General features: G+C 68.0%; 51 protein-coding genes, 1 other RNA gene and 1 pseudogene. 21 read left to right on the top strand and 32 right to left on the bottom strand.

Annotation, left to right across the window (positions count from 1 at the left end; all coding sequences use genetic code 11):
• From AC1D2E_RS15230 to ompA, 13 genes and pseudogenes are all read right to left on the bottom strand, one after another.
• Nucleotides 1-202: pseudogene (locus tag AC1D2E_RS15230) on the bottom strand (hypothetical protein); the annotation flags it as partial.
• 174 nt (nt 203-376) lie between these two features.
• Nucleotides 377-1792, bottom strand: a complete 1416-nt coding sequence (glnA, locus tag AC1D2E_RS15225) for a type I glutamate--ammonia ligase (protein ID WP_478115119.1) — start codon at nt 1790-1792, stop codon at nt 377-379.
• Nucleotides 1793-1939: 147 nt separating this feature from the next.
• The gene (locus tag AC1D2E_RS15220; protein WP_478198160.1) at nt 1940-2740 is read right to left on the bottom strand and encodes a competence/damage-inducible protein A; all 801 of its coding nucleotides are present in this window, start codon (nt 2738-2740) and stop codon (nt 1940-1942) included.
• Nucleotides 2737-3609 (bottom strand): EI24 domain-containing protein, encoded by an 873-nt coding sequence (locus AC1D2E_RS15215; protein ID WP_478198159.1) that lies wholly within the window; start codon nt 3607-3609, stop codon nt 2737-2739. Before AC1D2E_RS15215 ends, AC1D2E_RS15220 begins: the two co-directional genes overlap by 4 nt.
• A 39-nt stretch (nt 3610-3648) precedes the next feature.
• Nucleotides 3649-4620, bottom strand: a complete 972-nt coding sequence (locus tag AC1D2E_RS15210; protein ID WP_478172239.1) for a sterol desaturase family protein — start codon at nt 4618-4620, stop codon at nt 3649-3651.
• Nucleotides 4621-4651: 31 nt separating this feature from the next.
• Nucleotides 4652-5449: a polysaccharide deacetylase family protein gene (locus AC1D2E_RS15205; RefSeq protein WP_478198158.1), complete on the bottom strand. Its 798-nt coding sequence runs from the start codon at nt 5447-5449 to the stop codon at nt 4652-4654.
• The gene (locus AC1D2E_RS15200) at nt 5436-6407 is read right to left on the bottom strand and encodes a YncE family protein (protein ID WP_478198162.1); all 972 of its coding nucleotides are present in this window, start codon (nt 6405-6407) and stop codon (nt 5436-5438) included. Before AC1D2E_RS15200 ends, AC1D2E_RS15205 begins: the two co-directional genes overlap by 14 nt.
• 48 nt (nt 6408-6455) lie before the next feature.
• Complete coding sequence (locus AC1D2E_RS15195) at nt 6456-7214, bottom strand: pseudouridine synthase (protein WP_478198157.1); 759 nt, start codon at nt 7212-7214, stop codon at nt 6456-6458.
• A complete protein-coding gene (gene ggt / locus AC1D2E_RS15190) occupies nt 7214-9031 on the bottom strand; it encodes a gamma-glutamyltransferase (RefSeq protein WP_478198156.1) in 1818 nt (605 codons plus the stop codon). The genes AC1D2E_RS15195 and ggt overlap by 1 nt, the downstream gene beginning before the upstream one ends.
• A 93-nt stretch (nt 9032-9124) precedes the next feature.
• Nucleotides 9125-9512, bottom strand: a transfer-messenger RNA (tmRNA) gene (ssrA, locus tag AC1D2E_RS15185).
• A gap of 12 nt (nt 9513-9524) precedes the next feature.
• Nucleotides 9525-10193 (bottom strand): phosphoglycolate phosphatase, encoded by a 669-nt coding sequence (gph, locus tag AC1D2E_RS15180; RefSeq protein WP_478198155.1) that lies wholly within the window; start codon nt 10191-10193, stop codon nt 9525-9527.
• Complete coding sequence (gene ubiG, locus AC1D2E_RS15175) at nt 10190-10909, bottom strand: bifunctional 2-polyprenyl-6-hydroxyphenol methylase/3-demethylubiquinol 3-O-methyltransferase UbiG (protein ID WP_478198154.1); 720 nt, start codon at nt 10907-10909, stop codon at nt 10190-10192. Before ubiG ends, gph begins: the two co-directional genes overlap by 4 nt.
• A gap of 97 nt (nt 10910-11006) precedes the next feature.
• Complete coding sequence (ompA, locus tag AC1D2E_RS15170; protein ID WP_478198153.1) at nt 11007-11651, bottom strand: outer membrane protein OmpA; 645 nt, start codon at nt 11649-11651, stop codon at nt 11007-11009.
• 225 nt (nt 11652-11876) lie between these two features.
• On the opposite strand from ompA, the gene gyrA reads away from it, so the two are divergent.
• The 12 genes from gyrA to AC1D2E_RS15110 all read left to right on the top strand — a co-directional run bounded on the left by gyrA (nt 11877) and on the right by AC1D2E_RS15110 (nt 26237).
• Nucleotides 11877-14528, top strand: a complete 2652-nt coding sequence (gene gyrA, locus AC1D2E_RS15165; RefSeq protein ID WP_478198152.1) for a DNA gyrase subunit A — start codon at nt 11877-11879, stop codon at nt 14526-14528.
• Nucleotides 14521-15099 carry a DUF2059 domain-containing protein gene (locus tag AC1D2E_RS15160; protein WP_478198151.1) on the top strand — a complete coding sequence of 193 codons (579 nt, stop codon included), beginning with the start codon at nt 14521-14523 and terminating at the stop codon, nt 15097-15099. The genes gyrA and AC1D2E_RS15160 overlap by 8 nt, the downstream gene beginning before the upstream one ends.
• Before the next feature lie 50 nt (nt 15100-15149).
• Entirely contained in the window at nt 15150-16217 is a 1068-nt protein-coding gene (serC, locus tag AC1D2E_RS15155; protein ID WP_478198161.1) for a 3-phosphoserine/phosphohydroxythreonine transaminase, read from the top strand.
• 21 nt (nt 16218-16238) lie between these two features.
• Nucleotides 16239-17357: a prephenate dehydratase gene (gene pheA, locus AC1D2E_RS15150; protein ID WP_478172231.1), complete on the top strand. Its 1119-nt coding sequence runs from the start codon at nt 16239-16241 to the stop codon at nt 17355-17357.
• A 95-nt stretch (nt 17358-17452) separates the two neighbouring features.
• The gene (locus AC1D2E_RS15145) at nt 17453-18331 is read left to right on the top strand and encodes a prephenate dehydrogenase (RefSeq protein WP_478198150.1); all 879 of its coding nucleotides are present in this window, start codon (nt 17453-17455) and stop codon (nt 18329-18331) included.
• 2 nt (nt 18332-18333) lie between these two features.
• The gene (locus AC1D2E_RS15140) at nt 18334-20328 is read left to right on the top strand and encodes a bifunctional 3-phosphoshikimate 1-carboxyvinyltransferase/cytidylate kinase (protein ID WP_478198149.1); all 1995 of its coding nucleotides are present in this window, start codon (nt 18334-18336) and stop codon (nt 20326-20328) included.
• 162 nt (nt 20329-20490) lie between these two features.
• Nucleotides 20491-22176 carry a 30S ribosomal protein S1 gene (gene rpsA / locus AC1D2E_RS15135; RefSeq protein ID WP_286371265.1) on the top strand — a complete coding sequence of 562 codons (1686 nt, stop codon included), beginning with the start codon at nt 20491-20493 and terminating at the stop codon, nt 22174-22176.
• A gap of 71 nt (nt 22177-22247) precedes the next feature.
• A complete protein-coding gene (locus AC1D2E_RS15130; protein ID WP_286371264.1) occupies nt 22248-22565 on the top strand; it encodes an integration host factor subunit beta in 318 nt (105 codons plus the stop codon).
• Between the two features lie 44 nt (nt 22566-22609).
• On the top strand, nt 22610-22942 hold the full coding sequence (locus AC1D2E_RS15125) for a LapA family protein (protein ID WP_478172228.1): 333 nt from the start codon (nt 22610-22612) through the stop codon (nt 22940-22942).
• Nucleotides 22932-24116: a lipopolysaccharide assembly protein LapB gene (lapB, locus tag AC1D2E_RS15120; RefSeq protein WP_478172227.1), complete on the top strand. Its 1185-nt coding sequence runs from the start codon at nt 22932-22934 to the stop codon at nt 24114-24116. Before AC1D2E_RS15125 ends, lapB begins: the two co-directional genes overlap by 11 nt.
• Before the next feature lie 310 nt (nt 24117-24426).
• On the top strand, nt 24427-24876 hold the full coding sequence (locus AC1D2E_RS15115) for a hypothetical protein (RefSeq protein WP_478198148.1): 450 nt from the start codon (nt 24427-24429) through the stop codon (nt 24874-24876).
• Nucleotides 24877-24881: 5 nt separating this feature from the next.
• Nucleotides 24882-26237, top strand: a complete 1356-nt coding sequence (locus tag AC1D2E_RS15110) for a GAF domain-containing protein (RefSeq protein ID WP_478198147.1) — start codon at nt 24882-24884, stop codon at nt 26235-26237.
• A gap of 8 nt (nt 26238-26245) precedes the next feature.
• Here the strand turns inward: AC1D2E_RS15110 and AC1D2E_RS15105 are convergent, their stop codons facing one another.
• The 8 genes from AC1D2E_RS15105 to AC1D2E_RS15070 all read right to left on the bottom strand — a co-directional run bounded on the left by AC1D2E_RS15105 (nt 26246) and on the right by AC1D2E_RS15070 (nt 33944).
• Nucleotides 26246-26980 (bottom strand): hemerythrin domain-containing protein, encoded by a 735-nt coding sequence (locus AC1D2E_RS15105; RefSeq protein ID WP_478198146.1) that lies wholly within the window; start codon nt 26978-26980, stop codon nt 26246-26248.
• Between the two features lie 304 nt (nt 26981-27284).
• A complete protein-coding gene (locus tag AC1D2E_RS15100; protein ID WP_478198145.1) occupies nt 27285-28352 on the bottom strand; it encodes an ABC transporter substrate-binding protein in 1068 nt (355 codons plus the stop codon).
• A 36-nt stretch (nt 28353-28388) separates the two neighbouring features.
• Nucleotides 28389-29525 (bottom strand): NAD(P)/FAD-dependent oxidoreductase, encoded by a 1137-nt coding sequence (locus AC1D2E_RS15095; RefSeq protein WP_478198144.1) that lies wholly within the window; start codon nt 29523-29525, stop codon nt 28389-28391.
• The gene (locus tag AC1D2E_RS15090) at nt 29522-30916 is read right to left on the bottom strand and encodes an FAD/NAD(P)-dependent oxidoreductase (protein WP_478198143.1); all 1395 of its coding nucleotides are present in this window, start codon (nt 30914-30916) and stop codon (nt 29522-29524) included. Before AC1D2E_RS15090 ends, AC1D2E_RS15095 begins: the two co-directional genes overlap by 4 nt.
• The gene (locus AC1D2E_RS15085; RefSeq protein ID WP_478198142.1) at nt 30913-31218 is read right to left on the bottom strand and encodes a (2Fe-2S)-binding protein; all 306 of its coding nucleotides are present in this window, start codon (nt 31216-31218) and stop codon (nt 30913-30915) included. The genes AC1D2E_RS15090 and AC1D2E_RS15085 overlap by 4 nt, the downstream gene beginning before the upstream one ends.
• Nucleotides 31215-32009, bottom strand: a complete 795-nt coding sequence (locus AC1D2E_RS15080; RefSeq protein ID WP_478198141.1) for an ABC transporter permease — start codon at nt 32007-32009, stop codon at nt 31215-31217. The genes AC1D2E_RS15085 and AC1D2E_RS15080 overlap by 4 nt, the downstream gene beginning before the upstream one ends.
• A 7-nt stretch (nt 32010-32016) precedes the next feature.
• Nucleotides 32017-32865 (bottom strand): ABC transporter permease, encoded by an 849-nt coding sequence (locus AC1D2E_RS15075; protein WP_478198140.1) that lies wholly within the window; start codon nt 32863-32865, stop codon nt 32017-32019.
• Complete coding sequence (locus AC1D2E_RS15070; protein ID WP_478177710.1) at nt 32862-33944, bottom strand: ABC transporter ATP-binding protein; 1083 nt, start codon at nt 33942-33944, stop codon at nt 32862-32864. The genes AC1D2E_RS15075 and AC1D2E_RS15070 overlap by 4 nt, the downstream gene beginning before the upstream one ends.
• Before the next feature lie 191 nt (nt 33945-34135).
• On the opposite strand from AC1D2E_RS15070, the gene AC1D2E_RS15065 reads away from it, so the two are divergent.
• The gene (locus AC1D2E_RS15065; protein ID WP_478198139.1) at nt 34136-34993 is read left to right on the top strand and encodes an IclR family transcriptional regulator; all 858 of its coding nucleotides are present in this window, start codon (nt 34136-34138) and stop codon (nt 34991-34993) included.
• Nucleotides 34994-35005: 12 nt separating this feature from the next.
• Here the strand turns inward: AC1D2E_RS15065 and AC1D2E_RS15060 are convergent, their stop codons facing one another.
• A complete protein-coding gene (locus tag AC1D2E_RS15060; RefSeq protein WP_478198138.1) occupies nt 35006-35899 on the bottom strand; it encodes a LysR family transcriptional regulator in 894 nt (297 codons plus the stop codon).
• 135 nt (nt 35900-36034) lie between these two features.
• Between AC1D2E_RS15060 and hglS the strand changes: the two genes are divergently transcribed.
• The 4 genes from hglS (at nt 36035) to AC1D2E_RS15040 (ending at nt 40730) form a co-directional block, all read left to right on the top strand.
• Nucleotides 36035-37390, top strand: a complete 1356-nt coding sequence (hglS, locus tag AC1D2E_RS15055) for a 2-oxoadipate dioxygenase/decarboxylase HglS (protein ID WP_478198137.1) — start codon at nt 36035-36037, stop codon at nt 37388-37390.
• Entirely contained in the window at nt 37387-38625 is a 1239-nt protein-coding gene (locus AC1D2E_RS15050; protein WP_478198136.1) for an aminotransferase-like domain-containing protein, read from the top strand. The genes hglS and AC1D2E_RS15050 overlap by 4 nt, the downstream gene beginning before the upstream one ends.
• Entirely contained in the window at nt 38622-40136 is a 1515-nt protein-coding gene (gene amaB / locus AC1D2E_RS15045) for an L-piperidine-6-carboxylate dehydrogenase (RefSeq protein WP_478198135.1), read from the top strand. Before AC1D2E_RS15050 ends, amaB begins: the two co-directional genes overlap by 4 nt.
• A gap of 147 nt (nt 40137-40283) precedes the next feature.
• A complete protein-coding gene (locus AC1D2E_RS15040) occupies nt 40284-40730 on the top strand; it encodes a universal stress protein (RefSeq protein ID WP_478198134.1) in 447 nt (148 codons plus the stop codon).
• Nucleotides 40731-40751: 21 nt separating this feature from the next.
• Here AC1D2E_RS15040 and AC1D2E_RS15035 read toward each other — a convergent pair whose 3' ends face one another.
• Together AC1D2E_RS15035 and AC1D2E_RS15030 are read right to left on the bottom strand one after the other, a co-directional pair.
• On the bottom strand, nt 40752-41660 hold the full coding sequence (locus AC1D2E_RS15035) for a hypothetical protein (RefSeq protein WP_478198133.1): 909 nt from the start codon (nt 41658-41660) through the stop codon (nt 40752-40754).
• 34 nt (nt 41661-41694) lie between these two features.
• Nucleotides 41695-44043, bottom strand: a complete 2349-nt coding sequence (locus AC1D2E_RS15030; RefSeq protein WP_478198132.1) for a YgiQ family radical SAM protein — start codon at nt 44041-44043, stop codon at nt 41695-41697.
• 167 nt (nt 44044-44210) lie between these two features.
• Between AC1D2E_RS15030 and AC1D2E_RS15025 the strand changes: the two genes are divergently transcribed.
• The gene (locus AC1D2E_RS15025) at nt 44211-45182 is read left to right on the top strand and encodes a bifunctional helix-turn-helix transcriptional regulator/GNAT family N-acetyltransferase (protein WP_478198131.1); all 972 of its coding nucleotides are present in this window, start codon (nt 44211-44213) and stop codon (nt 45180-45182) included.
• Between the two features lie 175 nt (nt 45183-45357).
• Here AC1D2E_RS15025 and AC1D2E_RS15020 read toward each other — a convergent pair whose 3' ends face one another.
• The 7 genes from AC1D2E_RS15020 to AC1D2E_RS14990 all read right to left on the bottom strand — a co-directional run bounded on the left by AC1D2E_RS15020 (nt 45358) and on the right by AC1D2E_RS14990 (nt 52757).
• Nucleotides 45358-46335: a Bug family tripartite tricarboxylate transporter substrate binding protein gene (locus tag AC1D2E_RS15020; protein ID WP_478198130.1), complete on the bottom strand. Its 978-nt coding sequence runs from the start codon at nt 46333-46335 to the stop codon at nt 45358-45360.
• A 37-nt stretch (nt 46336-46372) separates the two neighbouring features.
• Nucleotides 46373-47557, bottom strand: a complete 1185-nt coding sequence (gene tcuB / locus AC1D2E_RS15015) for a tricarballylate utilization 4Fe-4S protein TcuB (RefSeq protein WP_478198129.1) — start codon at nt 47555-47557, stop codon at nt 46373-46375.
• On the bottom strand, nt 47544-48950 hold the full coding sequence (tcuA, locus tag AC1D2E_RS15010) for an FAD-dependent tricarballylate dehydrogenase TcuA (protein WP_478198128.1): 1407 nt from the start codon (nt 48948-48950) through the stop codon (nt 47544-47546). The genes tcuB and tcuA overlap by 14 nt, the downstream gene beginning before the upstream one ends.
• Nucleotides 48951-49028: 78 nt before the next feature.
• Nucleotides 49029-49955 (bottom strand): LysR substrate-binding domain-containing protein, encoded by a 927-nt coding sequence (locus AC1D2E_RS15005; protein ID WP_478177698.1) that lies wholly within the window; start codon nt 49953-49955, stop codon nt 49029-49031.
• A gap of 63 nt (nt 49956-50018) precedes the next feature.
• Nucleotides 50019-50801 carry a 3-hydroxybutyrate dehydrogenase gene (locus AC1D2E_RS15000; RefSeq protein WP_478177697.1) on the bottom strand — a complete coding sequence of 261 codons (783 nt, stop codon included), beginning with the start codon at nt 50799-50801 and terminating at the stop codon, nt 50019-50021.
• Nucleotides 50802-50880: 79 nt separating this feature from the next.
• Nucleotides 50881-52131 (bottom strand): patatin-like phospholipase family protein, encoded by a 1251-nt coding sequence (locus AC1D2E_RS14995; RefSeq protein ID WP_478198127.1) that lies wholly within the window; start codon nt 52129-52131, stop codon nt 50881-50883.
• A gap of 32 nt (nt 52132-52163) precedes the next feature.
• A complete protein-coding gene (locus AC1D2E_RS14990) occupies nt 52164-52757 on the bottom strand; it encodes an ATP-dependent Clp protease proteolytic subunit (protein WP_478198126.1) in 594 nt (197 codons plus the stop codon).
• Nucleotides 52758-52841: 84 nt separating this feature from the next.
• On the opposite strand from AC1D2E_RS14990, the gene AC1D2E_RS14985 reads away from it, so the two are divergent.
• Entirely contained in the window at nt 52842-53681 is an 840-nt protein-coding gene (locus AC1D2E_RS14985) for a sigma-70 family RNA polymerase sigma factor (RefSeq protein WP_478198125.1), read from the top strand.
• A gap of 11 nt (nt 53682-53692) precedes the next feature.
• Here the strand turns inward: AC1D2E_RS14985 and AC1D2E_RS14980 are convergent, their stop codons facing one another.
• On the bottom strand, nt 53693-54142 hold the full coding sequence (locus tag AC1D2E_RS14980; protein WP_478198124.1) for a CHRD domain-containing protein: 450 nt from the start codon (nt 54140-54142) through the stop codon (nt 53693-53695).
• 105 nt (nt 54143-54247) lie between these two features.
• Here AC1D2E_RS14980 and AC1D2E_RS14975 point away from each other — a divergent pair, with 105 nt between their 5' ends.
• Complete coding sequence (locus AC1D2E_RS14975) at nt 54248-54793, top strand: DUF924 family protein (RefSeq protein WP_478198123.1); 546 nt, start codon at nt 54248-54250, stop codon at nt 54791-54793.
• 81 nt (nt 54794-54874) lie between these two features.
• Nucleotides 54875-55986 (top strand): methyl-accepting chemotaxis protein (locus AC1D2E_RS14970; protein WP_478198122.1); only part of this gene is annotated, 1112 nt, incomplete at its 3' end.

The raw sequence follows: 55986 nt of genomic DNA, 5'->3' as shown, positions 1-55986 counted from the left end.
CCGCCGAGGCGACGGGCCGGGTGCCCTGCACGATGGTCAGATTGCCGCCTTCCATCACCTTGCAGCCGCGCTGCTGGGCGACGGTCGCGTTGTTGGTGTATTCGTTGCCGCAGCGCCAGACGCGCTCTTGTTGCGCCTGGGCCTGCAAGGGCACGCCGGCTGCCGCCACGGCGGTCAGCAGGAAAACGGAGAAAGTCTTCATGGTCTTGGGTGTAGTGCGCCGCAAACCGGCATTTTCATGCAATTCGAAACAGATCCGGCCCGGATGTTCCCGACCAAACAAAAAGGACGGCCGCAGCCGTCCTTTTTTAACGCTCCGGGCGCCAGCCCGGATTCCATTCACTGCTGGGCAGTTTCTTGGTCTGTCCGCAAGGTCTCACAAGGAATAGTACATATCGAACTCGACCGGATGGGTGGCCATCCGGAAGCGCGTGACTTCCTGCATCTTGAGGTCGATGTAGGCATCGATGTACGCGTCGGTGAACACGCCGCCCTTGGTCAGGAAGGCACGGTCCTTGTCGAGGTACTCGAGCGCCTGGTCGAGGCTGTGGCAGACGGTCGGGATCAGCGCGTCTTCTTCCGGCGGCAGGTGGTACAGGTCCTTGCTGGCGGCTTCGCCCGGGTGGATCTTGTTCTCGACGCCGTCGAGGCCGGCCATCAGCAGCGCCGCGAAGCCGAGGTACGGGTTCATCAGCGGATCCGGGAAGCGGGCTTCGACGCGGCGGCCCTTCGGGTTGGCCACGAACGGGATGCGGATCGAGGCCGAGCGGTTCTTGGCCGAGTAGGCCAGCTTGACCGGGGCTTCGAAGCCGGGCACCAGGCGCTTGTAGCTGTTGGTGCCGGGGTTCGTGATGGCGTTCAGCGCGCGGGCGTGCTTGATGATGCCGCCGATGTAGTGCAACGCGAAGTCGCTCAGGCCGGCGTAGCCGTCACCGGCGAACAGGTTCTTGCCGTCCTTCCAGACCGACTGGTGCACGTGCATGCCGGAGCCGTTGTCGCCGACGATCGGCTTCGGCATGAAGGTGGCGGTCTTGCCGTAGGCGTGGGCCACGTTGTGGATCACGTACTTTTGCAGCTGGACCCAGTCGGCGCGCTGGATCAGCGTGCTGAACTTGGTGCCGAGTTCCATCTGGCCGGCATTGGCCACTTCGTGGTGATGCACTTCGACCGGGATGCCCAGCGATTCGAGCACCAGGCACATCTCGGAGCGCATGTCCTGGAAGCTGTCGACCGGGGGCACCGGGAAGTAGCCGCCCTTGACCGCCGGACGGTGGCCGGTGTTGCCGTGCTCGAATTCCTTGCCGGTGTTCCAGGCGGCTTCTTCGGATTCGATCTTGACCGAGCAGCCCGACATGTCGTTGGACCAGCGCACGCCGTCGAACACGAAGAACTCGGGTTCCGGTCCGAAGAAGGCGGTGTCGCCCAGGCCCGAAGCCTTCATGTAGGCCTCGGCGCGCTTGGCCAGCGAGCGCGGGTCGCGCTCGTAGGGCTTGCCGTCCGAGGGGTCGACCACGTCGCAGGTCAGGATCAGGGTGGTCTCTTCGAAGAAGGGGTCGATGTTGGCCGTGTTCGGATCGGGCATGAGCTGCATGTCCGATGCTTCGATGCCCTTCCAACCGGCGATCGAAGAGCCATCGAAAGCGTGGCCCGAAGTGAACTTGTCTTCATCGAACGCAGACACAGGCACGGTCACGTGCTGTTCTTTGCCGCGGGTGTCGGTGAAGCGGAAATCGACGAACTTGACCTCGTTTTCCTTCACGAGTTTGAGTACGTCGGCGACGGTCTTGGCCATCAGGTTCTCCTTGGTATGGACAGTGGTTGGAAGTACGGGATTCGGAATGCAGTTTCTATGCCCATTGTCACCGCCGCGGACAGCGCGTCGGCAGGCTGGGCATCACCCAAAACAAGGCAATTTGTAACCAGTTTGGTGCGCGCAATTTCAACGCACCATTTCGGGGCCAAGGCGTGCTTCAAAGCCGTGCAGGCCTGCCAGCAACTGGGCGTAGGCCGCCTCGACCCGGCTGGCGTCGCCCTTGACGCCGAGTTCGATGTGGCGCCCGTGCTGCGGGTGGTCGACGCTCGGGAGACTGAACACCTTGATGCCCGGATGATCCCGCTCGACGGCCTGCATGAGCGGCGTCAGCGTGGCCTCCATGGCGCCATAGACGATCACCGATTTCTCGCCGGCGCGACCGCGCGCGAACAAGCCGGCATAGCGACTGTCGAGCACCGACTCGATCATCGGCCAGGCCATCACCGGGAAGCCCGGCACGAAGTGCACGTCGCCGACGCTGAAGCCGGGGATCTTGTTGTAGGTGTTGGGGATGATCTTCGCGCCGAGCGGAAACACGCCCATGTTGAGGCGGTGGATGTTGTCCGGGCGGTCCGGCGCGTAGACCGTGCCCTGCTCGCGCGCCGTGTCCTGCATGCGCTCGCGGATCAGCGCCTCGGCCTCGGGGTGCAGTGCCAGCGGCACGCCCAGTGCCGCGGCCGCGCATTGGCGCGTGTGGTCGTCGGGCGTGGCGCCGATGCCGCCGGTGGAGAACACGATGTCGCCCGAGGCGAAGGCGCGGCCCAGCGCCGCCGTGATGCGCGCCGGCACGTCGCCCACGTACTCGGCCCAGCCCAGTTCGAGCCCGCGCGCGGCGAGCAGCTCGATGACCTTGGGCATGTGCTTGTCGATGCGCTTGCCCGACAGGATTTCGTCGCCGACGACGATCAGACCGAAAGAACGACTCATGGGGCACTCCATTGGCTGGCGGCTGCGCTGGCATCGGCCAGCCCGGGGGTGGAAGTCGAGAGGGCCGCCGCTGCGCGCTGTGCCCGCAATTGCGCCAGGGCGTCGAGGCAGTAGTGGGCGAACCACAATGCCGAGAAGGCGAACACCAGCGTGTAGATCCAGATCGCCAGCGGCGCCAGCACGAAGAAGGCGGCGGCGAACAGCAGACCCGAGGCCCAGACGATGCTGGGAGCGGCGCCGAGGTAGCCGCAGAGCACGCCGATGCCGAGCAGCGGCAGCCGGTGGACGCGCAGCAAGGTATCGCGCTCCTCGGGGCTGGCATGCTCGGCCAGGGCATCGAAACTCATCACGCGGTAAGTCAGCCAGCCCCAGATCAGCGGCGGAAGGATGAGGACCAGCGGCGGAATCAGCCACAGCGGCATCGACACCACCAGCGCCAGCAGCGCCAGCACGGTCAAGCCGATCGAACGGGCCATGCTGCCGAAGAAGGAGGCGCCCTTCTTCTGTTCCAGGCTGACGAAGCGCCGCTCGGCCACCAGCCGCGTCAGCGCCGGCGCCATGATGCCGGCCACGACCAGCAGCGACACCACCACGATCAGCGGCGTGGCAGCGAAGACCACCACCAGCGGCGCCAGCGCGGACGCCACGTCGCCCGAGAAGAAGCGCCCGATCCAGCTCCAGAAGCTGGCCAGCAAGGGCCAGGCATCGAGCGACTCGCGGGTCCAGGCGACCGCGGCGTCCCAGTAGAAATAGCCGAACACCGCCGCCAGCGCGACCATCAGGCCCAGCGGCAGCAGCGACAGCACGATCACCCGCGGGTGCAGGCAATAGGCGACCGACCGCCAGAAGGAATCGAGGAGAAGACGCATCGGGTGCCGAGGATAACGCCAGCGCGTGACGCGGCGCCCTCAATCCCTGCCGAACAGGCGCCGGAGCCCGAGCCATTGCTGGGCCCAGAAGCCGCGTCCGTAGTCGCGCACCCGGCCCTTGGCGTCGGGCTCGACCTGGTCGCGGATGCCGGTGGCGTCGTAGCGATCCTCGAAGTTGACGGTCCGCAAGAGCATGTCCCACCAAGGCAGCAGCACGCCGAAGTTGTGGCCGCCGAGCGTCTTCGGCCCCCCGGACTCATGGCCGATGCCGATCGAATGGTGCACGCGGTGGAAGCGCGGGCTGATCCACAGGCGCTCGCCGAGGGCACCGAAGCCGAGGCGCAGGTTGGCATGCTGCAGGCTCTGGCTGAGCTGCGTGAAAGCGACGATGGCGATGAACTGCCCCGGCGCGACGCCGATCAGCTGCGCCACGACGACGATGATCGCGTCGTGGATCAGGTCGTCGAGCAGGTGATTACGGTCGTCGCTCCACATCGTCATCTGGCGCTGCGAGTGGTGCAGCGAATGCAGCGCCCACCACCAGCGGAAACGGTGCTGGCCGCGGTGGATCAGGTACTCCACCCCATCCAGCACCACCAGGTAGATCGCAAACGCAACCCAGGGCACGTCGGTCACGCCCGGCCAGAGTTCGTCCAGGTGCATGCTGCCCCAGCCGGCCGCGCGCGCCATGCCCAGCAGATCGTCGAACACCGGCTGCACGGCGAAGAAGATCGCCAGCCGGAACAGGCCCAGCCGGTGGATCAGCGTGTAGAGGATGTCGATGCGGATCGCGCGCCGGTCGACCACCGGCTCGACCGGCCGCCAGCGCTGCAGCGGGCCGATCACCGCGACCAGCAGCGCGATCTGGATCAGGCCGACCAGCAGCCAGCCGGTGGCATCGAAGGCGTCCTCGACCCAGCCGCCGAAGCCGATGGCGTAGACCAGCGGCTGGATGACGGTCTCGAACAGCCACTGCTGCACGGCCGCGAAATGATCGGTGAACCAATCCATCAACGTGCGATCCGCAAGGACGACCGGGGTTTCAAGGATGTGCCGCAATCCAGTCGCGGTATGCCGGATGCTGGCGCAGCGTCTGGAAGCAGAAACCCTTGGCCTTGAGGCCGACGATCAGCGGCTCCAGGTCGGCCGGCGCCCAGGGGTCCTTGCGCGACCAGATGCCAAGGTGCGCCAGCAGGATGTCGCCGGGCTGGATCTTGTCGAGGGCCTGCGCAAGCAGCAGTTCGTTGCTGAACTTCTCGCTCGGCAGTTCGTCGCCCAGGAAGCCGGCCGGCGCCCAGGCCACGTGCGCATAGCCGCAGCCCTTGGCCACCGCCAGCAGCCGCGGCGAGGTCTTGCCGCCCGGCGCCCGGAACAGCGGCAGCGGCTTCTTGCCGGTGACATGCTGCAGCCGGTCGGACGCCTTGGCGATGTTGGCGCAGTATTGCACCGCGTCCCAGGTGAATTCGCGGCCGGCGAAGGCACCGGCCGTGGGGCGAATGCGAAAGCGCGGCTCGATACCCTTGACGTCGCCGCGCCAGTAGGCGTGGTCGTAGGTGTGGGAGGCGAATTCGTGGCCCTCGGCCGCCCTCGCCTTCCACCACGGCGCCCACTGGGTGTCGAGGCTGTCGCCGTCGGTCTGCGTGCGCTCCGCGGCACCGAAGAAGGTCACGCGCACATCCTGCCGCTTGAGGACCTCGGCCACCAGTGGCGCGATGYCCATGTGGCCGGTGTCGAAGGTGAGGTAGACGGGTTTGGTGCAGGCCTGGGCCAGGGCGCTGCCGGACACCGCGGCACCGGCCGCGAGCAGCAGGCCGGCGGCGGCCAGCCTAGGACTTCGCATGGTCGAGCGTCCAGACGCCATGCGGCGAGCGGCCGACATTGACCTGACGCACCACCTTGCGGCTCGCGAGGTCGACCACACTGAGCTTCTTGGCCCAGCGCGATGTGACGTAGAGCGTCTTGCCGTCGGCCGAGACGTCCATGCAGTCGGGACCGCCCGGCACCGGGTAGGTCTCCATGACCTGCAGCGTCCCCAGGTCGATGCGGCTGATCGTGTTGGCCACCCGGTTGCTCACGAAGACGCTGCGGCCGCCGTCACCGGCCGCGCGGAAGGCATGCGCACCCTTGCCGGTTGAGATCTTGCCGACCAGCTTCGGCTGGGCGCCCGCGACGTCGAAGACCTGCACCCCATCGCTGCCGGTCAGGCCGACCAGCAGCGTCTTGCCGTCGTGGATGCCGAAGATGTCGGCCGGCATCGGGCCGGTGGTGGTGCGCCAGCGGATCGTCTGTGTCGCCAGGTCGACCGCGATCAGCTCATCGCTGTCCTGCATCGTGACGTAGGCCGTGGTGCTCTTGCCGTCGATCCAGATATGGCTGGGCGTCTTGCCGGTCGGGATGCGCTTGACCAGCTTGGGTTCCTTGCCGTCCCAGCGATACAAGTCGACGTGGTTCAGGCGGTTCCCGGCCGTGACGAACCACTTCATGTCCGGCGAGAAGCGCAGGTGGTAGGGGTCGATGATCCCGTAGACCACGCGCTGCACTTCGGCCGTTCGGGGGTCCAGGAAAGTCAGCGAGTCGCCGGCCGAATTGGCGACGATCAACGAGTGCTCGTCGGGCGAGAGGTACAGGTGGTGCGGCTCCTTGCCGGTCGCTATGCGCGTCTTCTCGGTCCAGCCCGTGGGCTCGATCACGCTCACGGTGGCATCCAGGGAGTTGAGCACGAAGACCGGGGGCGGCTCGGCGGCATGGGCCGAAAGCGACGCGCAAACAAACAAAAAGGCCGCGAGACGGCCCGTCAGGGAAGAAATGGAGCGCAAGGGAGAGATTCCGGACGAAGATTTCCGATCTTAACGGTCCACGCCGACCATTGGCTGACCGGCGCGCGCAGTTCGCAGCCCTTCGACCTCCTCGGCACGCAGCCAGCGCCACTGGCCGGGTGCCAGGTCGGCCGCCAGCGTCAGGGCACCGATGCGCGAGCGGTGCAGCGCCTCGACCCGGTTGCCCACGGCCGCCAGCATGCGCTTGACCTGGTGGTACTTGCCTTCGGTCAGGGTCAGGCTCAGGTGCTGCGGAGCGGCCAGCTCGCAGGCCGCGGCCCGTACCGGCTTCGGATCGTCGTCCAGCACCACGCCGGCCAACAGGCGGGCGACCTGGGCCGGATCGACCGGATGCTTGGTCGTCACTTCGTAGACCTTCGGCACATGGTGTTTCGGCGACCCCATCCGGTGGATGAACTGGCCGTCGTCGGTCAGGAGCAACAGGCCGGTGGTGTCCTGGTCGAGCCGCCCGATGGCCTGCACGCCCTGGACCGCGCCCTTGTTCGGACGCAGTCGCAGTGGTGACGGCAGCAGCGTGTAGATGCTCGGGTAGGTCGAGGGCTTCTGCGAGCACTCGGTGCCGGCCGGCTTGTGCAGCATCAGGTAGGCCTTCTCGTGGTACGCCCAGTCCGTGCCCCGGACGGTGAAGTGCAGCCCCTCGGTGACGAAGTCCTCGCCCGGATCGCTCACCACGGCGCCGTCGACCGTGACGAACCCCTGCTGGACCAGCCCCGCGCAGACGCGCCGGGTGCCGAAACCCTGGCTGTAGAGAATTTCTTCGATATGCATCAGTAGCCGAGCGCGAGGCCCGTGTTGCGGCGCGGGTCGTTGGCGCCATAGAAACGATTGCCGCCCACCGGCCTGCCGCCCAGCGAAGGCGCGCCGACGAGGATTGCCGCCAGGTGGTTGGCGGGCTGCGCCTCGCCGAGCTTGTGGCCCATGCCGACCAGGATCTTGCGGGTGTCCGGGGACAGCGCGAAGGGCTCGACGTTGGTCAGGTCCGGCAGCCACTGCTGGTGGAAGCGCGGCGCGTCCACCGCCTCCTGCACGTCCATGCCGTAGTCGACCAGGTTCAGGATGCTGTGGAGCACCGTCGTGATGATGCGGCTGCCGCCCGGCGTGCCGACCACCAGCACCGGACGACCGTCCTTGGCGACGATGGTCGGGCTCATCGAGCTCAAGGGCCGCTTGCCCGGGGCGATCGCGTTGGCCTCGCCCTGGACCAGCCCGTACATGTTGGGCTCGCCCGCCTTCGAAGTGAAATCGTCCATCTCGTTGTTGAGCAGCACGCCGGTCCCCGCCGCCGTGACCTTGGCGCCGAACCAGTCGTTCAGCGTGTAGGTCACCGACACCGCGTTGCCCCACTGGTCGAGGATCGAATAGTGCGTGGTGTTGCTGCCTTCGTGCGGCGCGACCCCGGTCTTGATGTCCTCCGAGACACCGGCGCGCGCCGGATCGATGGCGCCGCGGATTTTTTCGGCATAGCGCTTGTCGATCAGTCGCTCCACGGGGTTCTTCACGAACTCCGGGTCGCCCAGGGTGCTGTTGCGGTCGACGTAGGCATGGCGCATGGCCTCGATCTGGTAGTGCACGCCCTGGGCCGATCGGAAGCCCAGTTCCTTGAGCGGGTAGCCCTCGAGGATGTTCAGCATCTCGCAAAGCACGACCCCACCCGAACTGGGCGGCGGCGCCGAGATCACGCGATAGCCCCGGTAGCTGCATTCGATCGGAAGCAGCTCGCGCGCCTTGTACTGATCGAGGTCGGCCTGCGTGATGAGCCCGCCCCCGGCCTGGCTCGACGCCACGATCGCGGCGCCCACCGGCCCCTTGTAGAAGCCGTCAGCCCCCTGGCGGCTGATCGCCTTCAAGGTCTTCGCGAGGTCTTTCTGGACCAGCTTCTGGCCGACCGCGAACGGCTCGCCCTTGTTCAGGAAGATCGCGGCCGACGCCGGATCGCTGCCGAAATCGGCAGCGCCCACCGCCAGCATGTCGATGTCGCCCTGCTGCAGCACGAAACCGCGCTCGGCCAGTGCGATCGACGGCGCCAGCAGTGCGCCTCGCTTCATGGTGCCGTACTGTTCGCGTGCCCGCTCCAGGCCGGCGACCGTGCCCGGGACGCCGACCGCCAGGTGGCCGCGGGTGCTCAGCCCCTCGATGACCTTGCCGTCCTTGTCGAGGTACATCCCGGGCCTCGCCGCCAGCGGCGCCTTCTCGCGGAAATCGAGGAAGGTCTTGCGGCCATCGGCCAACTGCACCGTCATGAAGCCGCCGCCGCCGAGATTCCCGGCCGCCGGATAGACCACCGCCAGCGCGTAACCCACCGCCACCGCGGCATCGATCGCGTTGCCGCCGCGCCTGAGCACGTTGACGCCCGCCTGCGTCGCCAGGTGCTGCGCGCTCACCACCATGCCGTTCTCGGCCGCGACCGGGGCCTGGGAGGCGGCCTGCGCAAAGGCGCCAGCCCACGCGAATACCGCGGCGATACCGAGGCGCCGCGCCTTCGTCCAGCGGCAATCGATCTGCTGGCGGGCGGCGCTCGGGAAGGAAGGCGAAGCGTGCGCAGGCACGTCGCTGTGGCTCGTCAGTGTCGTCGTCGATGAATCCATGGGCCTCTTTGCACGGGACCGGGGGTTGCCGTGGAGGGGATTGGATCGCAGAAGCGGCGCCGATGCAAAACGCATCGGCGCCGCCTTCTTGAGTGGTGGAGCTGGGGGGATTTGAACCCCCGTCCGTAAGCCTTCTTCGCGCAGATCTACATGTTTAGCGGTCTGATTTGAGTCTCGCCACCGGTGTCGCGCAGTCGCACGCTACACCGGCCGCCAGCACCCTATTTTCTCGCCCCGACCCAAGGTACCCGGATCAGGGCCAGCCCATGTAGATTATCTTTGCAGCCGGGAGGCGTCAGATTGCTCTAGCGCCCCCTTGCCCAGCCCATCGGCCTGCTGTTGCAAAGCTCACCGGCAATTAAGCGGCGAGTGCGAAACGTTCGTCGTTTGCAGTTAGTTTGTTTGAATCTGTTTTACGAGCGCATTCAGCTCGACATGCCCCGCTGCGATTCCGAACCCACGTCGAAACCAGTGCAGCCCCAAGCGCTGCATTTTAGGCCTGTTTCAATAACTTCAAGAGCTCCATGGGTGATGCGATGGCCGCGTCGGCATCCCAGCGGGCCACTTCCGCGTGTTCGCCCATGTAGCCATAGGTGGCCGCCACCGTCCGCATGCCGGCGGCCCGGCCGGCCAGCATGTCGCGTTCGTCATCCCCGACATAGACGCAATGCACCGGGGCCACGCCCAGCCGGCGCGCGGCTTCGAACAGCGGCTCCGGATGCGGCTTGGCGTGGGGAGTGGTGTCGCCGCTGACGATCGCTCGCGCGCTCTCGAACAGGGCCATCGCGCGCGTCAGCGGCAGGGTGAAGCGTTCGGACTTGTTGGTGACGACGCCCCACCGCAGCCCGGAGGCGTTCAGCGCCTTCACCAGTTCGGCCACGCCGTCGAAGACCTGCGTGTTGAGCAGCATCCGCGACTCGTACTTGACGAAGAACTCCTCACGCAGTACCGGAAACTCGGGCGCCTCCGGCGTGATGCCGAAAGCCACGCCCAGCATGCCCCGGGCGCCGGCCCCCGCCATCGGGCGATAGCGTTCGAGCGGCAGCGAAGGCAGGCCACGCTCGGTCCGCATCTGGTCGGCCGCGGCCCCCAGGTCGGGGGCGCTGTCGATCAGGGTGCCGTCGAGGTCGAACAGGACGGCTTCGGTGCGGTCCGTCCTCACAGGGCGCCTGCCGGCTTCTGGGTCGCGAACATGTAGTTGACGCTGGTGTCGCCGCTGAGCCAGTAGCGCCGCGTCAGCGGGTTGTGCTCCAGGCCGCGGGTGTGGCGCAGGTCGAGCCCGGCGGCGCGGCAATAGGCGGCCAGCTCGCTCGGGCGGATCAGCTTCTGGTACTCGTGCGTGCCGCGCGGCAGCATGCCGAGCACGTATTCGGCACCGACGATCGCCAGCATGAACGCCTTCAGGTTGCGGTTGATGGTCGAGAAGAAGACCCAGCCGCCGGGCTTGGCCAGATCAGCGCAGGCCTTGACGACCGAAGCCGGATCGGGCACGTGTTCGAGCATCTCCATGCAGGTCACGACATCGAAGCTGCCGGGCTRCTCGGCCGCCAGCGCCTCGGCGCTGACCGAGCGGTACTTGACGCCGCGCGTACCGGCCTCGAGCGCATGCAGCTGCGCCACCTTGAGCGCCTTGTCGGCCAGGTCGATGCCGAGGACCTCGGCGCCCTTGCGCGCCATCGAGTCGGCCAGGATTCCGCCGCCGCAGCCGACATCGAGCACCCTGCGACCGGCAATCGGGGCAATCCCGTCGATCCAGTCGAGGCGCAGCGGATTAATTTCGTGCAGCGGTCGGAATTCGCTTTCGAAGTCCCACCAGCGGTGCGCAAGTTCGGAGAATTTGGCGAGCTCTGCCGGATCGGCATTCACGGGTTCGGTCATGGAGCGATTATGAAACGGCACGAATTGAAATGCCGGTGCTGGAGCGGGCATAAAAAAACCCCGCCGAGGCGGGGTTCTCTTCAGCGATTCTTGCGAATCACTTGTTGGGGCGGGTACCGACCACTTCGATTTCCACGCGGCGGTTCTTGGCGCGGCCTTCGGCAGTGCGGTTGTCAGCGATCGGCTGGCTCTTGCCCTTGCCTTCGGTGTACACGCGGTTCTTTTCGATGCCCTTCGAGACCAGATAGGCCTTGACGGCTTCAGCGCGGCGGACCGACAGCTTCTGGTTGTACGCCACGGTACCGATCCAGTCGGTATGGCCGACAGCGATGATCACCTCGAGGTTCACGTCCTTGATCTTCGAGACCAGGTCGTCCAGCTTGGCGCGGCCTTCGGGCTTCAGGACGTACTTGTCGAAGTCGAAGAATGCGTCAGCAGCGAAGGTAACCTTCGAAGCAGCGACTGCCGGGGGAACCGGAGCCGGTTTGGGAGCAGCAGCCACAGGCGGCGGTGCGGGAACGAGCGCACCGTCGCAACCAGCAGCAGCCGTTGCGGGCGTCCAGTTGGCATCGCGCCAGCACAGTTCGTTGGTGCCGTTCTTCCAGACCAGTTCGCCGGTGCCGTTTTGCCAGTTGTCGATGGCCGGGCCACCATTCGCAGCGGTGACACGGGTCTGCGCGCCGGCGGCAGTGGCGAGCGCAGCGACTGCAAACATCATCGCCACTTTATTCAGTTTCTTCATGGTTCTCCTCTTGGGGAAAAAGCCGCAGCCGCGCTGCGAATCAAGGACGCTTTAAGTGACCACCACCCAAAACGTTGAGGCGATTGTGCCATAGGGTCTTTGGCAAACAGCCCGCCGGCCCCCTCTGAAACGCCGGACGGAGGCGGAATACCGGCCTTGTGTTGCGGCGGTGCGACACCCTCCTCAGCGTAAAATTTCGCCTCCCTTGCCGTCTGCCTGCCGCCCATGACCTCGTTCGCCAAAGAAACACTCCCCATCAGCCTCGAAGAGGAAATGCGCCGCAGCTACCTGGATTACGCCATGAGCGTGATCGTCGGCCGGGCCCTGCCCGATGCCCGGGACGGCCTCAAACCGGTGCATCGGCGGGTACTTTTCGCGATGCACGAACTCAACAACGACTGGAACCGGCCGTACAAGAAGTCGGCCCGTATCGTCGGCGACGTCATCGGCAAGTACCACCCGCACGGCGACCAGTCGGTCTACGACACCATCGTCCGGATGGCGCAGAACTTCTCGATGCGCCACATGCTGGTTGACGGGCAAGGCAATTTCGGCTCGGTCGACGGCGATATGGCGGCGGCGATGCGCTATACCGAGATCCGGCTGGCCAAAATTGCGCACGAAATGCTGGCCGATATCGACAAGGAAACTGTCGATTTCGGTCCCAATTACGACGGCTCCGAAAAAGAGCCGCTGGTATTGCCGAGCAAACTACCGAATCTGCTGGTCAATGGCGCCGGCGGTATCGCGGTGGGCATGGCGACCAATATCCCGCCGCACAATTTGAATGAAGTGGTCGATGCCTGCCTGCACCTGCTGCGTCATCCGGATGCCGGCATCGACGACCTGATGGAGATCGTGCCGGCGCCCGACTTCCCCACCGCCGGGATCATCTACGGCATCAACGGCATCAAGGACGGCTACCGGACCGGCCGCGGCAAGGTCGTGATGCGCGCCAAGTGCCACTTCGAGGACATCGACCGCGGCCAGCGGCAGGCGATCATCGTCGACGAACTGCCCTACCAGGTCAACAAGAAGACGCTGCAGGAGCGCATGGCCGAGCTGGTGCACGAGAAGAAGATCGAGGGCATCAGCCACATCCAGGACGAGTCCGACAAGTCGGGCATGCGGCTGGTGATCGAGCTCAAGCGCGGCGAAGTGCCCGAAGTGGTGCTCAACAACCTCTACAAGCAGACCCAGCTGCAGGACACCTTCGGCATCAACATGGTCGCGCTGGTCGACGGCCAGCCGAAGCTGTGCAACCTGAAGGATCTGATCGAGGTCTTCCTGCAGCACCGCCGCGAAGTGGTGACGCGCCGCACCGTGTTCACGCTGCGCAAGGCGCGCGAGCGCGGCCATGTGCTCGAGGGCCTCGCGGTGGCGCTGGCGAACATCGACGAGTTCATCGCGATCATCCGCAATGCGCCGACGCCGCCGGTCGCCAAGGCCGAGCTCATGAGCCGCGCCTGGGACAGCAAGCTGGTGCGCGAGATGCTGACCCGCACGCGCGCCGACGGCGGCGTGATCAACGCCGACGACTACCGCCCGGACGGCCTGGAGCGCGAGTACGGCATGCACGCCGACGGCCTCTACAAGCTGTCGGACACGCAGGCCCAGGAAATCCTGCAGATGCGCCTGCAGCGCCTGACCGGCCTCGAGCAGGACAAGATCGTGGCCGAATACAAGGACGTGATGGCCGAGATCGACGACCTGCTCGACATCCTGGCCAAGCCGGAACGGGTCTCGGTGATCATCGGCGACGAGCTCACGGCCATCAAGCAGGAGTTCGGCCAGAGCAAGCTCGGCGTGCGCCGCAGCCTGGTCGAGCACAGCGCCTTCGATCTCTCGACCGAGGACCTGATCACGCCCACCGACATGGTCGTGACCCTCTCCCACAGCGGCTACATCAAGAGCCAGCCGCTGGGCGAGTACCGGGCGCAGAAGCGCGGCGGCCGCGGCAAGCAAGCCACGGCGACCAAGGAAGACGACTGGATCGACCAGCTCTTCATCGCCAACACGCACGACTACATCCTGTGCTTCTCGAACCGCGGCCGGCTCTACTGGCTCAAGGTGTGGGAAGTGCCGGCGGGTTCGCGCGGCTCGCGTGGCCGGCCGATCGTCAACATGTTCCCGCTCCAGGAAGGCGAGAAGATCAACGTCGTGCTGGCGCTCACCGGCGAAAAGCGCACCTTCCCGGCCAACCAGTACGTCTTCATGGCGACCTCGATGGGCACGGTCAAGAAGACCGCGCTCGACGAATTCAGCAACCCGCGCAAGGCCGGCATCATCGCGGTCGACCTCGATCCGGGCGACTACCTGATCGGTGCCGCGCTGACCGACGGCGCGCACGACGTGATGCTGTTCTCCGACGGCGGCAAGGCGGTGCGCTTCGACGAGAACGACGTTCGCCCGATGGGCCGCAACGCCCGCGGCGTGCGCGGCATGACGCTCGAGGACAGCCAGGGCGTGATCGCCATGCTGGTGGCCGAGGACGAACAGCAGAGCGTGCTGACCGCGACCGAAAACGGTTACGGAAAGCGAACAAGCATTACCGAGTACACGCGACATGGCCGGGGAACCAAGGGCATGATCGCTATTCAACAGAGTGAACGTAACGGCAAGGTGGTGGCAGCGACTCTCGTGCATGCCGACGACGAGATCATGCTCATCACCGACAAGGGTGTCCTCGTGCGCACCCGAGTCTCCGAAATCCGCGAACTGGGGCGCGCCACGCAAGGCGTCACTCTGATCGGACTCGACGAAGGCGCCAAGCTCAGCGGGCTGCAGCGCATCGTCGAGAATGACGCGAATATCGAGAATGAACCCGGCGCCGACGATCCTTCCACCTCATCTTCAACGGAGAACCCCAGTGAATAAATTCAAACTCGCGCTCGTGACGGCCGCGCTCGCCGGCAGCTCGCTGGCCATGGCCCAGGACAAGGCGGCCATGATCAAGCAGTTCGTCGAGCTGCAGCGCCCCGGCGTGGAGTCGCTGGCGCGCGGGCTGGTCGAGCAGTCGAGCGCCCCGATCGCCCAGGCCGGTTCTCAGTACCTGCAGACGCAGGTGCCGGCCGAAAAGCGCGAGGCCGCCGCCAAGGCCGCCGATGTCGAGCTCAAGAGGTACTTTGACGAGGCCTACCCGATCGTGCGCGACAAGGCCGTGCAGCTGGCACCGGCCGCCCTGTCGCCGATCATGGAGCAGACCTTCAGCGAGGAAGAGATGCGCCAGCTGCTGGCCTGGATCAGCTCGCCGCTGAGCAAGAAGTACCAGGAGATCAATCCCAAGCTGCAGACCGCGCTGACCGAGAAGCTGGTGGCTGAAACCCGCGCCACGATCGAGCCGAAGATGGTCGCGCTGGACGCCAGTGTCGCCAAGGCGCTGGGCGCACCGACCAACGCGGGTGGAGCAGCCAAGGCAGCGCCGGCCAAGGCGCCCGCCAAGAAGTGACGCAGCGCGCGGGTCCGCGCCCGTACAACTTTTCCGCCGGTCCGGCCGCAATGCCGGAAGCGGTGCTGCAGCGCGCCGCCTCCGAGATGCTGGACTGGCACGGCAGCGGCATGGGCGTGATGGAGATGAGCCATCGCGGCAAGGAGTTCGGCGCGATCTGCACGCAGGCGGAGGCCGACATCCGCAGCCTGCTCGCGGTGCCGTCGCAGTTCCACATCCTGTTCATGCAGGGCGGCGGGCTCGGCGAGAACGCGATCGTGCCGATGAACCTGTCGCGCGGGACCCGCGCCGACTTCGTCCTCACGGGCAGCTGGAGCATCAAGTCGCAGAAGGAAGCCCAGCGCTACTGCGAGGCCCGGGTGGTCGCGAGCAACGCGGCAGACGGGCACACCCGGCTGCCGGACCCGGCCGGCTGGCAGCTCTCCCCGGACGCGTCGTACGTCCACGTCTGCACCAACGAGACCATCAACGGCATCGAATTCCAGCAGTTGCCCGACCTCGCCGCACTCGGCAGCAAGGCGCCGCTGGTGATCGACTTTTCCTCGCACGTGGCCTCGCGGCCGGTCGACTGGTCGCGCGTGGGCCTGGCCTTCGGCGGGGCCCAGAAGAACCTTGGCCCGGCGGGCCTGACGATCGTGATCGTGCGCGACGACCTGCTCGGCCATGCGCTCGAGATCTGCCCGAGCGCCTTCAACTACAAGACCGTCGCGGACAACCAGTCGATGTACAACACGCCCCCGACCTGGGGCATCTACATCGCCGGGCTGACCTTCCAGTGGCTCGCGCAGCAGACCGAAGGCGATCTCAAGGGCGTCGCCGCCATGGAGGCGCGCAACGTCGCCAAGGCACGGCTGCTGTACGACTTCATCGACGGCTCGGACTTCTACGCCAACAAGGTCGACCCCGGCTGCCGCTCGCGCATGAACGTCCCCTTCTTCCTCGCCGACGAGAGCCGCAACGAAGCCTTCCTGGCCGGTGCCCGCGCGGCCGGGCTGCTGCAGCTCAAGGGCCACAAGTCGGTCGGCGGGATGCGCGCGAGCATCTACAACGCCATGCCGATGGCCGGCGTTCGGGCGCTGGTGGGCTACATGCGAGAATTCGAGCGGTCGCGTGCGTAGAGGCACGCGCTCCCGACCCGAATGACCGCCTCAGCACCACCACCTTCCGCCCCCGATTCCTCCCCCAGCCTGGCCGATCTGCGCGTACAGATCGACTCGCTGGACCAGCAGCTTCTCGACCTCCTGAACCGGCGCGCCCGTGTTGCCGAGCGGGTCGGCGAGGTCAAGAAGCGCGAGGGCACGCCCTTCTTCCGGCCCGATCGCGTCGCCCAGGTGATCGAGAAGATGCAGCAGAGCAACGGCGGCCCGCTGAAGCCCCTTCACGTGGCCGCCATCTGGCGCGAGATCATGTCGGCCTGCCTGGCGCTCGAATCGCCGCAGCGCGTGGCCGTGCTCGGCCCCGAAGGGACCTTCTGCGAGCAGGCCGCGGTCGAGTATTTCGGCGGCGCCGCCGACCTGGTCTATTGCGCCAGCTTCGACGAGGTCTTCCATGCCACCGCCGCCGGCAGCGCCCAGTACGGCGTGGTCGGCGTCGAGAATTCCACCGAAGGCGTGGTCACGCGCTCGCTCGACCTGTTCCTGCATTCGCCGACCCACGTGGTCGGCGAGGTCAGCCTGCTGGTGCGGCATCACCTGTTGCGCTCGAGCAATTCGCTCGAGGGCATCGAGGCCGTGCTGGCGCATCCGCAGGCGCTGGCGCAGTGCCAGACCTGGCTCGCCAAGCACCTGCCGAATGCCGAACGGCGCGCCGTCTCCAGCAACGCCGAAGGCGCCCGGCTGGCGGCCGGCAATCCGGCCTGGGCGGCATTGGCGAGCGAACGCGCAGCCACCCGCTTCGGGCTGCATATCGTGGCCCACGCGATCCAGGACGACTCCTACAACCGCACCCGTTTCGCCATCATCTGCCTGCCGCAGACGCTGGCGATGCCGCCGGCGACCGGCCGCGACTGCACCAGCCTGGTGGTGTCGGTGCCGAACCAGCCCGGGGCGGTGCACGACCTGCTGGTGCCGCTCAAGGCCAACAACGTCTCGATGACCCGCTTCGAATCGCGGCCGGCACGCACCGGCCAGTGGGAGTACTACTTCTACATCGACCTCGACGGCCATCCGTCGCAGCCCAACGTTGCCGCCGCGCTCGTCGAACTGCGCAAGCTGTGCGCGTTCTACAAGGTCCTCGGCGCCTATCCGATCACCGCATGAAAAKCCCCCATGCTCATCGCTTCGCGTATCGCTGCCCCCCGTGGGGGGGCTCAGTGCCCTTTGGGCGGCCGGGCGGGCACTGAGGCCACGGGACGATGATCGAACAGTTGGGACTGATCGGCTGCGGCCTGATGGGCGGCTCGTTCGCGCTGGCGCTCAAGCGCGCGAAGCTGGTGAAGCGGGTGGTCGGCTACAGCAAGTCGCCGTCCACCACCGAGCGCGCCCGGCAACTCGGCGTGATCGACGTCGCGGCGCCCTCGGCGCTGCTGGCGATGTCGGGTGCCGAACTGGTGCTGATCGCGGTGCCGGTCGGCGCGTCCGAGCAGACCTTCAAGGCCATCCGCCACGGCATCAACGACCAGATGCTGGTGATGGATGTCGGCTCGACCAAGGGCGACGTCATCGAGGCCGCGCGGCGCGGCCTGCAGGACCAGATCGGCGCCTTCGTGCCCGCGCATCCGATCGCGGGCAAGGAAGTGGCGGGCGTGGAGCACGCCGACGCCGACCTCTACACCGGACGCCAGGTGGTGCTGACGCCGATCAAGGCCACCTTGCGCTCCAACGTCCAGCGGGCCTCGAAGGTCTGGACCGCGATCGGCGCCAAGGTGGTGACGATGACGCCGGAGGCCCATGACAGCGCCTTCGCGGCCGTCAGCCACCTGCCGCACCTGCTGGCTTTCGCCTTCATCAATGCCATGGCCGCGCACCCGCAGGGCGGGCGCTTCCTCGAACTGGCCGGCCCGGGCTTTCGCGATTTCACGCGCATCGCGGCCAGCGACCCGACCATGTGGCGCGACGTCCTGCTGGCCAACCGCGACCAGGTTCTGCTCCAGGCCCAGGGCTTCCGCGAGGCCCTGGCGCACCTCGAGGCGCTGGTGCGCGCGGGCAATGCGCAAGCGCTCGAGGACGCGATCGCGGCCGCGAGCGGGGTTCGCTCGCAGTGGCAACCCGGCGTTGCCGCCTCTCCCGACTGACGATGTTCTCTACCCCCTTTCTCGACATACCGGCGCTTTCGAGTGCCGCCGGCACGGTTCGCCTGCCGGGCTCCAAGAGCATCTCCAACCGCGTGCTGCTGCTGGCGGCAATGGCCAGCGGCACGACGACCGTGCATGACCTGCTCGATTCCGACGACACGCGGGTCATGCTCGACGCGCTGGCCGCGCTCGGTTGCGTCATCGAGCGCGCGGGCGACATCCTGCGCATCGAAGGCCTCGGCGGCAAGCTGAAGACCCCCACGGCGTCCTTGTTCCTCGGCAATGCCGGTACCGCGATGCGGCCGCTGACCGCCGCCCTGGCCCTGCTGGGCGGCGAGTTCGCGCTGCGCGGCGTGCCGCGCATGCACGAACGGCCGATCGGCGACCTGGTCGACGCCCTGACCCAGCTCGGCTGCCGCGTCGACTACCTCGGCAACCCGGGCTACCCGCCGCTGCAGATTCATCCGGTGGCGTTCGACGCGCTGCAGCTCGACGCCCCGATCCGCGTGCGCGGCGACGTCTCGAGCCAGTTCCTGACAGCGCTGCTGCTGGCGCTGCCGCTGGCAGCACGGCGCAACATCGTGATCGAGGTCGTCGGCGAGCTGATCTCCAAGCCCTACATCGAGATCACGCTGAATCTCTTGGCGCGCTTCGGCATCGCGGTCGAACGCGAGGGCTGGCAGCGATTCACCATTCCAGCCGGCAGCCGGTATCGATCGCCGGGCGACATCCACGTCGAAGCCGATGCCTCGTCGGCCAGCTACTTCATCGCGCTCGGGGCCATCGCCAAGGGCTCGGGCATCCGCATCGAAGGCGTCGGCGCCGATTCGATCCAGGGCGACATCCGCTTCATCGACGCCGCCCGGCAGATGGGCGCGCGCGTCGACAGCGGCGCCAACTGGCTGGCGATCGCACGCGGCGCCTGGCCGCTCAAGGCGATTGACATCGACGCCAACCACATTCCCGATGCCGCCATGACGCTGGCCGTGATGGCGCTCTATGCCGACGGCCCGAGCACGCTGCGCAACATCGCCAGCTGGCGCGTGAAGGAAACCGACCGCATCGACGCCATGGCCGCCGAGCTGCGCAAGCTCGGGGCCACGGTCGAGGACGGCCCGGACTTCATCCGCGTCCATCCGCTGGCGGCGGCCGGCTGGCGACCGGCCAGCATCAAGACCTACGACGACCACCGGGTGGCGATGTGCTTCTCGCTCGCGGCCTTCAATCCGGCCGGCGTCGAGGTGCGCATCCTCGAACCGCACTGCGTCGCCAAGACCTTCCCCGACTACTTCGAAACCCTGTTCTCGGTCGCCGAGGCTGCCGAAGTGCCGGTGATCTGCATCGACGGCCCGACCGCCTCCGGCAAGGGCACCCTGACCGTCGAAGTGGCTCGGCGGCTGGGCTACCACTACCTGGATTCGGGCACGCTCTACCGCGTGACCGGGCTGGCGATGCGACGCGCCGGGCTCGACGCCGAAGCCGGGCACGAGGCGCGGATCGCGGAACTCGCGAGTGCCCTGCCGGTCGCCTTCAGCGAGGGCAAGGTGCTGCTGGCCGGCGAGGACGTGAGCGAGGCCATCCGGACCGAGGCCGCCGGGATGGATGCCTCTCGGGTGTCGGCCCTGCCAGCAGTGCGTGCCGCCCTGCTGGCGCTGCAGCGCAGCTTCCGGCGCCTGCCCGGCCTGGTGGCCGACGGCCGCGACATGGGCACCGTGATCTTCCCGGACGCCGAGCTCAAGGTCTACCTCACGGCCAGCGCCGCCCACCGCGCCGAACGGCGCCATAAGCAGTTGATTTCAAAGGGAATTTCAACTACAATCGACAGTCTTCGCGCCGACCTGGAAGCGCGTGACCTCCGGGACGCGTCCCGCAGCGTCGCGCCGCTCAAGCCGGCGCCTGATGCCCGCCTCCTGGACAACTCGCACCAGACGATCGAGCAATCGGTCGCGCAAGTGCTTGCCTGGTGGCAGGAAGTACAGCCGTTCGAGTCCGCTTGAACGGTGTTTCGGTCCAGCAAGGCCCCCGCCGCGCGACAGCGCACCGGCCTGCTGGTTGTTCAACCTCAACCCGGGCCCCAAAGCCCAAACAACCACCGTCTCCAGATCCAAGCCAGTCGCAATAGTGCAACTGCAAACCCTGCGTGACGGAAGGAAAACCACATGTCTGAATCTTTTGCCGACCTATTCGAAGAATCCCTGAAGCGTTCGGAGATGCGCACCGGTGAGGTCATCACCGCCGAAGTCGTGCGTGTCGAACACAACCATGTCGTCGTCAACGCAGGCCTCAAGTCCGAAGCCTACGTGCCGATCGAAGAGTTCAAGAACGACAAGGGCGAGCTCGAAGTCCAGGCCGGCGATTTCGTTTCCGTGGCCATCGGCAGCGTCGAGAACGGCTACGGCGACACCATCCTTTCGCGCGACACCGCCAAGCGTCTGGCTTCGTGGCTCGCGCTCGAGAAAGCCCTCGAATCCGGCGACTTCGTCACCGGCACCACGAGCGGCAAGGTCAAGGGCGGCCTCACGGTGCTGGTCAACGGCATCCGCGCCTTCCTGCCGGGTTCGCTGATCGACACCCGTCCGATCAAGGACCTGACCCCGTACGAGAACAAGACCCTCGAATTCAAGGTCATCAAGCTCGACCGCAAGCGCAACAACGTGGTGCTCTCGCGCCGCGCCGTGGTCGAAGCCAGCATGGGCGAAGAGCGCGCCAAGCTGATGGAAACCCTGAAGGAAGGCGCAGTCGTGCGCGGCGTCGTCAAGAACATCACCGAATACGGTGCCTTCGTCGACCTCGGCGGCATCGACGGTCTGCTGCACATCACCGACATGGCATGGCGCCGCGTTCGCCACCCGAGCGAAGTGGTGCAGGCCGGCCAGGAAATCACCGCCAAGATCCTCAAGTTCGACACCGAGAAGAACCGTGTCTCGCTGGGTCTGAAGCAGATGGGCGACGACCCGTGGATGGGCGTTTCGCGCCGCTACCCGCAATCGACCCGCCTGTTCGGCAAGGTCACGAACATCGCCGACTACGGCGCGTTCGTCGAACTCGAACCCGGCATCGAAGGCCTGGTGCACGTCTCCGAAATGGACTGGACCAACAAGAACATCGCGCCGAACAAGATCGTCTCGCTGGGCGACGAAGTCGAAGTCATGGTCCTCGAGATCGACGAAGACAAGCGCCGCATCAGCCTGGGCATGAAGCAGTGCAAGGCCAACCCGTGGCAGGAATTCGCGCAGAACACCAAGCGCGGCGACCGCGTCAAGGGCCCGATCAAGTCGATCACCGACTTCGGCGTGTTCGTGGGTCTGGCTGCCGGCATCGACGGCCTGGTTCACCTGTCCGACCTCTCGTGGAACGAAACCGGCGAAACCGCCGTTCGCAACTACAAGAAGGGCCAGGAAGTCGAAGCGATCGTGCTGGCTGTCGATGTCGACCGCGAGCGCATCTCGCTGGGCATCAAGCAGCTCGACAGCGATCCGTTCACCACCTTCACCACCGTGAACGACAAGGGCCAGATCGTGACCGGCAAGGTCAAGACGGTCGACGCCCGCGGTGCCGAGATCGATCTCGGTGAAGACATCATCGGCTACCTGCGCGCCAGCGAAATCTCCCGCGACCGCGTGGAAGATGCACGCAACGTGCTCAAGGAAGGCGACGAAGTCACGGCCGTGGTGGTCAATGTGGATCGCAAGACCCGCAACATCCAGCTGTCGATCAAGCAGAAGGACATGGTCGACGAGCAAGGCGCCATGGCCAGCCTGAGCCAGCAATCGGCACGCGAGAACGCGGGCACGACCAGCCTGGGCGCCCTGCTGCGCGCCAAGCTGGACAACTCGGACAAGTAATCCGGGTCCCGGGGACAGGGTCGGCGCCGGGCGCCACCCTGTCTTTTTTTTCGTCTACTCTTTCTCTTGCCATGACCCGCTCCGATCTCGTCGAAGAACTCGCGGCCCGATTTGCGCAACTGACGCACCGCGATGCCGAATACGCCGTCAAGACCATTCTTGACGCGATGAGCGACGCACTGGTGCGTGGCCACCGGATCGAGATCCGCGGCTTCGGCAGCTTCACGGTGAACCGGCGCCCGCCCCGCATCGGACGCAACCCGCGCTCCGGCGAGAGCGTGCAGATTCCCGAGAAACGCGTGCCCCACTTCAAGCCGGGCAAGGCCCTGCGCGAAGCGGTGGATGCGAAAACCGCGCTGCTCGACGCCGAGAAGCACAAGCGCGGCTGACACGCCGGCCCCGGCATAGAATTCCCCGGCCATCGGGGACCCGCATGAAATATCTCCTGTGGCTGCTCAAGGCAGCCATTTTTTTTACCCTCTTCGCCTTCGCGCTGAACAACCAGCACGACGCCACCGTCTACTTCTTCTTCGGCACCTCGTGGCGCGCGCCCCTGGTACTGGTGGTGCTGGCCGCCTTCACCGGCGGCCTGGTCGTGGGCGCGCTCGGCATGCTGCCGGGCTGGTGGAAACACCGCAGCGCCGCAGCGCAGGTTCCGGGCGCGCAAGGTGCACCGGGTGCGCCGCCGGCGCCTTCGTCCGCCGCCGCCACGCCCACGCCCGCAGCCCCCGCCGACCTGCCCGCCGTACGCCAACATGGACTTTGACTTCAGCTGGCTGCTGCTCGGCCTGCCGATCGCCTTCGTGCTCGGCTGGCTGGCTTCGCGCTTCGACCTCCGGCAGCTCCGGATCGAGAACCGCCAAGCCCCGAAAGCCTACTTTCGCGGCCTGAACTTCCTGCTCAACGAGCAGCAGGACCAGGCCATCGACGCCTTCATCGAGGCGGTTCAGAACGACCCCGACACGCAGGAACTGCACTTCGCGCTCGGCAACCTGTTCCGGCGCCGCGGCGAATACCAGCGCGCGGTGCGCGTGCACGAGCACCTGCTGGGTCGCGGCGACCTGAGCCGCGCCGACCGCGACCGCGCGCAGCACGCGCTGGCGCAGGACTTTCTGCGCGCCGGCCTGCTCGACCGCGCCGAAGCGGCGCTGCAGAAGCTGGAAGGCACGCGCTACGAGAACGAGGCCCGGCTGTCGCTGCTGGCCATCTACGAACGCTCGCGCGAATGGGCGCAGGCCGAGGATGTGGCGCAGAAGCTCGATGAATCCGACCAGGCGAGCTACAGCACCCGGCGGGCCCACCACCTGTGCGAACAGGCCGCCGAGCGCGTTGCCGCCGGCGACCCGGGCGCAGCGGCGAGGCTGCTGCAGCAGGCGATTGCGCTGGCGCCGGAGGCCCCGCGACCGGCGATCGACAGCGCCACGCTGCACCTGCGCAGCGGCGATGCGGTGGCCGCCTTCGACACGCTGGCGGCACTGAGCGAAACCGCGCCGTTGGCGCTGCCCCTGTATGCGGCGGCGCTGCAGCAAGCCGCGGTCGCTTCGCAGCGCTCGGGGGAGGCCCTCGCCCTGCTGCAGCGCCGCTATGTGGCCTCGCCCTCGATCGATGTGCTGGAGGCGATCATCGCGCTCGGCGGCACGCCGGCGTTGCCGGACGATGCGCCCTCCGATGCCGCGATCGCGCCGGAACCCCGCGACGGCTACATCGCCCACCTGGCGCACCATCCCTCGCTGGTCGCGGCCTCGCGCTGGCTCGCCGGCGAACGCTTCGAGCACGAGGAGTTCCACCCGCAGGTACAGCGCTCGCTCGACCAGGCCACCCGGCCGCTGATGCGCTACCGCTGCGCGGCCTGCGGCTTCGAGGCTCATCAGTACTTCTGGCATTGCCCGGGCTGCCAGGCCTGGGACAGCTACCCGCCGCGGCGCGTCGAGGAACTGTAGCCCCCACGCTCCCTCRCTTCGTGTGGTCGCTGCCCCCCGAGGGGGCCGCAGGCCGCCTTGGGGCGGCCCGGCGCCGGCCTGAGCCCCCACGCTCCCTCGCTTCGTGTGGTCGCTGCCCCCCGAGGGGGCCGCAGGCCGCCTTGGGGCGGCCCGGCGCCGGCCTGAGGCCAGTGCTTCGGCCGCATGGCGTAGGCCGTCCGAAAAACGGACGACAGTGGGACTTTGAATCAAAATGCCGGATTTCGCCGACCGGCCCCGTCCCATGTCCGCAGCCCCTCCCCGCCCCCTCCTGAGCCCCGAGCACATTGCGATGATCGACAAGGGCGTCTCGGCCATCGTCGCCTCGCGCAACGCCGCGCAGCGGCCCAGCCTGATGCGCGCGGTCGGCGCCGGCATCGCGGCCGACGGCAGCGAGCTCACGGTCTATGTCTCGCGCAACCAGTCGCGCCAGTTGCTGCAGGACGTCGCGGCCACCGGGCACGTCGCGGTGGTCTTCAGCGAACCGCTGAGCCATCGCACGGTGCAGGTGAAGGCCCGCCGCGCGGAACTCCGGGCCGCCACCGACAGCGACCGGCCGCTGCTGAGCCGCTACCTGCGCTCGATGGAGCACGAGGTCGGCTGCGTCGGCTACGACGCCGTCTTCGTGCGCGCCATGCTGGCCTTCGATCTCGACGACGTGGTGGCGATCCGTTTCACGCCGACCGAAGCCTACGACCAGACGCCCGGGCCCAAGGCCGGCAGCGCGCTGCCCGCGGCCTGACGCCGATGAGCGCGAGCCCGCCGCCGCCGTCGCTGCACGCGATCCGCGCCTGCTTCGAGGGCGCCATCCCGGCCATGATGGCCACCTGCGCGCAGGACGGCACGCCCAACGTCGCCTACATCTCGCAGGTCTACTACGTCGACGAGCGGCACGTCGCGCTGTCCTTCCAGTTCTTCAACAAGACGCGGCAGAACATCCTCGCCAACCCGCGCGGTGCGGTGCTGGTGATGGACCCGGTGGTCGCTGCCTTCTACCGCCTCGAGCTGCGCTACCTGCGCACCGAGACCGAAGGGCCGCGCTTCGAAGGCATGAAGGCGCAACTGGCCGGCATTGCTTCGCACTCGGGCATGGCGGGCGTGTTCCGCCTGCTCGGCGCCGACATCTACGAGGTCGAAGCCATCGAGGCCCTGGAAGGCGAGCGCCTGCCCCTGCCGCCGCCGCGTCACAGCCTGCTGGCAGGCGTGCGCCGCTCGGCCGAGCGGCTGGCCGCCTGCTGCGCGACCGACGCGCTGCTGCAGGCCGTGCTGGCGGTGCTCAACGACCAGCTCGACATCCGCCATGCGATGGTGCTGATGCGCGACAGCACCACCGAGCGCCTGTACACGGTGGCAAGCTGCGGCTATGCGACCTCGGGCGTCGGCTCCGAGATCGAGATCGGCCATGGCGTGATCGGCGTCGCCGCGCGGGAGCGCACGCCGGTGCGCATCAGCCACATGACGAATGCGGCGAGCTACAGCCACGCGGTGCGCAGCAGCATGCGCGAGATCGAACCCGGACTGGTGCTCGACACCGAGATCCCGTTCCCGGGCCTGGCCGAAACGCACAGCCAGCTGGCGGTGCCGATCGTCTCCAGCGGCCGCCTGCTCGGCGCGCTGTTCGTCGAGAGTCCGCTCGACATGCGCTTCGGCTTCGAGGACGAGGACGCGCTGGTCGCGATCGCCGGCCATCTCGGCGCCGCGCTCGAACTGCTGCGCACCGGCGACGAGGCGGCGGCCGCGGCCGAGCCGCCCCGCCGCGCGCCGCCGCCCTCCGGGGCACCGATCGCGGTCCGCCACTACCTCGCCAACAGCAGCATCTTCATCGGCGACAGCTATCTGATCAAGGGCGTGGCGGGCGCCATCCTCGGCAAGCTGCTGCGCGAACACACGCAGCAGGGCCGCAGCGAGTTCAGCAACCGCGAGCTGCGGCTCGACCCGGCGCTGCGGCTGCCCGACCTGTCGGACAACCTGGAGGCGCGCCTGGTGCTGCTGCAGCGCCGGCTGCAGGAGAACAGCCCGCACATCCGGATCGAGAAGACCGGGCGCGGACGCTTCCTGCTGCGGGTCGAGCGACCAGTCGCGCTGACCGAGATCGCCGGCTGAATCCGGCCTCAGCCCTGCATCGATCCCGGTACCGCCGGCCGCCCCAGGGCGAGGCTGAGCTTGGTCCATTCGCGCTCGCTCAAATGCGGCCGCACCAGGTCCAGCGCGGCGGCGAAGGCCGGCGCCGGCGCATGCGCGCGCATGTCGCAGAGCATGGCGGCGCGCTCGGCCGGGTTCAGGAAGGGCACCATCCAGCGCAGGACGAACATCATCTCCTCGGGCGGGATCGAGGCGACCAGCCTGTTGTGCAGCTCGATCAGCTCGGCATCGGTGTAGCGGGCCCAGAGCACCGCGTTGTGCGCCGTCTCTTCCACATGCATGTGCTCGAAGTTGTGGGCGATGAACAGCGAGAGCGCCCGATACAGCGCCAGTGCGCCGGTCTCCCGCACCGCGGGTTCGCACTGCAGCAGCGCGGTGGTCTGGTTCGCCAGTGCAACGATGGTCTGCAGGTGCTCGTCGTGCTCGTGCGCGATCTTGCCGCTGGCACCGGGCGCGCGGGCCTCCATCGCGGTGTGGATGAACTCGTTCTCGTGCTGCAGGTGGGAGCGGCAGAAGTCGAGCAGTTCCAGTACGCGCTGCGTGACCTGCGCGAGTTCGAGCGCATCCTCGCTGTCCATGCGCCCGACGGCCAGCAGGGTGTCGGCCATGAGCGCACGCAGCGCCTTGTGAATGCCGGCATACAGGTCGACGCGGGGCGCTGCGGCCTCCGCGACATGGCGCAATTCGCGCTGATCGATGTTCATGGGGTCCTACCTTCCGGGTTCAGCGGCCGGCGCACCGTGCGCCGGCCTGCTGGGAAGAAGTCTAGGAATCCATGCCCGCGCGCGCCGCTAAGAATTGCTTAAGCAATCCCTCACGAAACCTTAAATTCCGCGCGCAGGTCGCCGGCTCAGGACGCGGGCAGCGTCATCGCGGTCAGCTTGCGATCGAAGCGCAGCAGCCACAGCCGCGTCGGCCGCTCGAGGGCGCTGCCGCGCGTGAGCCGTGCGCCGACCACGCCCGCCCGGGCAGCGGCTGAAGGCGCGTCCGTCGGCCGCTGCCCGATGCCTACCGTTCGATCGTCTTGTTCCAGCGTGCGTTCCAGGCCGGCCGGTTGGCGTTCACGCTTTCCCAATCCAGGGTCACCGCGTTCTTCATCCATTTGTTGATGTCGGCCACCTGTGCCGCGCCCTCCCCCATCGCAGGCGCCTTGGGGTTGGTCGGGATCTGGCTGCCGAACTGGAGCACATTGGCCTGGGCCAGCGGGCTCAGAAGGAATTCAGCCAGCTTCTGCGACAACTCGGGCTCGCTGTTGTTKGCGATCACGCACTGCCCCACCATCAGCACCACCGAACCCTCCTTCGGCTGGGCGTACTCCACCGGAATGCCCTTGCTCTTGAGCGCGGCCACCGCGGTCGGCGTGAGCGGGAACAGCGCCGCCTCGCCGGTCTGCACCATCTCGGAAATCTTGGCCGAGCTCGGGATGTACTCGAGCACGTTGGGGCCGATGGTGGTCGGCCAGGCCTTGAAGCCGGGCTCCACGTTCTGGTCGTTGCCGCCCTGGATGCGGTTGAACATCAGGAAGCCGTGCAGGCCGAAGGAGGAAGACGACATCGACTGGAAGACCACCTTGCCCTTGAACCTGGGATCGGCGAGGTCCATCCACGAGGTGGGCGCGGCCCAGCCCTTTTCCGCGAACATCTTCTTGTTGTAGGCCAGCCCGGTCATGCCCAGGCTGACGCCGCTGGCCATGTCGCCCTTGAAGCGGGCGGCCGGATAGATCTCGTTGAGGGCGGCGCTCGGGCGCTGCTTCTCGCACAGGCCCATGCCGATGGCGCGAACCATGATGCCGTCGTCCAGGAACATCACGTGCATCTGGGGCTTGTCCTTGTTGGCCTGCGCCTTGGCGAGGATGTCGGAGGACGTGCCGGGCACCACCACCACCTTCACGTTGTTCGCCTTCTCGAAGGCCGGGAAGACGTACTGCGTGTACGCCTTCTCCATGGTGCCTCCGTTCATGCCGATGTACAGCGTCTTGGTCTGGGCATTGACCGCGCCGGCGCCGGCCAGCGCCGAAGCGGCGGCCACGGCGAGGAGTGCACGGCGAGAAAGGAGAGGCTGGCGAGAACGGGACATGGCGTAGTTTCCTCAGGGAGTGGAGTGAAGGAGATTTCAATGCGCCGCGGCAGGCACGGCCGTGGACTGGAAGCGTTCGACGGCGAATGCCTCGATGGGGGTGCTGCTGCGACCGTCGCGCACCAGTTCGGCCAGCACCTCGCCCACGGCGGGGCCGATCTGGAAGCCCGCGCCGGCGAAGCCGAAGCCGTGGATCAGGCCCGGCGTGGTCCGGCTGGGGCCGAGCACGGGCTGGCGGTCGGGCAGGTAGCCTTCGGTGCCGCTCCAGGTCCGAATGAAGCTGGCGTGGCGCAAGGCAGGCAGCAATTCGATCGCCTGCACCGCCAGGGTGGCGATGGCTTCGCGGCCGACGCGTGCACGGTCGGCATCCAGCGCCAGGCCCGCGCCGCCGCCGAGCACCAGGTTGCCACGCGCGACCTGGCGGCAGTAGACGCCGCCGCCTTCCACGCCCAGGCTCCAGTCCATGAAGTGCGGCAGCGGCTCGGTGACTGCCATCGCCGGATGGCCGGACTGCAGCGGCACCGGCTCGCCGAACTGGCTGGCGATGGCACCGGCCCAGGCGCCCGCACAGTTGAGCATCAGGGGCGCGCGCACCTCCAGCGCGTTGCCCGAGCGCAGCAGGAAGCCTTGACCGTCGTGAGCCACCTCGTCGAGCGGGGTTCGTTCGAAGATCTGCGCGCCCGCGCGCCGCGCCGCCATCGCAAAGGCCGGCGACACCAATCGGGGATTTGCCTGCCCGTCTTCCACGCACAGCGAGCCGCCGACCGCCCGGCCCCCGAGCCACGGGCAGCGCTGGCGCAGGCGCTGCCCCGACAGGAGCTCGATGCCGAGCTCGAAGTCGCGGCTCTGGTCGCGGTAGCGCTCGAGAGCGGCCAGGTCGGCCTCGCTGCGGGCGATCTTGAAATGGCCGGAGCGCAGGTATTCGCCGTCGGTGCCGATGAGCTCGGCCAGACGCCCCCAGATGCGGTGCGCCCGCTGCGCCAGCGGCAGCTGGCTGAGCGGCCGGCCCTGGCGCCGCACGCCGCCRTAGTTCACGCCGCTGGAGCGCGARCCGCAMAGGTCRCGCTCCAGCAATGCCACCTGCAGGCCCATCTGCCGCAGCGCCAGGGCGGCGGAGGCACCGACGATGCCGCCGCCGACGATGGCGACATCGGTCTTCAGGCATTGCTTCATGCGTCCACTCCCTCGACCCGGGCGCTCGCCAGCTGAATCGGGATCGGCTTGATCGGCGCCTGCCCGCGCAGCCGGCCCACCTGCTGCACCGGCTGGCCGGTCGCGTGGGCGAGAATTTCAGCCGCCGCCACGCCGCACATGCGCCCCTGGCAACGGCCCATGCCGACGCGGGACAAGGCCTTGAGGCGGTTCAGCTCGTCGGCGCCGCAGCGCCGGACGGTCTCGCGCAGCTCGCCGGCCGTGACGTTCTCGCAACGGCACACCACCAGTTCGTCGGGCGCCTGGGCCGCCCAGTCCTGCGGGAACGGAAACGCTCGCTCCAGGCCGCGGCGGAAACCGGACAGCTTGTCGATCTTGCGTTCCAGCACCTGGGCGCGGGTCGCATCCACCGCGATGCCGTGATCGGCCAGGAGCGCCAGCGCAGCGCGTTCGCCCGCCCATTCGGCCGCGTCGGCGCCCATGATGCCGGCCCCGTCGCCTGCCAGATAGACCCCGGGCACGCTGGAGCGGCCGGCGCCATCGCGCTCGGGCAGATGCGCGCGATGCAGGGGTGCGAAGGCAAAGCGGCAACCCAGCAGGTCGGCCAGCTGCGTTTCGGAGCGCAAGGCGTAGCCGAAGCCGACGGCGTTGCATTCGAGGCTGCGTTCGCGGCGACCGTCGTGCCACGAGACGGCGCTCACCTGCGCATCGCCCATCACCCGCAGCGGACGCACCCCGCCATGCAGGGCGACGCCGCGCGCACGCAGCCAGGCCACGTAGTAGACGCCCTTGAAGAACACGGACGGCTGCGTGAGCATGGCTGGAACCGCGGCCACCTGGTCGGCGAGTCGGGCCGTGTCGAGCACCGCGGCCACATCGACCCCGGCCTTCGCATACTGGTAGGCCACCAGGTACAGCAACGGGCCGGTGCCCATGAAGACCACGCGCGTGCCGATCGCGCAGCCCTGGAACTTGAGCGCAACCTGGGCGCCTCCCAGCGTGTAGACGCCCGGAAGCGTCCAGCCGGGCACGGGCAGCACGCGATCGGTGGCGCCGGTGGCGACGATGAGCTGGCGGAAGGGCACGGCGCGGGTGCTGCCGCTCGGGCCATGCAGCACATCGAGCTGACCGCCCTGGACATTCCATACCAGGCTGTCGGGCTGGTAGTCGACGCGGCCCTGCAGTCCGTCCAGGGCCGCGTGCACCGCCGCGGCGCGTGGGGCTTCGAAGCCGTAGAGGGTCTTCGGCGAGCGATTGAAGTTCGCGGGCGGCCGGCGATAGATCTGGCCGCCGGCCCGGCCGGCTTCGTCGATCAGCACCGGCCGCAGGCCGTGCGCCACCAGGGCCTGGGCCGCGCGCACGCCGGCCGGGCCGGCGCCCACGATGACGGGCTGCAATGCGGGCGCCGTCATGCCGGCTCCTCCTCGGTCACCAACGCCATGTCGGGCTGGATGAAGGTGGAGCAGGCGCGAAGCCGCCCGCCGTCGGCGGTCCGGATCCAGCAGTCCTGGCAGGCGCCCATCATGCAGAAGCCGGCCCGCGGGGCGCCGCTGAACTCGTTGCGGCGCAACTGGCCGGACAGGGTCAGCACGGCGGTGAGCACCGTATCGCCGGCCAGCGCGCTGGCCGGCCGGCCATCCAGGGTGAATGGCACGACGGCACGGCCGGTCTCGGCCACGCGGTGCAGCAGCGCTCGCGATGGCGTCGTTCTCATCGGCGCCCCACGAGCACGCGGTCCAGCCCATAGACGCGGTCGAGCAGCACCATGGCACAGGCCGTCACCGCGACCATCAGCGMCGAGACCGCCGCCATCAACGGATCGATGGATTCCGTCGCGTACATGTACATGCGCACCGGCAGCGTGACAGTGCTGGGTGCGGTCACGAAGATCGACATGGTCACCTCGTCGAAACTGTTGATGAAGGCCAGCATCCAGCCACCGGTCACGCCGGGCAGGATCATCGGCAGCGTCATGCGCCTGAACACCGTGGTCTGGCTCGCGCCGAGCGACAGCGCGGCCTGCTCGACGCTGCGGTCGAAGCCGACCAGCGCGGCGACCACCAGGCGCAGCGTGTACGGGGTGACGACCAGGGCATGCGCCACCACCAGCCAGCCGAAGCTGCCGGTGCCGCCGACCAGCGCGAACAGCCGCAGCAGCGCCACCCCCAGCACCAGGTGCGGAATGATCAGCGGCGAGAGAAAGAGGCCGTTGAGGAAGTCGCGGCCGGCGAAGTCGTAGCGCGTGATCGCCATGCCGGCCGGCACCGCCAGCAGCGTGGCCAGCGTGGCCGAAGCCAGCCCCAGCCACAAGCTGTTCCAGAAGGACTGCATGAAATCGGGATGTGCGAACACGGCCCGGAACCAGCGCAGCGAGAAGCGCGTGGTCGGAAGCGTCAGCGTGTTTTCCGGGGTGAAGGCGACGATGCACACCACCAGCAGCGGCGCCAGCATGAAGGTGATGACGAGCGCGTTGAACGCGAGGGCGAAGGGGCCGTTCCTGCTCATGGCTTCTTCACCCCAGCGCCTTCTTGTAGCGGCCCTCGACCACCCGGTTGTAGCTCAGCATGACGACCAGGTTGGCCGCCAGCAGCGTGAGTGCGATCGCCGCGCCCAACGGCCAGTTGAGCTCGTGCAGGTACTCGTCGTAGACCACGGTCGCCACCATCTTGAGACGCCGTCCGCCGAGCAGGCCGGGAATGGCGAAGGAACTGGCGGAGAGACCGAAGACGATCAGGCTTCCCGACAGGATGCCCGGCATGACCTGCGGCAGCACGACGCGCCGCAGCGTGGTGAAGGCAGAGGCATTGAGCGACAGCGCCGCGTTCTCCACGCCCGGGTCCAGCTTCTGCAGCGAGGTCCAGACCGGAATCACCATGAAGGGCAGCATCACGTGCACCAGCGCGATCACCACCGCGGTCTCGGTATAGAGCATCTTCACCGGGCCGAGGCCGACGAGCTTGAGCATGCCGTTGACCAGGCCTTCGGGTCCCAGCAGCATGCTCCAGCCGAAGGCCCGCACCACCACCGACACCAGCAGCGGGGCCAGCACCACCAGCAGCATCACCGAGCGCCACGGATTGCGCATGCGGCTCAGCACATAGGCTTCCGGCGTCCCGACGAGCACGCAGATCAGGGAGACCAGCGCCGAGATCCAGAAGGTGCGCCAGAAGATGCCGTGGTAGTAGGAGTCGGTGAAGACCTGGGTGTAGTGCGCCAGCGTGAACGCGTCGGCCTTGGGCCCCGTGACGGCGTCATAGACGTTGAAGGACAGCACCGCCGTCAGCGCCAACGGCACCAGCAGCAGGCCGGCGAACAGCAGCAGGGCCGGTCCGGACAGCATCCAGGGAGTGGGTTGCTTCATGCCATCTCCTCGGCGACGGACTCGGCCCCGTCGGCGGGCAGCAGGCGCGAGCAGTGGTCGGGCCAGCCGATGCCCACGGGATGGCCCTCGTCGAGCGCGACCCGTCCGTCATTGGGAGACAGCACCATCAGCTCGCCCAGCACCGTGCTCACGGCATAGAGCCACTGGCTGCCGAGGAAGAAGCGTTCGCGCACCGTGCCGCCGATGCGGCCGCCGCCTGCCTCGACCAGCTGCAGCTTCTCGGGTCGCACGCTCAGCAGCACCGGCACGCCGTGGCGGAAGCCGGCATCCTCCACGTCGACGGTGAGCGGCCCCAGGTCGACACGCGTGCCGGCGCCATTGGCGACGATGCGGCCGGCCAGCAGGTTGGCCTTGCCCACGAAGGTGGAGATGAAGCGGGTGCGCGGATGCTCGTAGACGCGGTGCGGATGGTCGATCTGGGTGGCGCGGCCGCCTTCCATCACCACCACGCGGTCGCTGATGGACATGGCCTCGCTCTGGTCGTGCGTGACCATCACCGTGGTGGTCCCCACCTTGCGCTGGATCTGGCGCAGCTCGAACTGCATCTCCTCGCGCAGCTTGGCGTCGAGGTTGGACAGCGGCTCGTCCAGCAGCAGCACCGGCGGCTCGATCACCAGGGCACGCGCCAGCGCCACCCGCTGGCGCTGGCCGCCCGAGAGTTCGCGCGGGTAGCGCGCCGCGTGAGCGTCCAGATGCACCAGGGACAGCGCCTGCCGCACGCGCTCGCGACGCTCGGCGGCCGGCGTCTTGCGCATTTCGAGGCCGAAGCTCACGTTGTCGGCCACCGTCATGTGCGGGAACAGCGCATAGGTCTGGAACACGATGCCCAGGCCCCGGGTGTTGGCCTTGACATGCGTGATGTCGCGCCCGGCCAGTTCGATGCGGCCGCTGCTCACCGCCTCGAAACCCGACACCATCTGCAGCGTGGTGGTCTTGCCGCAGCCCGAAGGCCCCAGCAGCGAGACGAACTCGCCCTTTTCCACCGAGAGGTTCATGGCCGACACCGCGCAGGTGCTGCCGTAGAACTTGGTGACGTCGATGAGCTTGAGAAATGACATGCGTCCGGCCTTTCCTGGATGCACCCCAACGGGGCGGCAACTGTAGTCTTTGTCGAATTCAATTCACTCTATTGCAATCAACGGGCCAGAAATCACAGGGTATTCCATCAATCAGAATCTTTCTTCAACTTATTCCGTTTATTGGAATATTTGCCGTAAACTGGCGGCTCCAGATTCCATCGGACAAAGGCATGAGCACCACTTCCACAGCGACCGGCGGCGTGCCGCGTGTCTTTGCCGTGATCCGGGCCTTGGCCACGGTGCAGGCCGAGGGCGGCCGGGTGACCCAGATTGCACGCGCCGTGGGCCTGACGCAGGCCACCACGCACCGATTGCTGCAATCGCTGGTGGCCGAAGGCATGGTCGAGCAGGACGCGCGCACCAAGCTGTACCGGCTCGGCATCGACTTCTTCGCGCTGGCAGCCCATGCGGGCAATCCAGGCGACCTGCGCACGTTGTGTCGGCCGGTCTTGCTGCGCCTGTGCGCCAGCCTCGGCGACAGCATCTTCCTGCTGGCGCGCAGCGGTTTCGATGCCGTGTGCCTGGACCGCAGCGAGGGCCCGTTCCCGATCCGCTCATTCACCGGCGATATCGGCGGACGCATCGCCCTCGGCGTGGGCCAGGGCGCACTGGCCATCCTGGCCTTCCTGCCGGAGGCCGAGCGCGAGGAAGTGATCCGCTTCAACCTGTCGCGCGTGCGCGAGTACGGGGTGTACGACGAGGTCTATCTGCGGACCGAGATCGAGCGCGTGCGCCAGGCCGGTTACGCGGGCCGCAACACCGGCTTGCTCGAAGGCATGGCCGGCGTGGCCGTCCCCATCTGCGACCGCGAAGGTCGCGCCGTGGCGGCACTGAGCGTCGGCACCATCGCCGACCGGCTCAACGCCGACCGCATGCCTACGGTGGTGGAACTGCTCAAGCGCGAGGCTGCCGCCATCGGCCCGAAGATCAATCCCTTCGATGCGACGCTGCGTCGGCCGGCACAGAGCCTGGCCAGTTCGCCGGCCGTGCAACGCATCGAGCTGCCCGCGGAGCCCGGACCGGCGTGAGGCCGCGTCGGGCTACTGCCGGCCGGCCTGCGTGCGCAACCAATCGCGCAAGGCCTTCAGCGGCGGATAGTTGACGCGGCTCGCGGGCCAGGCGAGGTAGTAGCGCTCTGCGCCTTCGAAAGGCGCATGGATGGCCTCCACCAGGTCGCCGCGCGCGAACTCCTCGTGCATCAGGAACTGCGGCAGCAGCGCCACGCCGAGGCCGGCTGCAGCGGCCTGCGCGGCCAGTGCGAACTGGTCGACGGCCATGCCCGGCGGGTTGGCCGCTTGCACGTCCATCGCCTCGAGCCACCGCTTCCATGCATCGGGTCGGCTCGACACATGCAGCAGCGGGACCTTCAGCAAGTCGCGCGGCCGCGCGAACCGGTAGCGCTTCTTCAAGGCCGGGCTGCAGGCCGGCACGACGGTCTCGCGCATCAATTCGTCGAGCTCCGCGCCCGGCCAGTTCGGCAGGCCGAAATGGATCGCCGCATCGAGCGGATCCGACCTGAAGTCGAAGGGCGCAAGCCGCGTGCTGAGGTTCACCGTCACTTCGGGATGTGCGGAAAAGAAATCCGGCAGCCGCGGCGCGAGCCAGCGCGTCCCGAAAGTGGGGAGGATCGCGAGGTTTAGCGTGCCGCCTTGCGGGTTCGCACGAAAGCCGAAAGTGGCCTGCGAAATCCGGTGGAGCGCCTCGCGGATCTCGGTGGCATAGGCATCGCCGGCCACCGTGAGCCGCACGGTCTGCCGCTCCCGGACGAACAACCCGGCGCCCAGCAGTTCTTCGAGCGCGCGGATCTGGCGGCTGACGGCGCTTTGGGTCAGGTGCAGCTCCGACGCGGCGGCGGTGAAGCTGCCGAGGCGCGCCGCCGCCTCGAAGGCGCAGAGAACGGAAGTGGGTGGCAGGAAGCGGCGCGGGAACTGCATAGGTCATTCTATTTTGGAATGAACCCAGGCTCAATGATCGTTTGACGGCCTTGCGAGGCATCTCAACAATTCGTGCCGCAGGGAGAACTGTCATGAGCAATCCGCATCAACGCCCTCGCCTGCCGAAGGACTCCATTGACCGCCACCCGAATCGATTCCAATGAAGTGCGCCGCCGGTTCTCGGCTGCGATGTCCGACATGTACCGCCTCGAAGTGCCCTTGTACGGGTCACTGCTGGAACTGGTCGCGGACGTCAATCGGGAGGCAGGGCGCGGCGCTGCGACGGCGGACACCGGCAGGCTGGAAGTCGAGCGCCACGGCGCGATCCGCCTCGGCACCGCCGAGGAGCTCGGCACGATGCGGCGCGTGCTCGGCGTCATGGGCATGCTGCCCGTGGGCTACTACGACCTGTCGGCGGCAGGCGTGCCCGTGCATTCGACGGCCTTTCGCCCCATCGAGGCCGAGGCGCTGCGCGCCAGTCCTTTGCGCCTGTTCACCTCCCTGCTGCGGCTGGAGATGCTGGCGCCCGGCACCTTGCAGGCCCAGGCGAAAGAGATCCTGGCACGCAGGCGCATCTTCTCGGCGCGCTTGCTCGCGCTCACCGCATTGCACGAGGAGCGCGGCGGACTCAGTTCCGCGGAGGCGGATGAATTCGTCGTCGAGGCGCTCGAGACCTTCCGCTGGCACCACGAGGCCCCCGTCCCCGCCGCGATCTACGACGCGCTGCACGAGGCGCACCGACTGGTTGCCGACGTGGTGTGCTTCAAGGGGCCGCACATCAACCACCTCACGCCGCGCACGCTCGACATCGACGCGGCCCACGCCCGGATGCGGGCCTTGGGCATCCCGGCCAAGGAGACGATCGAGGGACCGCCGGCGCGCAAATTCCCGATCCTGCTGCGGCAGACGAGTTTCAAGGCACTGGAGGAGAAGATCCTCTTCGTCGGCGACGGCGAGCAGGCCGCGGGCACGCACACGGCCCGCTTCGGCGAGATCGAGCAACGCGGCATCGCGCTCACCCGCAAGGGCCGAACGCTGTACGACAGGCTGCTCGCGCAGGCGCGCGACCAGCCTGCCGCAGCAGACCATGACCCCGAGCGGCGGCTCGCCGAAGTGTTCGCGGAATTCCCCGATGACCTCGGGTCCCTGCGACGCCAGGGCCTTGCATTCTTCCGCTACTCGATCACGGAAACGGGCCGTTCGCAGGAAACCGGCGATGACGACCGGGACCTCGAATCGCTGGTCGAGCGCGGCCTCGTGCGCGCGGAACCCATCCTCTACGAGGACTTCCTGCCGGTCAGTGCGGCCGGCATCTTCCAGTCCAACCTCGGCGGCAGGCAGCAGCAGGCCTACGCCGCCGGTGGGGCGCAGGCAGCCTTCGAGCAGGCGCTCGGCTGCAAGGTGCTGGACGAGATCGCGCTGTATGAAAGCCAGCAGCAGAAGTCGATCGCCGCCGTGACATCCGCACTGCGCTCGCACGCCCTCCCATGAGCATCGAAACGTCAGTACCGAACACGGGCTTTGAATTCGCACCCGCATTCGCCGAGCCCGCAGGCTCGCCGATCCGCGAGCTCTTCCCCTACCTCCAGCGTCCCGGAATGATCTCGTTCGCCGGCGGCTATCCGTCGCCCGCGTTGCTGGACAGCGTGGGGCTGCAGGATGCATCGCAGCGCGCCTGGACCGATGCCGCCGCGTGCCTGCAGTACGGCGCCACGGAGGGCATGCCCGTCTTGCGCTCCGCGCTCGCGCAGCTCTGCCTCGGCCGCGGCATTTCGTGCGAGGCGCCGAGCCTGCTCGTGACCACCGGCTCCCAGCAGGGCTACGACATCCTCGTGCGCATCCTGCTGCAACCCGGCGATACCGTGCTGATGGAGTCGCCCGCCTACTCGGCCGCCCTCCAGGCCACCCGCCTGGCCGGCGTCGGCATCGTGCAGGTGGCGTCGGACGACCACGGCCTGCGGATCGATGGGCTGGTCGAGACGCTGCGTGCGATGCGCGGCAAGCCCAGCTTCATCTATACCGTGCCGACCTTCTCGAACCCGTCCGGCGCCACCCTGGCGCGCGAGCGGCGGCAGGCGCTGGTCGAGCTCGCCGTCGAACGCGGCTTCCTGATCGTCGAAGACGACCCCTACGGCGAGTTGGCCTTTACCGAAGACCGGCTGCCGACGCTGTTCGAGACAGGCAAGCGCATCGCAGGCGACGCCAACCCCGTCGTGTATCTTTCGAGCCTCTCGAAGACGGTCGCCCCCGCGCTGCGCGTGGGCTGGATGATCGCTTCGCCCGCCGTGCTCAGGCGTGCCGCCATCGCGAAGCAGACGATGGACCTGTGCACCTCGCCGCTGGTGCAGCTCATCGCCGCACACTACCTGCAGTCGGGCCGCTACCCCGGGGCAGTGAAGGACGCCAGTGCCGAATACGGCCGGCGCATGGTGGCGATGGCGGACGCCATCGAAGAGAATCTCGGCGGCCGCTTGCATTGCGCCCAACCCAGGGGCGGCCTGTTCCTCTGGGGGGAATGGACCGGCCCGACGGACCCGCGACGGCTGTTCCAGGCCGCCGTCRACGCCGGCGTACTGTTCGTTCCCGGCGCCGCCTTCTACGCCGACGGCCGGGCGGCCCGATCCATGCGGCTCTCCTACGCCGCGGCGAACACGGCACAGATCACCGAAGGCGTGCAGCGACTCGCGCGCGCTTTCGACCACCCATCACTACAGGAAAAGCCATGAGCACCTCATTCGCGAAATCGACGCAAGACATCCTCGGAAGCCTCGACTTGCCACTGGGCAGCTACTCCCAGGGCGATATCGCCGTACGCAGTCCTATCGACGGCAGCGAGATCGGCCGCGTCGCCGCTCACTCGCCCCAGCAGGTCGACGAGACCGTTCGCCGCGCGCAGCAGTCGTTCGAGGCCTGGCGCGACGTGCCCGCTCCGCGACGCGGCGCCCTCATCCGGCTGCTCGGCGAAGAACTCCGCAAGCACCAGGCGCCGCTCGGCCGCCTCATTTCCATCGAAAGCGGCAAGATGCTCTCCGAGGGCGTCGGCGAAGTGCAGGAAATGATCGACATCTGCGAATTCGCGGTCGGTCTGTCGCGCCAGCTCTACGGCCTGACGATCGCCTCCGAGCGGCCGAAGCATCGCATGATGGAAACCTGGCATCCGCTCGGCGTCGTCGGCGTCATCAGCGCCTTCAATTTCCCCGCGGCCGTGTGGTCATGGAACTTCGCCCTGGCCATCGTCTGCGGCGATGCGGTCGTCTGGAAGCCGTCGGAGAAGACACCGCTCACGGCACTGGCCTGCCAGGCGATCTTCGAGCGCGCCGCACGCGCCTTCGGCGACGCGCCGCCGGCGCTGTCGCAACTGGTGATCGGCAGGCAGGACACCGGTGAAGCGCTGGTCGACCATCCGAAGGTCGCGCTGCTTTCCGCCACGGGCAGCACGCGCATGGGCCGTGCAGTCGGGCCACGGGTGATGCAGCGTTTCGGCCGCGTGCTGCTTGAACTCGGTGGCAACAACGCGGTGATCGTCACGCCATCCGCCGATCTCGACCTCGCCGTGCGCGGCATCCTGTTCGCTGCTGCGGGCACGGCGGGACAGCGCTGCACGACGACGCGCCGGCTGATCGTTCATTCGAGCGTCCGCGAAGCGTTCGTCCAACGCCTCAAGGCGGCCTATGCGAAGCTCAGCATCGGCGATCCGCTCGAAGGCCAGTTGGTCGGCCCGCTGATCGATCAGAACGCCTTCGAATCGATGCAGGCGGCGCTGCGCTCGGCGGCTTCGGAAGGCGGCCTGGTGACCGGCGGCGAGCGCGTGCTGGAGACACGGTTCCCGAATGCCTTCTACGTCCGCCCCGCAATCGTGGAAATGCCCGCGCAGACCGCGACCGTGTGCCACGAGACTTTCGCTCCCATCCTCTACGTGATGGCCTACGCGGACCTGGACGACGCGATCGCACTGCAGAACGGCGTTCCGCAAGGCCTGTCCTCCGCGATCTTCAGCAACGACGTGCGCGAGGTGGAATCCTTCCTGTCCGCATCGGGCTCCGACTGCGGCATCGCGAACGTGAACATCGGCACCTCGGGTGCCGAGATCGGCGGCGCCTTCGGCGGCGACAAGGAGACCGGCGGAGGCCGCGAGTCCGGCTCCGACGCGTGGAAGGCGTACATGCGCCGTGCCACCAACACGATCAACTACTCGCGCGAACTGCCGCTCGCGCAAGGCGTGCGCTTCGAAGTCTGACGCCAAGCGGCGCGACCGAGGCGTGACCCGAGCTGCGGCCCGGTGCTAGGCGACCCCGCCTAGAACGCCGTCGACCCCTTGCACCCCTGCGGTGCGCGGACTAATCTCACCCCGGGGGCGGGTCCCCGTCCGCCCGGGAGTTCCGTCATGTACGAACGAATCCTCGTGGCGACCGACGGCTCCGAGCTGTCGGAACAGGCCGTGGGCAGCGCCATCGACCTGGCCCTCCTGACGCAGGCGGAGCTGTACGCCGTCAAGGTCTCCCATCACCAGGCCGCCAGCTACTTCGAGGGCTCGCTGCTGCTCAGCCAGATCGAGGTCTCGCGGCTGCGCGACGAGGCCGACGCCGAGTCGCAGCGGGTGGTCGATGCGGTCAAGTCCAAGGCCGATGCCCGGGGTGTCAAGCGCACCACCGGCATCGTGATGCGCGCCGAAGGCGTGTCCGAAGCCATCATCGAAGCCGCGCGGGTCCACCATTGCGACCTGATCGTGATGGCCTCGCACGGACGGCGCGGCATCAAGCGGCTGCTGATGGGCAGCGAGACGCTGCATGTGCTGACACATTCGCACACGCCGGTGCTGGTGCTTCGCTGACGCCGCGACGAGCGCGACGCCTCAGCGCGCCAGGCCGGTGTCGCGCAGGCGATCCTCGCGCTTGACCGCCAGGTAGGTCGCCAGGTCGACCTCGTGCAATTGGGTCGGGTAGCGCTCGCTGGCCTCGAACCAGCGGTGCAGGCGCTTGTCGGCGCGCTCCGGCGCCGGCGCCGGGAGGCCGTCGAGGTAGGCCTCCAGCGCCAGGAAGTAGCGCATCGCGTTGCGCTCTACCAGACCGCGCAGGCCGCGGATGTAGTCGGGACCGCCGTTGGGCTTCTTGCCGACCACCGTGAAGCCCACCTTGTGGCTGCCGAAGGTCGCGAGGTAGGCCATGGTGGCGAGGCGGGCCATCATGCCGTGGTCATAGGCGTAGGCGAAATGCAGGAAGGCCTGGTGCTCGCCGAGCGGGATCCCCTCGACCATCACGCGGTAGTGGCTGGTCCCCATCGGGCCCGATTCCGCTGCCAGGTCGACCAGCAGGTAGTCCGCCGTGGCCTGCGCCGCGCGGTGCCCGAAAGACAGMTCGAAGGCCTGTTCGATCGGCTTGTCGTAGCGCGGGACCACGCTCAGGGTCAGCACCTCGCCTTCGGGCCCGCGCGCCACGCGGCAGCGCCGGTTGTTGATGTGCAGCAGCAGCATCTCGCACCACTGCGGGGATTGCTCGAGTGCGCGCCGCACGTCCTCGAGCGAGTGATTGACGACCGCATAGACATCGCCCTGCAGCCCRCCGTCGGTTTCGGCCGAATCGAGCACGATCGGCCGCTTCAAGGGACTGCGGACCAGTTGTTCGCCGAGCTTGCCGTGCAGTTCGCGCAGGGCCTGGGCCGAACCCGCCTCGAGCGCCGCCCGGGCGCCGAAAGCCGACACCGAGAGCATCAGGCCGATGCCGACGCGCAAGCACAGGAACAAGACCGCCGGCAGTGTGTTCATGCCGACACGATACAGCGACTGCCGCGCCGGCCGCTCAGCGGTCCTTGCGGATCGGCTTGCCCGCCGAAGGCCGGGTGCGCCCTGCCCCGGTGTCGCGCGGCGGCAGCCCGGTGTGCTGGGTCAGGATGCGGCCCTTGACCGGCGCCGCCGGCTTGGCCGCCACCACGGTCGAGTTCTTGCGCCGAGCGCTCTGGTAGCTGCCGTCGGTCAACGGCTGCCAGGTTGGGATCAGGTGGTGCTTGCCGTTGCCGATCAGGTCGGCCCGGCCCATCGCCTTCAACGCTTCGCGCAGCAGCGGCCAGTTGTTGGCGTCGTGGTAGCGCAGGAAGGCCTTGTGCAGGCGGCGGCGCTTGTCGCCGCGCACGATGTCCACCGTCTCGCTCTCGCGCGTGATCTTGCGCAGCGGGTTCTTGTTGGTGTGGTACATCGTGGTCGCGGTGGCCATCGGCGACGGGTAGAAGGTCTGCACCTGGTCGGCGCGAAAGCCGTTCTTCTTGAGCCAGATCGCGAGGTTCATCATGTCCTCGTCGCTGGTGCCCGGGTGCGCGGCGATGAAGTACGGGATCAGGTACTGCTTCTTGCCCGCCTCGGCCGAGTACTTCTCGAACATCTGCTTGAACTTGTCATAGCTGCCGATGCCCGGCTTCATCATCTTGGTGAGCGGACCCTGCTCGGTGTGCTCGGGCGCGATCTTGAGATAGCCGCCGACGTGGTGCTGCACCAGCTCCTTGACGTACTCGGGCGACTGCACCGCCAGGTCGTAGCGCAGGCCGGAGCCGATCAGGATCTTCTTGATGCCCTTGAGCGCCCGCGCGCGGCGGTAGATCTTGATCAGCGGATCGTGGTTGGTGTTGAGGTTCGGGCAGATGCCCGGATAGACGCAGCTGGGCTTGCGGCAGGCCGATTCGATCTCGGGCGACTTGCAGCCGATGCGGTACATGTTGGCGGTCGGGCCGCCGAGGTCGGAAATGGTGCCGGTGAAGCCCTTGACGCTGTCGCGGATCGCTTCGACTTCCTTGATGATCGATTCTTCCGAGCGGCTCTGGATGATGCGGCCCTCGTGCTCGGTGATCGAGCAGAAGGTACAGCCGCCGAAGCAGCCGCGCATGATGTTGACGCTGAAGCGGATCATTTCCCACGCGGGGATCTTCGTCCCGCCGTCGTGGCTGCCGTTCTGGTCGGCATAGCGCGGATGCGGGCTGCGCGCATACGGCAGGTCGAACACGTGGTCCATCTCGGCCGTGGTCAGCGGGATCGGCGGCGGGTTGATCCAGACGTCGCGCGCGGTCGTGCCTTCGCCGTGCGCCTGCACCAATGCACGGGCATTGCCGGGGTTGGTTTCGAGATGCAGCACGCGGTTGGCGTGGGCGTAGAGCACCGGATCGGCGCGCACTTGCTCGTAGGACGGCAGCCGGATCACCGAGCGGTCGCGCGGCGGCACCTTGATGCGCTCGCGGCTCTGCAAGGCCGGGTTCGGCACGAAATTGAGCGGCTTGATCGACAGGTTGACGGAGCCCGCGGATTCGGCGGCCTGGGCGACTGCCTGGGCGTCGTCTTCCTTGGCGCAGGTGGCGCCGTTGGCCTTGGCCTGGTCGGACACCATCAGGTACGGATTGACATGGGCCTCGACCCGGCCCGGCTCGTCGACGCTGGTGGAATTGATCTCGAACCAGCCTTCCGGCGTTTCGCGGCGCACGAAGGCCGTGCCGCGCACGTCGGTGATCTGCGCCACCGGCTCGCGCGCGGCCAGCCGGTGGGCGATCTCGACGATCGCCCGCTCGGCGTTGCCGTACAGCAGCAGGTCGCACTTGGCGTCGACCACGATCGAGCGCCGCACCTTGTCCTGCCAGTAGTCGTAATGCGCGATACGGCGCAGCGAGCCTTCGATGCCGCCGAGCACGATCGGCACGTCGCTCCAGGCTTCCTTGCAGCGCTGCGAATAGACGATGGCCGCCCGGTCGGGCCGCCGGCCGCCGACGTCGCCGGGCGTGTAGGCGTCGTCGCTGCGCACCTTGCGGTCGGCCGTGTAGCGGTTGATCATCGAATCCATGTTGCCGGCCGTGACGCCGAAGAACAGGTTCGGCTTGCCGAGCACCTTGAACGGGTCGGCGCTCTGCCAGTCGGGCTGCGCGATGATGCCGACCCGGAAGCCTTGCGCCTCTAGCATGCGGCCGATCACGGCCATGCCGAAGCTCGGATGGTCGACATAGGCATCGCCCGTGACCACGATGATGTCGCAGCTGTCCCAGCCGAGGGCGTCCATCTCGGCGCGCGAGGTCGGCAGGAACTTCGCCGTGCCGAAGCGGGCCGCCCAGTACTTGCGGTAGCTGGTCAGCGGCTTGGCGGCGCGCGCGAAAAAGGAGACGTCGACTGGGGCGTTCATCGAGGGAATACGGCAAGGGTCTGCCGCGAGAGGCCTGCGGGCCGGGTGGGCCGGTGGTGGGCAACCCGCGATTTTAGGGTTTTCCATTGGATCTGTCGCCCTAAAGGGCAAACGAGAAACGGTGGCAGCCGATCAATTGATTGCCTTAGTCAATCAATTACATGACAATGGCAAGCATGTCCCGCATTCCCACCCCCACTACGGAAGTGGCCGAGGTTAAGGCGATCCGCCGTTTCAACCGCTTCTACACGCGCCGCATCGGCATCCTCGACCCCTACCTCGACAGCGACATGTCGCTGACCGACGTGCGTGTGCTCTACGAACTGGCGCATCGCGCGGAAGCGGTGGCCAGCGAGATCGGCCGGGACCTGCACCTCGACGGCGGCTACCTAAGCCGCATCCTGCGGCGCTTCGAGTCCCGGGGCTGGCTGCGGCGCCAGCCCCATCCGCGCGACGCCAGGCAGAGCCTGCTGGCGTTGACCGAAGCCGGCCATGCGGCTTTCGCGCCGCTGCAGCAGAAATCGCGCGACGAGGCGCGGGCGCTGCTGGCGCCGCTGGCGCCGGCCGAGCGGCACCAGCTGATCGAGGCGATGGACACGCTGCAGGCCCTTCTGGAGCCGGGAACGCGGCCGCCAGCCCGCACGCAGGCGGCGGTGCTGCGCGACCCGGCGCCCGGCGACATCGGCTGGGTGGTGCAGCAGCACGGCGAGATCTACGCCCGCGAGTACGGCTGGAACAGCGAGTTCGAGGCCCTGGTGGCCGACATCGCCGGCCAGTTCCTGCGCAAGTTCCAGCCCGCCTGGGAGCGCTGCTGGATCGCCGAGCTCAATGGCGAGCGCGTCGGCGCGGTGTTTGTGGTGCGCAAGTCGCCCACCACCGCGCAATTGCGCATGCTGATCCTCGCGCCGCAGGCACGCGGCCTGGGGCTGGGCGGGCGGCTCACGGACGAGTGCATCGCCTTCGCGCGCAACAAGGGCTACAAGAAGATGGTCCTGTGGACCAACAGCTGCCTCGCGGCGGCGCGCGGCATCTACGCCGCACGCGGGTTCAAGCGGGTGAAGTCGGAACCCTACGAAGGCTTCGGGCAGCAACTGGTCGGCGAGACCTGGGAACTCAAGCTCGCCACACCTTCTGCCTGACGACCCAGGCCGGCGCCGGGCCGCCCCAAGGCGGCCTGCGGCCCCCTCGGGGGGCAGCGACCCACACGTAGTGGGGGRGCGTGGGGGCCCAGGCCGGCGCCGGGCCGCCCCAAGGCGGCCTGCGGCCCCCTCGGGGGGCAGCGACCCACACGAAGTGGGGGAGCGTGGGGGCCATTCAATCTGCGGTGATCCTGCGTTCGCGCACGATGCCGCCCCACTTGGCGTCTTCCTTGCGCATGAAGGCCGTGAGCTCTGCCCGCGTGGTCGGCTGCGGCGTCAATCCGTGCTTGTCGAGCGATTCCTTGACGCCCGGATCGTTCAGCACCTTCACGATCTCCAGGTTCCAGCGGTCGAGCACGGGCGCCGGCGTCTTGCCCGGTGCCACGAAGGCATACCAGTTCAAGGCCTCGAAGCCCGGGTAGCCCGATTCGGCCACCGTGGGGATGTTCGGCATGTAGGCCGGCCGCGTCGACCCGGTGGTGGCGAGCGGGATCAGGTTGCCGGCCTCGATCTGCGGCAGCGCCGTCGGTGGCGCCGAGAAATACGAGGCGACACGCTCGCCCAGCAGGTCCTGCAGCGCCGGCGCGCCGCCCTTGTACGGTACGTGGACCATGTCGATGCCCGCGCGCTGGTTGAAGAGCTCGCCCGCCAGGTGCGAGGCCGAGCCGGCACCGGTGGACGCGAAATCGATGCTTCCGGGCTTCTTCTTCGCGAGCGCCACGAACTCGGCCAGCGTCTTCACGCCCACGCCCTTGTTCACCACCAGCACGTTCGGAAAGTTGACGCCGCCCGAGATGGCGGCCAGGTCCTTGAAGGGGTCGTAGCGGACCTTCATCACATGCGGCGCGATGGTCAGCGGGCCGATCGAGCCGAACAGCAGCATCGAGCCGTCGGCCGGCCCGGCCGCCACCAGCTGGTGGGCGATGTTGCCGCCGGCACCGGCCTTGTTGTCGACCACGACTTTCTGGCCGATGTTCTCGCCCAGCTTCTTCGCGATCAAGCGCGCCGCCGCGTCGGCCGCGCCGCCCGGAGCGAACCCCACCACCAAGGTCACCGGCTTGTTCGGCGGAAAGTCCTGCGCGTGGCCGAGGCCGGCCAGCAGCAGCGAAGCAGCGACCAGAGTGGTGGCGCGCAGCAGGTGTCGTTTGTTCATCGTGGTTCCCTTGCCAGTTGTCGATTCGAGTTGTTTTTCAGTCGGCGCCGAGGCCGATCGGATTCGGCAGGCGCTTCTCGACCGCATGGCGCAGCAGCGCCGCCGTGCGGAAGATGCCGTGCGCGAACTTGCCGTAAGGCAGCGTGGCGAAGAGCGCCATCACCGCGCCGAGATGCAGGCACAGCAGCAGCGCCAGGGCCGGCGTGCCGCGCCCGAGCCACAGCGCCAGTCCGCTCGCGCTGGTGAGGAACAACAAGGCAATGAAGCCCAGGTCCATCGGCTTCTGCGCCGCATCGCCCTGCAACGCATGGCGCCGGCGGTTGAGCCGCCAGAGCCCCGCCGTGCCGATCATCAGACTCGCGCCACCGACGACACCGAGCAGCTTAGGCAGGCTCGGCAGGTCGTAAGGCGCGTGCCAGCCGAACAGGTAGTGGTAGAGCGTCGCGACGCTGGTAGCAGCGAAGCACAACAGGAAACCGTAGAAGGTGAAGTGATGGAAGCGCCGGCGCGACAGCGTGTAGGCATCGTCCTCGTCGTGGCAGCCTTCGCCGTGGCCGCCGTCGAGGTACTTCAGGCGCAGCACGGCATGGGTGGCTTCGGCCGCGGCAGGCGCGTTCAACGGCGCGCCGCTGGTGGCCGGCGTCAGCTCGCGCCAGAAGCGCGTGACACCCTTGCCCAACGCGAACACCACGAACAGGAACACCGGCGCGAACAGACTGACCAGCAGGTTGTGCGGGAACAGGCGGTAGAAATTGCCCTCCAGCCTGCCGCCCCACAGCGTGCCATTGAGCGCCACCGCCAGCATCAGGAACAGAGCCAGCCCCGCAGCGAGCGCCACCGACAGTGTCAGGCCATTGCGCTGGTACAGCCGGCCCCATGCCGGCGGCCACGCATAGTCGGCATAGGTCTGCCCGCGCACCTCGGCCATCGCGCGCGGCACGTTGACCGCGAACTCGTGCGGCGGCGCGTACTGGCAGGCATGCAGGCAGGCGCCGCAGTTGTGGCACAGGTTCGCGAGGTAGTGGATGTCGGCCTTGCCGAATTCGAGCCGCCGCGTCATCGCCGGGAACACGGCGCAGAAGCCCTCGCAGTAGCGGCAAGCATTGCAGATCTGCATCTGGCGGCCGACCTCGGCCTCGCGCGCGCTCAGGATCGGGGTCCCCCGTGACCCGCCGCCCGCGAGCGATACGGCCTCCCGGGTCAGCGCATCAAGCTGCTGCATGGTCCGTCTCCTTCATGGCCGCCTTGGCCGCCTGGGTGCCGGCGATGCGGCCGAACGCGGTGCCGATCGCCATCCCCACGCCGGCGGTGTAGCCCTTGCCGAGGACGTTGCCGGCCATCATCTCGCCGGCGACAAACAGATTCGGGCTCGGCCGGCCGCCGAAGTGCACGGCGGCCTGGTCGTTCACCCTCAGGCCCAGGTAGGTGAAGGTGACGCCGGGCCGCAGCGCATAGCCGTAGAAGGGCGGCGTGTCGATCGGACGCGCCCAGTGGGTCTTGGCGGGCGCGAGGCCTTCGGTGTGGCAGTCATCGAGCGCCGTGTGGTCGAAGGTGCCGACCCGGCAGGCCGCGTTGTAGGCGGCGATGGTGTCGACGAAGGGTGCCTCCGGCAGGCCCAGCTTGCGCGCGAGCTCGGGCAGGCTGTCGGCCACCGTGCCCGGGAACACCGGTGGCATGAAACGGCCGATCGCCTTGCGGTCGATGATCGAGTAGCCGATCTGGCCCGGCTGCTGCGCCACGAGCCGGCCCCAGATCGCATAGCGCTTGGGCCAGAAGTCCTCGCCCTCGTCGTAGAAGCGCTGCGCGTCGCGGTTGACGACGACGCCGAGCGACACGCAGTCGATGCGGGTGCAGATGCCGCCGTCGTAGAGCGGTGCCCGGGCGTCGATCGCCACCATGTGGGCCTGCGTCGGATCGCCGATCGAATCGGCCCCGGCGTCGATCATGGCCTTGAGCAGCACGCCCTCGTTGAAGCGCGTGCCGCGGATCAGGAAGTTCTCGGCCGGGCACTCGCCGCGCGCGTTCACGCCCCAGGCCTCGATGAGCCACTCGCGGTTGGACTCGAAGCCGCCCGCCGCAAGGACGCAGCTTCGCGCCTCGATGCGCTCGCCGCCGGCGGTGCGTGCGGCCACGAAGCGATCGCCGTCGAGTTCGATCGAGACGATCGGCGTGTCGTAGCGAAGCTGGACGCCCAGCCGCTCGGCGCTGCGGAAGTACGCGTTGACGAGCGCCTTGCCGCCGCCCATGAAGAAGGCGTTGGTGCGCGCCACGTGCAGCGCGCCCGACAGCGGCGGCTGGAAGTGCACGCCATGTCGGCGCATCCAGTCGCGGCAGGTCGATGAAGCACGGATCGCGATGCGGGCGAGGTGCTCGTCGGTCAGGCCGCCCGTCACCTTCAGCAGGTCCTGCCAGTACTCGTCCTCGGGATAGGCGTCGACCAGCACGTCCTGCGGCGCATCGTGCATGCAGCGCAGGTTGCGCGTGTGCTGGGAATTGCCGCCGCGCCATTCGCGCGGCGAGGCCTCGACCAGCAGCACGCTGGCACCGGCCTCGCGCGCCATCAGCGCGGCGCACAGCGCGGCATTGCCGCCGCCGGCGACCAGGACGTCGATCATTCAGTTGTCTCCTCGTGGTGAAGGGCAACTGTAGGCAGGCAGGCCTTCGGGCGACAGTGCGCCCGAGGCAAGGGGTCTTCAGTTTTCGTGAAGAGTGGCGCCGGCCCAGCGGCCGTCGCGCACCAGCCGGCGCGCGACGTCGGACAGCACCACCCGGGCGGCCAGCGCCGCCGGCGACAGCTCGTCGTCCGACAGGCTGGCCAGCAGGTTGCGGCGGCCCACCTGGGCATCGGCGATGCGCACCTGCACCAGGCCGGCGTCGCCGAGGCGAGCGGTCGCCGCGCCCGGCTGGATGGTCGCGCCCTGTCCCGCGCGCACCGCGTCCATCAGCAGCGCCAGGCCGTCGATCTCGGCCACCACGCGCGGCTCGACGCGGGCCCGAGCGAAGGCCGCGGCCAGCGTGGCGCGCAGCCCATGCGAGGCGCTCGGCAGGATCAGCGGCAGCTCGCCCAGGCGCGCGATGCGCACCTGCGGCCCTGCGGGCAGGCCCGGCAGGTCGGCATGGCCGATCACGAACAGCTTCTCGTCGAGCAAGGGCAGCACGGTCCAGCGCCGTGCGGCGTCGGCCTGGAACAGCACCGCGAGGTCGAGCTGGCGGCCGTTGAGCATGGTCGCCAGGTGGCCCGACAGGGCCTCCACCAGGTGCAGCCTGACCTCGGGATAGCGCTCGGCCATGGCCTGGATCAGCGGCACGCCGAGCACCGACGAGGTGGTCGGCGGCAGGCCGATACTCACGTGGCCCGCGAGCCGTGCCTGCTGCGCCGCCCGCACCGCCTCGTCGGCATGGCGCAAGGTGAGCTGGGCCTGTTGCAAGAAGGCCAGGCCGGCATCGGTCGGCGTGACGCCGGTCGAGCTGCGCTGCAGCAGGCGCGTCGACAGCTCGCTCTCGAGCCGGCTGATCTGCTGGCTCAGCGCGGAGGTCGCCAGGTCGAGCTCGAGCGCGGCGCGCCCCATGCTGCGCAGTTCGCAGGTCTTGACGAAATAGCGCAGTTGCCTCAGTTCCATCGCGGCTTCAGCGGGCAGCGCGCCGTCGGAGGGCGGTCGTGGCGAAGGCGGGTGCGGCCGCCCTCACTGCATGAACCAGCCGTGGCTCACGACGAGGGACTGCCCGGTCAGCGCATTGGTCGGGAAGGCCGCGAACATCAGCGCCACGCGGGCGACGTCGTCGGTGGTGGTGAACTCGCCGTCCACGGTTTCCTTGAGCATCACGTTCTTGATCACCTGCTCCTCGGTGATGCCGAGCGTCTTCGCCTGCTCGGGGATCTGCTTTTCGACCAGCGGCGTGCGCACGAAGCCGGGGCAGATCACGTTGGCTCGCACGTTGTACTTGGCACCCTCCTTGGCCACGGTCTTCGCCAGGCCGATCAGGCCGTGCTTGGCGGTCACGTAGGGCGCCTTCAGCAGCGAAGCTTCCTTGGAGTGCACCGAGCCCATGTAGATCACGCTGCCGCCGCGGCCCTGCGCGTACATGTGCTTGAGACAGGCCTTGGTCGTCAGGAAGGCGCCGTCGAGGTGGATCGCCAGCATCTTCTTCCAGTCGGCGAAGCTGAACTCTTCCACCGGATGCACGATCTGGATGCCGGCGTTGCTGATCAGGATGTCGATGCCGCCGAAGGCCTTGGCCGCCTCCTCGACCGCCGCATCGACCTGCTCCTCGCTGGTGACGTCGACGCCGACGCCGATGGCCTGCGCACCGCTGGCCTCGAGCTCGGCGGCCGTGGCGTCGGCCGCCTGCTTGTTGAGGTCGGCGATCACGATCTTCGCGCCTTCCTGCGCGAACAGGATCGCGATCTCCTTGCCGATACCGCTGGCCGAGCCGGTGATGAAAGCGACCTTGTCCTTGAGCTGCATGGGTTTTCCTTGGTGTGACGGGGATGGGGGAATGCGTGCAATCTGCGTGCCTGTGCGGCGTGCCGGTGGGGTCCGGCGCTCACTGCCCGGCCGGAATCAGCGGATGCTGCATCGGGCGGCGGATCCGGCGGGCATTCGGCTCGGTCAGGTCGAAGGTGGTGACGCCGTGCGACAGCAAAGCCCCCTGGAGGCATTCGGGATGGTCCAGCGTGTTGCAGATGTCGCGCAGGCCGGCGTCCCAGTGCTCGTCCACCGAGGCGCGCGAGAACTCGTAGTCCTTCGATTCGAGCTCGTAGGGCTTGTCGCGGTAGATCAGGTGCACGATCTCGATCGGCTGGTGGTTCAGCTGGGCACAGACCGCATGCACGCTGGGGTCCCTGCGCAACGGCGCCGGCAGTTTGCCGATCAGGTCGGCGATCGCCTGCTGGAGGTTCATGTTGGAAGCCAGCACATCGGTGTTCATCCGGGTGCGGCTCGAATAGGTGATGTCCTTCTGCCGCTCCAGGGTCTCGGCCAGCGTGCGCGGCATCGCGCCATGGGCGCTGAACAGGTCGACCTGCAGCACCATCAGCGGCTCGCTGCGCGGATGGGTGTCGAGCACGTACTGCAGCGGCGTGTTGGAGACGATGCCGCCGTCCCAGTAGTCCTCGCCGTCGATGTGCACCGGCGCGAAGCCGGGCGGCAGCGCGCCGCTGGCCATGATGTGCTCGGGCCCGATGCGCTGCACCGTGTTGTCGAAATAGATCGAATTGCCGGTGCGCACGTTGACGGCACCGACGCTGAAGCGGGTCTCGCAATGGTTGATGCGGTCGAAGTCGACCAGCCGCTCGAGTGTGGACTTGAGCGGCGAAGTATCGTAGTAGCTCAGCAGCGGCGCCGAGCCGCCGAGCATCAGCGCCGGCGTGCGGCGCGGCTCGAAGAAACCCGGCACGCCGAGCATCGCGACCGCGGTGGCGCTCCACTGGTTCAGCACCGCCCGGTCGCCGCCCCACCAGGCCGGCAGGCGCTGGGTCGGCCCCGACGAGACCAGGTCCCAGAACTCGCGCAGTCGCTGGACGCGGCGCTCCGGCGGATTGCCGGCGATCAAGGCCGCGTTGACCGCGCCGATCGATACCCCGGCGACCCAGTCCAGCGCCTTGTGCTTCTCGAACACCCCGGCATAGACGCCCGCCTGGTAGGCGCCGAGCGCGCCGCCGCCCTGCAGCACCAGCGCCTTCCTGGCGGTGTTGATGTCGACCCGCGAGCGAGCAGCGGCAGCAGACCCGGCCGAGGCGGAAGAGGAGGAGGAACGAGGCTTCTTGGTGGCGATCATGGCGTCATTTGACACCATGCGCCAGCTCGCCGCCTCCCTCCGGGGGACGCCTAGGAGCGCAACTCGGTCTTGCGCTGGACGATGCGCGAGATCAGCCCGTAGGCCACGGCCTCTTCAGCCGACAGCCAGCGATCGCGCTCGATGTCGACCAGTACCTCGTCCAGCGGACGGCCGGTCTCGCGGGCGATCTCGTGGGCGACGCGCTCGCGGGCCTTGACGATCTCCTGCGCCTGGATCGCGATGTCGGTCGCTTGCCCGCCTGCGCCGCCACTCGGCTGGTGGATCAGGAAACGGGTATTGGGCAGGCACACGCGGCGCTCGCGCGGCGCCGCCAGGAACAGATGCGTCGCCGCGCTGCCGACCCATCCGGTGCCGATCATGTGGACCGGCGCGCTGATGAAGCGAACGATGTCGTGGATCGCGTCGCCCGATTCGAGGTGGCCGCCCGGCGAGCTCACGAGGATGTCGATCGGCGCCTGGCTGTCGGCGTCGAGCGCGATCAGCCGTCGCGTGACGTCGGCCGCCACGGCATCGGTGATCGATCCGAAGATCAGCAGCGTGCGCGACTTGAAGGCCTTTTCCTCGAGGTAGGAACTGCGCATTTCGGGCGCGTCGGAGGGCTTGGTGTCGTCGTCTTTTTCCATTGAGAAGTTGCTCCTGTGGTTTGAACTGTCTTGACGAATGAGCCCTCGGATTCGTGACAGCCCGCGCTGTGGCAAGCTCCGCCGATGCTCGATGAACGTTATCTTTCGCACCTCCCCTCCGACCGCAACCGCCTGGTCCGCGCCGCGCAGCGCCTTCTGGGTGCCACGGCCGAAGCCGAGGACGTCGTCCAGGAAAGCTACCTGCGGGCGGTCGAGGCAGGGGCCGGCGGCGCACCGCCTCCGGATGCCGCTCAGGCGTGGTTGACCACCGTCATGCAGAACCTTGTCATCGACCGGCTCCGTCGGCGCGACTGGATGCGCCGCTGGCTCCACGATGCCGAAGCGCGGGCCTCGGCGCTCAGCGCGTGCTCGGCCGAAGACCTCGCGGCGCAGGCCGAAGAAAGCACCCGGGCGCTGCGCCTGCTGGCGGCTACCCTGAGCGCCGCCGACGGGGCCGCCCTGCTGCTGCGCGAGGTCTTCGAAGCGAGCTACGCCGACATTGCCCGGGCCAGCGGCAGGAGCGAGGCCGGCTGCAGGCAGCAAGTGCATCGGGCGCTGATGCGGCTGCGCCAACGCGGGAGCAAGGCGCCTGCCCCCGAAGATGCGGCCGGCGAGGCGGACACATCGGCCACTTTCGGGCTCTACCTTCAGTCGCTCCGGAACCGCGACCTTCAGCCCCTCCTCGGGCTGCTCCGGCAAGCAGCGACACGGGCCATGGCCAACTCCGGGTCCGGCGTCGGCAAGGCCGTGCGGCACTGCGAGCCCGGCCCGGCCACGGCCGTGCCGAGGGCGCGTTGCGAGATCGCCCAGATCGGCGGCCGGCTCGGCCTCGTGCTGGCGCTGGGCACCCAGTTCGTCTGCGTGCTGCCGCTGGGGGCTCGCAGCGAAAGCGATCATGAGGAGCAGGCCACCGTTGCGGGCTGACCCGCGCCCCGCTACATCTTCGGCAGCATCTGCCCGCGGATCTCGCCGCCCGGATTGGCCGCGGTGTGGACGTTGGCGTACCACTTGCCTGCCATCAGGTCGGCCGCCTGAGCCGGCGTGAGCGTGGCCTGGCCCTCGATCGGACTGGCCGGCGATGCGAATGGCAGCACGACGGCGGCGTTCGCGCCTGCCGCGGCCGGACCGTGGAAGTGCGCGCCTGTGGCCGGCCCGCTCAAGCCCTCGTAGGTGATCTTGTACTTGAGCACGTTGGTGTCCTTGTTGAGCCAGGCCTCGGCCATGCCGCTGCCGCGCGTCATGTTGGGCGGCACCTCGCTGGCCGCATTCATGGCGCCGCTGAAGCTCGCGGTATTGGACTTCGACATCATTCCGCAGCCCGCCAGGGCCACGGTCGCGACGCCCGCGACAAGGGCCAGGCGCAAGATTCTTCCGTATCGGGTCATGGGACATCTCCATCGGGTTGTGATGCGCCAAGCTTAGGCAGCGGCGGTCGTCCGCGATGTCGGCCACCGCCCCGACTTTCGAGACCCGATGGCATCATCCGCCGCATGAATGCCCTTCCCTCTCCCGGCGAGGTCACCGCCTTCTGGCGCGACGCCGGCCCGCGCCGCTGGTTCGCCAAGAACGAGGCCTTCGATGCCGAATTCAAGGCCCGCTTCGAGCCCGCGCACCACCTCGCCGCCGCCGGCGCACTCGACCACTGGGCGGCCGACGCCGAAGGCGCGCTGGCGCTGCTGCTGCTGCTCGACCAGTTGCCCCGCAACGCCTGGCGCGGCAGCGGCCGCATGTTCGCGACCGACGGCAGGGCGCTGGCGGTCGCGCAGGCGGCGATCGCGGCCGGGTTCGACCAGCAGGTCGAGCCGGCACTGCGGCCGTTCTTCTACCTGCCCTTCATGCATTCGGAATCACTGGCCGACCAGGAGCGCTCGGTCCTCCTGTGCAGGGCGCTCGACGACAACACGCAACGATTCGCCCTGCTGCACCGCGACATCGTGGCGCGCTTCGGTCGCTTTCCGCATCGCAATGCGGCCCTGAAACGCCGCAGCACGGCGGAAGAGCAGAAATTTCTCGACGACGGCGGCTTCTCAGGCTGACGCCGCAGGCCGGGCTTCATTTTTTCGCCCGCTTGCCGATATTCCTCTGGCAGTCGGACGGGCCGGCTATGAGGAACTGACGTGAAAAACTGGAAGATCGGCACCCGCCTGGGTCTGGGATTCGGCCTTGTGCTGGCATTGATGGCGCTGATGACTGCGCTCGGCATCTGGCGCCTTCATGCGGTGACGACCGCCGCCGAAGAAATCACCCACCAGCCGCTGGCCAAGGAACGGATCATCAGCGACTGGTACCGGCTGGTGGCGGTCGGCGTGCGCCGAACCACCGCCATCGCCAAGAGTGCCGACCCATCGCTCGGCCCCTTCTTCGCCGAGGAAAGCGCGAACTCCACCAAGGAGGCGCAAGCCATGCAGAAGCAGCTCGAGCCGCTGCTGGTCAGCGAAGAGGAGAAGGCGCTGTGGAAGGGGTTCCAGGAGGTGCGGGCGAAGTACCTCGAAGGGCGGGACGCCGTGGTCAAGGCCAAGGCCGAGGGCACGACGGAGGAGGCCAACCGGGCACTGGAGCGGATGTTCATGCCCGCCGCCAAGGTCTACCTGGACAAGGTCCAGCAATTGCTCGAGATGCAGCGGCGAATGATCGACGGCACGGTGCTCCAGATCGGCGCCAGCTACCGGTCCAGCCGCAGCCTGCTGGTGGCGCTGGGAGTCCTCGTGCTGGGCCTGGGCGGCGTTTGCGCGTGGTGGCTCGCGGCCGGCATCACCCGGCCGCTGGGCCGGGCGGTGCAAGTGGCGCAGACGGTGGCCGGCGGCGACCTGACCAGCCGCATCGAGGCCGGCACGCGCGACGAGACCGGGCAGCTGCTGCAGGCGCTCAAGGACATGAACACCAGCCTGGTGAAGATCGTGGGTGAAGTGCATGAAGGCACCGACACGATCGCGACGGCGTCGAGCCAGATCGCCACCGGCAACCAGGACCTGTCCTCGCGCACCGAGGAGCAGGCGAGCTCGCTGGAGCAGACCGCGGCGTCGATGGAAGAGCTGACTTCGACGGTCAAGCAGAACGCCGACAACGCGCGCCAGGCCAACCAGCTGGCCGTCTCGGCCTCCGAGGTGGCGGTCAGGGGCGGCAGCGTGGTCAGCCAGGTGGTCGGCACCATGGGCTCGATCAACGCCTCGTCGCGCAAGATCGTGGACATCATCGGCGTGATCGACGGCATCGCCTTCCAGACCAACAT

It is taken from the genome of Variovorax sp. P1_H2 (assembly GCF_056405295.1).
Note: the sequence above shows the minus strand (reverse complement) of the source record. Positions and strands in the feature narration are given on the sequence as shown.

Excerpts from the sequence above, each read along its gene's own strand:
- AC1D2E_RS15110 (WP_478198147.1), top strand. The coding sequence starts at position 24,882 with ATGAGCGCGAGCCCGCCGCCGCCGTCGCTGCACGCGATCCGCGCCTGC.
- lapB (WP_478172227.1), top strand. The coding sequence starts at position 22,932 with ATGGACTTTGACTTCAGCTGGCTGCTGCTCGGCCTGCCGATCGCCTTC.
- AC1D2E_RS15065 (WP_478198139.1), top strand. The coding sequence starts at position 34,136 with ATGAGCACCACTTCCACAGCGACCGGCGGCGTGCCGCGTGTCTTTGCC.
- AC1D2E_RS15130 (WP_286371264.1), top strand. The coding sequence starts at position 22,248 with ATGACCCGCTCCGATCTCGTCGAAGAACTCGCGGCCCGATTTGCGCAA.
- AC1D2E_RS15215 (WP_478198159.1), bottom strand. The coding sequence starts at position 3,609 with ATGCGTCTTCTCCTCGATTCCTTCTGGCGGTCGGTCGCCTATTGCCTG.
- AC1D2E_RS14990 (WP_478198126.1), bottom strand. The coding sequence starts at position 52,757 with ATGGAAAAAGACGACGACACCAAGCCCTCCGACGCGCCCGAAATGCGC.
- AC1D2E_RS15060 (WP_478198138.1), bottom strand. The coding sequence starts at position 35,899 with ATGCAGTTCCCGCGCCGCTTCCTGCCACCCACTTCCGTTCTCTGCGCC.
- serC (WP_478198161.1), top strand. The coding sequence starts at position 15,150 with ATGCCGGAAGCGGTGCTGCAGCGCGCCGCCTCCGAGATGCTGGACTGG.
- AC1D2E_RS15005 (WP_478177698.1), bottom strand. The coding sequence starts at position 49,955 with ATGGAACTGAGGCAACTGCGCTATTTCGTCAAGACCTGCGAACTGCGC.
- AC1D2E_RS15210 (WP_478172239.1), bottom strand. The coding sequence starts at position 4,620 with ATGGATTGGTTCACCGATCATTTCGCGGCCGTGCAGCAGTGGCTGTTC.
- AC1D2E_RS15085 (WP_478198142.1), bottom strand. The coding sequence starts at position 31,218 with ATGAGAACGACGCCATCGCGAGCGCTGCTGCACCGCGTGGCCGAGACC.
- AC1D2E_RS15075 (WP_478198140.1), bottom strand. The coding sequence starts at position 32,865 with ATGAAGCAACCCACTCCCTGGATGCTGTCCGGACCGGCCCTGCTGCTG.
- AC1D2E_RS15195 (WP_478198157.1), bottom strand. The coding sequence starts at position 7,214 with ATGCATATCGAAGAAATTCTCTACAGCCAGGGTTTCGGCACCCGGCGC.
- AC1D2E_RS15020 (WP_478198130.1), bottom strand. The coding sequence starts at position 46,335 with ATGAACAAACGACACCTGCTGCGCGCCACCACTCTGGTCGCTGCTTCG.
- AC1D2E_RS14980 (WP_478198124.1), bottom strand. The coding sequence starts at position 54,142 with ATGACCCGATACGGAAGAATCTTGCGCCTGGCCCTTGTCGCGGGCGTC.
- AC1D2E_RS15025 (WP_478198131.1), top strand. The coding sequence starts at position 44,211 with ATGGCAAGCATGTCCCGCATTCCCACCCCCACTACGGAAGTGGCCGAG.
- amaB (WP_478198135.1), top strand. The coding sequence starts at position 38,622 with ATGAGCACCTCATTCGCGAAATCGACGCAAGACATCCTCGGAAGCCTC.
- AC1D2E_RS15145 (WP_478198150.1), top strand. The coding sequence starts at position 17,453 with ATGATCGAACAGTTGGGACTGATCGGCTGCGGCCTGATGGGCGGCTCG.
- ompA (WP_478198153.1), bottom strand. The coding sequence starts at position 11,651 with ATGAAGAAACTGAATAAAGTGGCGATGATGTTTGCAGTCGCTGCGCTC.
- AC1D2E_RS14985 (WP_478198125.1), top strand. The coding sequence starts at position 52,842 with ATGCTCGATGAACGTTATCTTTCGCACCTCCCCTCCGACCGCAACCGC.
- AC1D2E_RS14975 (WP_478198123.1), top strand. The coding sequence starts at position 54,248 with ATGAATGCCCTTCCCTCTCCCGGCGAGGTCACCGCCTTCTGGCGCGAC.
- AC1D2E_RS15220 (WP_478198160.1), bottom strand. The coding sequence starts at position 2,740 with ATGAGTCGTTCTTTCGGTCTGATCGTCGTCGGCGACGAAATCCTGTCG.
- tcuA (WP_478198128.1), bottom strand. The coding sequence starts at position 48,950 with ATGATCGACGTCCTGGTCGCCGGCGGCGGCAATGCCGCGCTGTGCGCC.
- AC1D2E_RS15040 (WP_478198134.1), top strand. The coding sequence starts at position 40,284 with ATGTACGAACGAATCCTCGTGGCGACCGACGGCTCCGAGCTGTCGGAA.
- AC1D2E_RS15070 (WP_478177710.1), bottom strand. The coding sequence starts at position 33,944 with ATGTCATTTCTCAAGCTCATCGACGTCACCAAGTTCTACGGCAGCACC.
- gyrA (WP_478198152.1), top strand. The coding sequence starts at position 11,877 with ATGACCTCGTTCGCCAAAGAAACACTCCCCATCAGCCTCGAAGAGGAA.
- ggt (WP_478198156.1), bottom strand. The coding sequence starts at position 9,031 with ATGGATTCATCGACGACGACACTGACGAGCCACAGCGACGTGCCTGCG.
- AC1D2E_RS15105 (WP_478198146.1), bottom strand. The coding sequence starts at position 26,980 with ATGAACATCGATCAGCGCGAATTGCGCCATGTCGCGGAGGCCGCAGCG.
- glnA (WP_478115119.1), bottom strand. The coding sequence starts at position 1,792 with ATGGCCAAGACCGTCGCCGACGTACTCAAACTCGTGAAGGAAAACGAG.
- AC1D2E_RS15030 (WP_478198132.1), bottom strand. The coding sequence starts at position 44,043 with ATGAACGCCCCAGTCGACGTCTCCTTTTTCGCGCGCGCCGCCAAGCCG.
- AC1D2E_RS15090 (WP_478198143.1), bottom strand. The coding sequence starts at position 30,916 with ATGACGGCGCCCGCATTGCAGCCCGTCATCGTGGGCGCCGGCCCGGCC.
- AC1D2E_RS14995 (WP_478198127.1), bottom strand. The coding sequence starts at position 52,131 with ATGGTGTCAAATGACGCCATGATCGCCACCAAGAAGCCTCGTTCCTCC.
- AC1D2E_RS15125 (WP_478172228.1), top strand. The coding sequence starts at position 22,610 with ATGAAATATCTCCTGTGGCTGCTCAAGGCAGCCATTTTTTTTACCCTC.
- AC1D2E_RS15000 (WP_478177697.1), bottom strand. The coding sequence starts at position 50,801 with ATGCAGCTCAAGGACAAGGTCGCTTTCATCACCGGCTCGGCCAGCGGT.
- tcuB (WP_478198129.1), bottom strand. The coding sequence starts at position 47,557 with ATGCAGCAGCTTGATGCGCTGACCCGGGAGGCCGTATCGCTCGCGGGC.
- pheA (WP_478172231.1), top strand. The coding sequence starts at position 16,239 with ATGACCGCCTCAGCACCACCACCTTCCGCCCCCGATTCCTCCCCCAGC.
- AC1D2E_RS15115 (WP_478198148.1), top strand. The coding sequence starts at position 24,427 with ATGATCGACAAGGGCGTCTCGGCCATCGTCGCCTCGCGCAACGCCGCG.
- rpsA (WP_286371265.1), top strand. The coding sequence starts at position 20,491 with ATGTCTGAATCTTTTGCCGACCTATTCGAAGAATCCCTGAAGCGTTCG.
- AC1D2E_RS15140 (WP_478198149.1), top strand. The coding sequence starts at position 18,334 with ATGTTCTCTACCCCCTTTCTCGACATACCGGCGCTTTCGAGTGCCGCC.